At 39.3% G+C, this 57,671-nt stretch carries 56 protein-coding genes (1 of these 56 running past the window's edge); 33 read left to right on the top strand and 23 right to left on the bottom strand.

Annotated elements, in window-relative coordinates; translation table 11 throughout:
• A protein-coding gene (locus QLG01_RS04590; RefSeq protein ID WP_004794591.1) for an NAD(P)(+) transhydrogenase (Re/Si-specific) subunit beta crosses the window boundary here: on the top strand, nucleotides 1–759 show its 3' portion. Its footprint begins 696 nt before the window's first position; only the last 759 of its 1,455 coding nucleotides appear in the window; its start codon lies beyond the left edge, outside the window; its stop codon occupies nucleotides 757–759.
• A 63-nt stretch (nucleotides 760–822) separates the two neighbouring features.
• Here the strand turns inward: QLG01_RS04590 and QLG01_RS04585 are convergent, their stop codons facing one another.
• The 6 genes from QLG01_RS04585 to QLG01_RS04560 form a co-directional block, all read right to left on the bottom strand.
• Nucleotides 823–1,644 carry an SDR family NAD(P)-dependent oxidoreductase gene (locus QLG01_RS04585; RefSeq protein ID WP_013198942.1) on the bottom strand — a complete coding sequence of 274 codons (822 nt, stop codon included), beginning with the start codon at nucleotides 1,642–1,644 and terminating at the stop codon, nucleotides 823–825.
• Nucleotides 1,645–1,851: 207 nt separating this feature from the next.
• Complete coding sequence (gene rsfS, locus QLG01_RS04580) at nucleotides 1,852–2,253, bottom strand: ribosome silencing factor (protein WP_004794586.1); 402 nt, start codon at nucleotides 2,251–2,253, stop codon at nucleotides 1,852–1,854.
• 81 nt (nucleotides 2,254–2,334) lie between these two features.
• Nucleotides 2,335–3,129 carry a TIM barrel protein gene (locus tag QLG01_RS04575; RefSeq protein ID WP_004794584.1) on the bottom strand — a complete coding sequence of 265 codons (795 nt, stop codon included), beginning with the start codon at nucleotides 3,127–3,129 and terminating at the stop codon, nucleotides 2,335–2,337.
• A 13-nt stretch (nucleotides 3,130–3,142) separates the two neighbouring features.
• Nucleotides 3,143–4,012 (bottom strand): NAD(P)-dependent oxidoreductase, encoded by an 870-nt coding sequence (locus QLG01_RS04570; protein WP_005302377.1) that lies wholly within the window; start codon nucleotides 4,010–4,012, stop codon nucleotides 3,143–3,145.
• A gap of 12 nt (nucleotides 4,013–4,024) precedes the next feature.
• On the bottom strand, nucleotides 4,025–4,813 hold the full coding sequence (locus tag QLG01_RS04565) for a crotonase/enoyl-CoA hydratase family protein (protein WP_005302380.1): 789 nt from the start codon (nucleotides 4,811–4,813) through the stop codon (nucleotides 4,025–4,027).
• A gap of 94 nt (nucleotides 4,814–4,907) precedes the next feature.
• Nucleotides 4,908–7,715: an ATP-binding protein gene (locus QLG01_RS04560; RefSeq protein WP_005302384.1), complete on the bottom strand. Its 2,808-nt coding sequence runs from the start codon at nucleotides 7,713–7,715 to the stop codon at nucleotides 4,908–4,910.
• Between the two features lie 172 nt (nucleotides 7,716–7,887).
• Here QLG01_RS04560 and cysM point away from each other — a divergent pair, with 172 nt between their 5' ends.
• From cysM to QLG01_RS04540, 4 genes are read left to right on the top strand one after another with little or no spacing between them, the layout of a single operon-like run.
• Nucleotides 7,888–8,820, top strand: coding sequence for a cysteine synthase CysM (gene cysM / locus QLG01_RS04555; protein ID WP_005302386.1), 933 nt, complete (start codon nucleotides 7,888–7,890; stop codon nucleotides 8,818–8,820).
• A 12-nt stretch (nucleotides 8,821–8,832) separates the two neighbouring features.
• Nucleotides 8,833–9,651: a 3'-5' exonuclease gene (locus QLG01_RS04550; protein ID WP_005302389.1), complete on the top strand. Its 819-nt coding sequence runs from the start codon at nucleotides 8,833–8,835 to the stop codon at nucleotides 9,649–9,651.
• Nucleotides 9,652–9,660: 9 nt separating this feature from the next.
• Nucleotides 9,661–11,052, top strand: coding sequence for a 23S rRNA (uracil(1939)-C(5))-methyltransferase RlmD (gene rlmD / locus QLG01_RS04545; RefSeq protein ID WP_282495929.1), 1,392 nt, complete (start codon nucleotides 9,661–9,663; stop codon nucleotides 11,050–11,052).
• Nucleotides 11,053–11,082: 30 nt separating this feature from the next.
• A complete protein-coding gene (locus QLG01_RS04540) occupies nucleotides 11,083–13,389 on the top strand; it encodes a bifunctional (p)ppGpp synthetase/guanosine-3',5'-bis(diphosphate) 3'-pyrophosphohydrolase (RefSeq protein ID WP_005302395.1) in 2,307 nt (768 codons plus the stop codon).
• Between the two features lie 47 nt (nucleotides 13,390–13,436).
• Here the strand turns inward: QLG01_RS04540 and QLG01_RS04535 are convergent, their stop codons facing one another.
• Complete coding sequence (locus QLG01_RS04535) at nucleotides 13,437–14,210, bottom strand: SDR family oxidoreductase (RefSeq protein ID WP_282495928.1); 774 nt, start codon at nucleotides 14,208–14,210, stop codon at nucleotides 13,437–13,439.
• A 112-nt stretch (nucleotides 14,211–14,322) separates the two neighbouring features.
• Here QLG01_RS04535 and mazG point away from each other — a divergent pair, with 112 nt between their 5' ends.
• The 9 genes from mazG (at nucleotide 14,323) to yjgA (ending at nucleotide 20,959) form a co-directional block, all read left to right on the top strand.
• A complete protein-coding gene (mazG, locus tag QLG01_RS04530; protein ID WP_282495927.1) occupies nucleotides 14,323–15,129 on the top strand; it encodes a nucleoside triphosphate pyrophosphohydrolase in 807 nt (268 codons plus the stop codon).
• Nucleotides 15,098–15,502: a ComEA family DNA-binding protein gene (locus QLG01_RS04525; RefSeq protein WP_192834188.1), complete on the top strand. Its 405-nt coding sequence runs from the start codon at nucleotides 15,098–15,100 to the stop codon at nucleotides 15,500–15,502. Before mazG ends, QLG01_RS04525 begins: the two co-directional genes overlap by 32 nt.
• 125 nt (nucleotides 15,503–15,627) lie before the next feature.
• A complete protein-coding gene (gene pcnB, locus QLG01_RS04520) occupies nucleotides 15,628–17,091 on the top strand; it encodes a polynucleotide adenylyltransferase PcnB (protein ID WP_013198931.1) in 1,464 nt (487 codons plus the stop codon).
• Nucleotides 17,088–17,570: a 2-amino-4-hydroxy-6-hydroxymethyldihydropteridine diphosphokinase gene (folK, locus tag QLG01_RS04515; protein WP_013198930.1), complete on the top strand. Its 483-nt coding sequence runs from the start codon at nucleotides 17,088–17,090 to the stop codon at nucleotides 17,568–17,570. The genes pcnB and folK overlap by 4 nt, the downstream gene beginning before the upstream one ends.
• Nucleotides 17,571–17,616: 46 nt before the next feature.
• Nucleotides 17,617–18,426: a 3-methyl-2-oxobutanoate hydroxymethyltransferase gene (gene panB, locus QLG01_RS04510; RefSeq protein WP_004794557.1), complete on the top strand. Its 810-nt coding sequence runs from the start codon at nucleotides 17,617–17,619 to the stop codon at nucleotides 18,424–18,426.
• Nucleotides 18,427–18,429: 3 nt separating this feature from the next.
• Nucleotides 18,430–19,278, top strand: coding sequence for a pantoate--beta-alanine ligase (panC, locus tag QLG01_RS04505; protein WP_013198929.1), 849 nt, complete (start codon nucleotides 18,430–18,432; stop codon nucleotides 19,276–19,278).
• Nucleotides 19,279–19,302: 24 nt separating this feature from the next.
• Nucleotides 19,303–20,154 (top strand): RNase adapter RapZ, encoded by an 852-nt coding sequence (gene rapZ / locus QLG01_RS04500; RefSeq protein WP_004794551.1) that lies wholly within the window; start codon nucleotides 19,303–19,305, stop codon nucleotides 20,152–20,154.
• Nucleotides 20,151–20,420: an HPr family phosphocarrier protein gene (locus QLG01_RS04495; RefSeq protein WP_013198928.1), complete on the top strand. Its 270-nt coding sequence runs from the start codon at nucleotides 20,151–20,153 to the stop codon at nucleotides 20,418–20,420. The genes rapZ and QLG01_RS04495 overlap by 4 nt, the downstream gene beginning before the upstream one ends.
• A 2-nt stretch (nucleotides 20,421–20,422) precedes the next feature.
• Entirely contained in the window at nucleotides 20,423–20,959 is a 537-nt protein-coding gene (gene yjgA, locus QLG01_RS04490; protein ID WP_005302413.1) for a ribosome biogenesis factor YjgA, read from the top strand.
• 47 nt (nucleotides 20,960–21,006) lie between these two features.
• On the opposite strand, the gene QLG01_RS04485 is transcribed toward yjgA, so the two are convergent.
• Entirely contained in the window at nucleotides 21,007–22,644 is a 1,638-nt protein-coding gene (locus QLG01_RS04485; RefSeq protein ID WP_005302416.1) for an acyl-CoA synthetase, read from the bottom strand.
• Nucleotides 22,645–23,036: 392 nt separating this feature from the next.
• Here QLG01_RS04485 and thrS point away from each other — a divergent pair, with 392 nt between their 5' ends.
• From thrS to QLG01_RS04465, 4 genes are all read left to right on the top strand, one after another.
• Nucleotides 23,037–24,959 carry a threonine--tRNA ligase gene (gene thrS, locus QLG01_RS04480; protein ID WP_005302419.1) on the top strand — a complete coding sequence of 641 codons (1,923 nt, stop codon included), beginning with the start codon at nucleotides 23,037–23,039 and terminating at the stop codon, nucleotides 24,957–24,959.
• A gap of 5 nt (nucleotides 24,960–24,964) precedes the next feature.
• Nucleotides 24,965–25,516, top strand: coding sequence for a translation initiation factor IF-3 (gene infC / locus QLG01_RS04475; protein ID WP_080592984.1), 552 nt, complete (start codon nucleotides 24,965–24,967; stop codon nucleotides 25,514–25,516).
• Between the two features lie 229 nt (nucleotides 25,517–25,745).
• Complete coding sequence (locus tag QLG01_RS04470) at nucleotides 25,746–26,366, top strand: glutathione S-transferase N-terminal domain-containing protein (protein ID WP_005302422.1); 621 nt, start codon at nucleotides 25,746–25,748, stop codon at nucleotides 26,364–26,366.
• Between the two features lie 57 nt (nucleotides 26,367–26,423).
• Nucleotides 26,424–26,852: a YqaA family protein gene (locus QLG01_RS04465; RefSeq protein ID WP_005302425.1), complete on the top strand. Its 429-nt coding sequence runs from the start codon at nucleotides 26,424–26,426 to the stop codon at nucleotides 26,850–26,852.
• Nucleotides 26,853–26,896: 44 nt separating this feature from the next.
• Here the strand turns inward: QLG01_RS04465 and nreB are convergent, their stop codons facing one another.
• The gene (nreB, locus tag QLG01_RS04460; RefSeq protein ID WP_282495926.1) at nucleotides 26,897–28,150 is read right to left on the bottom strand and encodes a nickel resistance MFS transporter NreB; all 1,254 of its coding nucleotides are present in this window, start codon (nucleotides 28,148–28,150) and stop codon (nucleotides 26,897–26,899) included.
• Nucleotides 28,151–28,386: 236 nt separating this feature from the next.
• On the opposite strand from nreB, the gene rpmI reads away from it, so the two are divergent.
• From rpmI to QLG01_RS04440, 4 genes are all read left to right on the top strand, one after another.
• The gene (rpmI, locus tag QLG01_RS04455; protein ID WP_003655048.1) at nucleotides 28,387–28,581 is read left to right on the top strand and encodes a 50S ribosomal protein L35; all 195 of its coding nucleotides are present in this window, start codon (nucleotides 28,387–28,389) and stop codon (nucleotides 28,579–28,581) included.
• Nucleotides 28,582–28,592: 11 nt separating this feature from the next.
• The gene (gene rplT, locus QLG01_RS04450) at nucleotides 28,593–28,952 is read left to right on the top strand and encodes a 50S ribosomal protein L20 (protein WP_000124858.1); all 360 of its coding nucleotides are present in this window, start codon (nucleotides 28,593–28,595) and stop codon (nucleotides 28,950–28,952) included.
• 90 nt (nucleotides 28,953–29,042) lie between these two features.
• Entirely contained in the window at nucleotides 29,043–29,600 is a 558-nt protein-coding gene (locus tag QLG01_RS04445; protein ID WP_005302432.1) for an NADAR family protein, read from the top strand.
• Between the two features lie 57 nt (nucleotides 29,601–29,657).
• Complete coding sequence (locus tag QLG01_RS04440; RefSeq protein ID WP_282495925.1) at nucleotides 29,658–30,161, top strand: GNAT family N-acetyltransferase; 504 nt, start codon at nucleotides 29,658–29,660, stop codon at nucleotides 30,159–30,161.
• A gap of 6 nt (nucleotides 30,162–30,167) precedes the next feature.
• Here QLG01_RS04440 and QLG01_RS04435 read toward each other — a convergent pair whose 3' ends face one another.
• Nucleotides 30,168–31,160: a hypothetical protein gene (locus QLG01_RS04435; RefSeq protein ID WP_005302438.1), complete on the bottom strand. Its 993-nt coding sequence runs from the start codon at nucleotides 31,158–31,160 to the stop codon at nucleotides 30,168–30,170.
• A gap of 157 nt (nucleotides 31,161–31,317) precedes the next feature.
• Here QLG01_RS04435 and pheS point away from each other — a divergent pair, with 157 nt between their 5' ends.
• The 3 genes from pheS to QLG01_RS04420 are packed head-to-tail and all read left to right on the top strand — an operon-like array spanning nucleotide 31,318 to nucleotide 35,005.
• Nucleotides 31,318–32,298 (top strand): phenylalanine--tRNA ligase subunit alpha, encoded by a 981-nt coding sequence (gene pheS / locus QLG01_RS04430; protein WP_004794529.1) that lies wholly within the window; start codon nucleotides 31,318–31,320, stop codon nucleotides 32,296–32,298.
• Nucleotides 32,299–32,330: 32 nt separating this feature from the next.
• Nucleotides 32,331–34,712 (top strand): phenylalanine--tRNA ligase subunit beta, encoded by a 2,382-nt coding sequence (gene pheT, locus QLG01_RS04425; protein WP_282495924.1) that lies wholly within the window; start codon nucleotides 32,331–32,333, stop codon nucleotides 34,710–34,712.
• On the top strand, nucleotides 34,709–35,005 hold the full coding sequence (locus QLG01_RS04420) for an integration host factor subunit alpha (RefSeq protein ID WP_000126166.1): 297 nt from the start codon (nucleotides 34,709–34,711) through the stop codon (nucleotides 35,003–35,005). Before pheT ends, QLG01_RS04420 begins: the two co-directional genes overlap by 4 nt.
• 155 nt (nucleotides 35,006–35,160) lie before the next feature.
• Here QLG01_RS04420 and QLG01_RS04415 read toward each other — a convergent pair whose 3' ends face one another.
• A complete protein-coding gene (locus tag QLG01_RS04415) occupies nucleotides 35,161–35,403 on the bottom strand; it encodes a hypothetical protein (RefSeq protein ID WP_282495923.1) in 243 nt (80 codons plus the stop codon).
• Between the two features lie 94 nt (nucleotides 35,404–35,497).
• On the opposite strand from QLG01_RS04415, the gene QLG01_RS04410 reads away from it, so the two are divergent.
• Nucleotides 35,498–35,650, top strand: coding sequence for a hypothetical protein (locus QLG01_RS04410; RefSeq protein WP_107880773.1), 153 nt, complete (start codon nucleotides 35,498–35,500; stop codon nucleotides 35,648–35,650).
• Between the two features lie 163 nt (nucleotides 35,651–35,813).
• Here QLG01_RS04410 and rho read toward each other — a convergent pair whose 3' ends face one another.
• Both rho and trxA read right to left on the bottom strand, forming a co-directional pair.
• On the bottom strand, nucleotides 35,814–37,082 hold the full coding sequence (rho, locus tag QLG01_RS04405) for a transcription termination factor Rho (RefSeq protein WP_004794523.1): 1,269 nt from the start codon (nucleotides 37,080–37,082) through the stop codon (nucleotides 35,814–35,816).
• 322 nt (nucleotides 37,083–37,404) lie between these two features.
• The gene (gene trxA / locus QLG01_RS04400; protein WP_003655060.1) at nucleotides 37,405–37,731 is read right to left on the bottom strand and encodes a thioredoxin; all 327 of its coding nucleotides are present in this window, start codon (nucleotides 37,729–37,731) and stop codon (nucleotides 37,405–37,407) included.
• Between the two features lie 277 nt (nucleotides 37,732–38,008).
• Between trxA and ppx the strand changes: the two genes are divergently transcribed.
• From ppx to QLG01_RS04375, 5 genes are read left to right on the top strand one after another with little or no spacing between them, the layout of a single operon-like run.
• A complete protein-coding gene (gene ppx, locus QLG01_RS04395; RefSeq protein WP_004794521.1) occupies nucleotides 38,009–39,529 on the top strand; it encodes an exopolyphosphatase in 1,521 nt (506 codons plus the stop codon).
• Nucleotides 39,530–39,547: 18 nt separating this feature from the next.
• On the top strand, nucleotides 39,548–40,369 hold the full coding sequence (locus QLG01_RS04390; RefSeq protein WP_013198918.1) for an acetyl-CoA carboxylase carboxyltransferase subunit alpha: 822 nt from the start codon (nucleotides 39,548–39,550) through the stop codon (nucleotides 40,367–40,369).
• Nucleotides 40,306–41,709, top strand: a complete 1,404-nt coding sequence (gene tilS / locus QLG01_RS04385) for a tRNA lysidine(34) synthetase TilS (RefSeq protein WP_282495922.1) — start codon at nucleotides 40,306–40,308, stop codon at nucleotides 41,707–41,709. The genes QLG01_RS04390 and tilS overlap by 64 nt, the downstream gene beginning before the upstream one ends.
• Nucleotides 41,681–42,517 carry a pyrroline-5-carboxylate reductase gene (proC, locus tag QLG01_RS04380; protein WP_111855380.1) on the top strand — a complete coding sequence of 279 codons (837 nt, stop codon included), beginning with the start codon at nucleotides 41,681–41,683 and terminating at the stop codon, nucleotides 42,515–42,517. The genes tilS and proC overlap by 29 nt, the downstream gene beginning before the upstream one ends.
• Nucleotides 42,518–42,538: 21 nt before the next feature.
• Nucleotides 42,539–43,108, top strand: coding sequence for a YggT family protein (locus QLG01_RS04375; protein ID WP_004794512.1), 570 nt, complete (start codon nucleotides 42,539–42,541; stop codon nucleotides 43,106–43,108).
• 53 nt (nucleotides 43,109–43,161) lie between these two features.
• Here QLG01_RS04375 and polA read toward each other — a convergent pair whose 3' ends face one another.
• Nucleotides 43,162–45,933 carry a DNA polymerase I gene (gene polA, locus QLG01_RS04370; protein WP_282495921.1) on the bottom strand — a complete coding sequence of 924 codons (2,772 nt, stop codon included), beginning with the start codon at nucleotides 45,931–45,933 and terminating at the stop codon, nucleotides 43,162–43,164.
• A gap of 154 nt (nucleotides 45,934–46,087) precedes the next feature.
• On the opposite strand from polA, the gene QLG01_RS04365 reads away from it, so the two are divergent.
• A complete protein-coding gene (locus tag QLG01_RS04365) occupies nucleotides 46,088–48,892 on the top strand; it encodes a DUF2339 domain-containing protein (RefSeq protein WP_282495920.1) in 2,805 nt (934 codons plus the stop codon).
• On the opposite strand, the gene QLG01_RS04360 is transcribed toward QLG01_RS04365, so the two are convergent.
• Both QLG01_RS04360 and QLG01_RS04355 read right to left on the bottom strand, forming a co-directional pair.
• Nucleotides 48,882–49,799: a mechanosensitive ion channel family protein gene (locus QLG01_RS04360; RefSeq protein WP_282495919.1), complete on the bottom strand. Its 918-nt coding sequence runs from the start codon at nucleotides 49,797–49,799 to the stop codon at nucleotides 48,882–48,884. The two genes, QLG01_RS04365 and QLG01_RS04360, sit on opposite strands and share 11 nt — an antisense overlap.
• A 9-nt stretch (nucleotides 49,800–49,808) precedes the next feature.
• A complete protein-coding gene (locus QLG01_RS04355; RefSeq protein ID WP_004794502.1) occupies nucleotides 49,809–50,630 on the bottom strand; it encodes a hypothetical protein in 822 nt (273 codons plus the stop codon).
• Nucleotides 50,631–50,726: 96 nt separating this feature from the next.
• On the opposite strand from QLG01_RS04355, the gene gspE reads away from it, so the two are divergent.
• The gene (gene gspE, locus QLG01_RS04350) at nucleotides 50,727–52,217 is read left to right on the top strand and encodes a type II secretion system ATPase GspE (RefSeq protein WP_049837851.1); all 1,491 of its coding nucleotides are present in this window, start codon (nucleotides 50,727–50,729) and stop codon (nucleotides 52,215–52,217) included.
• Nucleotides 52,218–52,274: 57 nt separating this feature from the next.
• Here gspE and QLG01_RS04345 read toward each other — a convergent pair whose 3' ends face one another.
• The 7 genes from QLG01_RS04345 to QLG01_RS04315 all read right to left on the bottom strand — a co-directional run bounded on the left by QLG01_RS04345 (nucleotide 52,275) and on the right by QLG01_RS04315 (nucleotide 57,218).
• Complete coding sequence (locus QLG01_RS04345; RefSeq protein WP_202745097.1) at nucleotides 52,275–52,706, bottom strand: organic hydroperoxide resistance protein; 432 nt, start codon at nucleotides 52,704–52,706, stop codon at nucleotides 52,275–52,277.
• Nucleotides 52,707–52,794: 88 nt separating this feature from the next.
• Nucleotides 52,795–53,232 carry a MarR family transcriptional regulator gene (locus QLG01_RS04340; RefSeq protein ID WP_107880782.1) on the bottom strand — a complete coding sequence of 146 codons (438 nt, stop codon included), beginning with the start codon at nucleotides 53,230–53,232 and terminating at the stop codon, nucleotides 52,795–52,797.
• Nucleotides 53,233–53,397: 165 nt separating this feature from the next.
• The gene (locus QLG01_RS04335) at nucleotides 53,398–53,772 is read right to left on the bottom strand and encodes a DUF4951 domain-containing protein (protein WP_004794496.1); all 375 of its coding nucleotides are present in this window, start codon (nucleotides 53,770–53,772) and stop codon (nucleotides 53,398–53,400) included.
• A 14-nt stretch (nucleotides 53,773–53,786) separates the two neighbouring features.
• On the bottom strand, nucleotides 53,787–54,611 hold the full coding sequence (locus QLG01_RS04330) for a carbon-nitrogen hydrolase family protein (protein ID WP_282495918.1): 825 nt from the start codon (nucleotides 54,609–54,611) through the stop codon (nucleotides 53,787–53,789).
• 26 nt (nucleotides 54,612–54,637) lie between these two features.
• Nucleotides 54,638–55,159 (bottom strand): anti-anti-sigma factor GigB, encoded by a 522-nt coding sequence (gigB, locus tag QLG01_RS04325; RefSeq protein WP_002117273.1) that lies wholly within the window; start codon nucleotides 55,157–55,159, stop codon nucleotides 54,638–54,640.
• 102 nt (nucleotides 55,160–55,261) lie between these two features.
• The gene (gigA, locus tag QLG01_RS04320; protein WP_192834179.1) at nucleotides 55,262–56,230 is read right to left on the bottom strand and encodes an RsbU family protein phosphatase GigA; all 969 of its coding nucleotides are present in this window, start codon (nucleotides 56,228–56,230) and stop codon (nucleotides 55,262–55,264) included.
• Between the two features lie 109 nt (nucleotides 56,231–56,339).
• Nucleotides 56,340–57,218, bottom strand: a complete 879-nt coding sequence (locus QLG01_RS04315) for a VacJ family lipoprotein (RefSeq protein ID WP_225995796.1) — start codon at nucleotides 57,216–57,218, stop codon at nucleotides 56,340–56,342.
• Nucleotides 57,219–57,671 lie beyond the last annotated feature (453 nt).

Raw genomic sequence — 57,671 nt, 5'->3', positions numbered from 1 at the left:
TCGCTTCTTAACTCATTCTCTGGTTGGGCTGCGGCAGGTATTGGTTTTACACTTGAAAACAACATGTTGATCGTTGCGGGTTCTCTCGTAGGTTCATCTGGTGCGATTCTGTCGTACATCATGTGTAAAGCAATGAACCGTTCGATCATCAATGTATTGTTTGGTGGTGCAATGGGCGGTGCAGCGGTTGCTACTGCTGCCAAAGGTGAGCAAGTTCAACGTAACCATCGTTCTGGTTCTGCTGATGATGCTGGCTTCTTGATGTCAAATGCTGACAGTGTTGTAATTGTACCTGGTTATGGTATGGCGCAAGGTCGTGCACAAAATGCTGTAAAAGAATTGTGTGAAATTCTAAAAGAGCAAGGTGTTCGCGTTCGTTTCGCAATCCATCCTGTTGCTGGTCGTATGCCTGGTCACATGAACGTATTGCTTGCAGAAGCAGACGTGGCGTATGAAGATATCTTGGAAATGGATGAGATTAACTCAGACTTCCCTGCAACAGACGTAGTACTTGTAATTGGTGCAAACGACGTTGTAAATCCTGCTGCGAAAGATGATCCAAGCTCGCCGATTTATGGTATGCCGATTCTTGAAGCTCATAAAGCGCGTACAATCATGGTGATTAAGCGTTCCATGGCAACAGGTTATGCTGGTCTAGACAACGATTTGTTCTATAACGAAAAAACAATGATGATCTTTGGTGATGCTAAAAAAGTTGTTGAAGATATGACAAAAGCAATCAATGGTGGTGGTCACTAATCTGACCCCAATCAGGATTGTAAAAGCCACCTTCGGGTGGCTTTTTTTATTTGGCTTATTTGTTTAAAGAAATTTTTCTACGAGGTTTAGAGATTGTTGATAGAGGTCGCGTGCCAGTTGCTGATTTTTGGCATGTGATGATTTCCAGTCTGGCATATGTGCGCTGACATATTCGCCATTACGGTTTTGCCATGCATCTCCAGTTGCCATTTCTGTAATGAGATTTGCTGGAACTGAGGTTGGCACTAATCCTAATTTCATGGCTGCATAAACCGGTTTTGGTAAGTCACGATAAATATCGGAAGCAACACCGCCGGGGTGTAATGCATTATTAGTAATTGTACTTCCAGATAGCTGTTCTGCTAATGCATTGCTGAATAATAAATTTGCAAGCTTCGATTGCCCATAATAGAACAGGGGATTGTAAAAACCTTCTGCACGAAACTTGTTGGGTTTAATTGAGCCCACCCAGTGAGCAATAGATGCAAGATGAATAATACGAGCTTTTGGAGATTGTTTTAAAACTGGAAGTAATTTTTGAGTAAGTAAAAAATGACCTAAATAGTTAACCCCAAATTGTTGTTCAAAGCCTTCATGGGTCAATTGTTTGGTTTTGGCAAATAAGCCTGCATTATTAATGAGTACGTCAAGGCTGCCATAGCGATCAGCAATTTCATCTGCTGCTTTTTGGGTTAACTCAAGGCTGTTTAAGTCGAGGGAAACTAAATCGACTTGGCCTTGATTAAGTGAAAGTAGTTTGTTCTGCGCATCTTGGGCTTTTTGTGGATTTCGGCACGCTAGAATGACATGTTGCCCTTGTTTAACGAGTTGTTCTGCTGTGGCAAAGCCAATGCCCGTATTGGCGCCTGTAATTAATATCTTCACTTTCTGTACTCCGGTTATGCTATTTATTGGTGAGAACTTTCAGAAAATATATAGTGCTGTAAATCTGACAATTTGTCATGTCAAATTTGGTTGTAAGTGATGATTGGTGTTTGTGGGGGAGGTGATGGGATATTTGAAATGGTTAAAATCTTTGTTTAGTAAATAAAAAAGCGGCTCAAAAGAGCCGCTTTTTTTAAAAGCAAAATTTTAAGCAACCGACTCTGGAGCGGTACGCCATAAGCTTTCTAAGTCATAAAATTTACGAGCTGTTGGTAGCATCACATGTACTACAACAAAGCCGAGATCAATTAAGATCCATTCTGCATCTCGTTCACCTTCAACGCCAATCGGGCGGAAACCGGCTTTTCGAGCTTCTTCTGCAACATTGTCTGCAAGTGCTTTCACATGACGAGTAGAAGTACCGCTCGCAATTACAATAGCATCAGCGACATTGCTAATTGAGCTAACATCTAACTGGAGAATATCTTTTGCTTTTACATCAACTAAAGCGTCGTGGACGACTTTGAGACAAGTTTGTACGTCTTTATTTGAGGTATTCATTGCGAAATCGTGAGAATTAGACACGCTGGGCGATGGTTCTAAATTCATATAGGGTATATTTTCCTGACAATTACTCACTATCTAATATAGTGGTTTTCGCGCTAAATTTCAAACAAAACTCGTAACAGTTTATATATTTACATCATCCGAAAAATACTTTTTCTTCCATGTAAATGACTGATTTGAAGTATTTTCAGGCTTATATTCTGCTGCAATATAGTTTTGATAAGAACTTTGTTTTAACCAAGAAAAAATTTGTTCATAAGGAATTTCAGCTGTATCTGGCTCATGACGGCCCGGACAGTCCGCAAATTGAATGTGTCCAATTGAGTTAATATTCTCTTGTAAACCCTCAAGAACGTCTTCGCCCATCATTGCCATATGATAGCAGTCATATTGCATTTTTAGAGTAGGGTCGTTGACCGCTTCTAGCATTTCTTGTGCCTGCGCAATATTTTGTACTAAAAAGCGGGGCATATCTGTACCGTTAATCATTTCAAAAACGGGTTCTATATCGTGTTCACTGAGTAAGTTACACGCAAGTTTTAAATTGGCTGCTAAGGTTTTTAAACAAGGTAGTAAATCAGCATCAAGCGGTTGCTTTCCCGCTAGAATATTAACACGAGGAACTTTTAAAGCTGTGGCATAGCTAATGGCTAACTCTAATGCTTCATGGAAAGCTATTTCTTGGCCCGGAATGCCTGCTAAACCGTTTCCGCCTTGCATAAGGTCACCCGCGGGCACATTGATTAGACAGAGACTAAGATTATAGCGTTCGAGTTGAGTTTGAATATCTGCAATAGTCAATTCATAAGGGAATTGAATTTCTACATATTCAAAGCCCTGTGCATGGGCCAGAGCGAAGCGTTCAATTAAAGGAACTTCGGTAAAAATCATGGATAAATTGACTGCAAGACGACCCATACTCAAACTCCGTTTATTTTTGCTCTACTAATTGAATCATAGTAGCTAAATCTTTCTCAGCAAAGCCATTTTTTTGGTGAGTTTGTAGCTGTAATAGAGCTTTTTGTGCAACTGGGATGTCTAAATTAACATTGTTAGCCAATGTTACTGCGTTATTAAGATCCTTAGATAATGTTTGAACTTTCCACTGAACTGGCTCAAAGGTATGAGTTGCCATACGTGGAGTTAGAATTTGAAAGGGTTTAGAGTCCGCAAATCCGCCTGCTAAAGCTGGAGCGAGTAAAGTCGTATCTACACCAGCTCGGTCTGCAAGCGCGACAGCTTCAGCAATAAGGGCGCTGTTGGCTGCAACAATCAGTTGATTACAAATTTTGGTGGCTTGGCCAGTTCCTGTATCGCCCATTCTCGTTACACGTTGAGATAGAACATTATAAACAGGCGTTAGTTCCGTAATCATTTGAGCATCACCGCCTGCAAAAATGACAAGTGTGCCTTGTTCTGCTCCAGCTGTTCCGCCTGATACAGGTGAATCAATCCAAATAGCGTCATGTGTGGCAGCTGCTTGAGCAAGCGTTTTTGTTGCAGCAACAGATAAGCTTGAGAAATCCACAATAACTTGTTCAGCTTTTAAGTTAGGCTGAATTTTTTCAAATACTGCCTCTACGGCTTTATCATCTGCTAGACAGATTAAAATAATAGGGTAGTCACCAATATTTGAAAGTTCTAAAGGTTGGGCGCCGATATCAATCAGTTCTTCACATGCAGAGAAGGTTCGATTCCAAACCGAAACTTGAAAGCCGGCTTGAATAAGGCGGGTTGCCATCCGACTTCCCATAAGCCCCATACCTAAAAAAGCAATAGGGGTATTACGATCAAAATTCATCATCTAAGCTCTTTATTTATATTGGCGTGGTAAAAAATTAACTTCCGGATGTTTGTCTTTTTTACGAGCAAGTTTGCTATTTTTACCAAGTAATAATTTAAGTTGCCAGATTTTTTCTAGACGTAATGATTTTTCTGGTTGATGCTCCATTGCATCAAGTACACGTTTTGCTGCTGTGAGGGCATCAGGTGAGCGTTGTAACATTTCAGCTGCAATCTCATTTGCTCTCTCTAGAGGTGAGTCACTTAAATGAGTCACAAGACCGATTTCTTTTGCATAATTCCCGTCAAAAACACGGGCAGTTAAGGTGAGTTCTTTTGCAAGGTCAACGCTAATTAAACCTTTTAATGAGCGAGTAAGCCCCATATCAGGAACTAAACCCCAACGGCTTTCCATAATCGACATTTTTGTTTCTGGATGAGAAATTCGAATGTCGGAAGCCAACGCAAGTTGCATACCCGCGCCGAAACAATATCCTTCTAATGCAGCAATAACTGGGACAGGTAAATTCTGCCAAGTCAGAAATGCTTTTTGAAAAAGACTTTGTCCGGGTTTTACAAGTTCCCAAATGGCAAAAGCAGAGTTTTTCGGATTGTTTAGGTCGGATAAATCAATTCCAGCACTAAACACATTCCCTTCGCCTGTCAAAATAACACAGCGAATATCTCTATCCTTTTTAATTGCTTTTGCAGTTGAAACTAACTCTTTTAATAAGGCAAAACTCATTGCATTGCGTTTGTCTGGACGGTTTAAATATACCGTTGCAATGCCATTATTTTTTTCAATACGTAAGAGTGCCATGAGATTCCCGCTTCTTTTTTTATAGATGAACGGAGCATAACATGGCTGTAATTTGGAAACATGACAGCCCAGTCATGCCTCTTTGATAGAGATGTTAGTCAGGAATCACCAAGATTTGATGGGCTGCACTTTCTACTTCTTTAACGACAAGACCTAGTTCATTAAAGCGCTGCATCACTTCTTCAATGAAACCTTCATCTGCTATACGGCGTTCTTTACGCAGCGTTGAAATAAACTGTTCAAAGTCACCGGTCACTTGTTGTAGTTTTGGGGCGCCTACATAGCGAGTAGCACCATAGAGGCGATGTAAAACATGCTCAAGCTGAGGGAAGTCTTCAAGTTCAATGAGCTGCTGCATTTCATCTAGTTCAGTTGGAAAACTATCAACTAACATTTTAAGTAGATCTTGCGCTAAGTCTTCTTTATTTGCTGCAAGCTGCAAACTTTGTTGCCAGTTTAAAATTTGTGGATCTAAAGCTTCCGCAACGACATGATGGTCTTTATCTAAAGCTTTTGCTGTAAAGTTGTTTTTAGTCCATTGCGTTAAGATCTGGATGATTTGCTCCATTTGGATTGGCTTGGTGACATAGTCATTCATGCCTACTTTAAGGAGTTTTTGTTTTTCATCGGCAAGTGCATGGGCAGTGAGCGCAATAATTGGTAATTGCATTTCTCCGTCTAAAGTCGATTCTAAAGAGCGAATAGCACGAGTGGTATCAATGCCTGACATGACAGGCATTTGAATGTCCATAAACACTAAATCAAATGGTTTAAGTTTCTGGTCAATTCGCTCTTGGATCAGGTTAAGTGCTTCTTGTCCACTGAGTGCTTTAGTTGTTTTAACATTGAGTTCACCGAGCAAGGCTTCTAAAACAATTAAGTTAGGAAGATGGTCATCTACTGCCAGAATGTGTAAACCCTGACCATTAAAGTCTTGTTGTTCCTCTTCAAAAATAGGCTGATCATTTAATAATTGAATAAGTCCACTTCGACTTAATGGTTGATATAGAGGGCGAGCACGGTATTCACTGAGCATGTTTGGCTCAAGCGTCATTTGATAGCCATAGACGGCTAAATTACCTTGATAACGGCTACGTATTTCTTTTAATAATGCCTCTGTGTCGCCGCTATGGTCAACAATGAGCCATGTATTATCTTTCTGATCAAGATGTTTTAAGCGGCTAAACAAGTCCAAAATCGATTGAGTTTCGATGTGAGGAACATGGTAGTTTTCAAGGTAGTAACGTAAAACACTTGCTGTAGCAGGGTGTGCAAGATACGACACCACTTGTAAATGTTCAAAGTGCGGGTGTTCGATTTCGTAGTCTTCATCTACCACAAATTGTGCGGTAAACCAGAAGGTTGAGCCTTTTTCAGTTGGTGCACGTTCTTGGTTATCTTCAAAGCCAATTTGACCATGCATGAGATGAACAAGCTGTTTAGAAATAGCTAAACCTAAACCTGTACCACCAAATTGACGTGTAACTGAGGCATCACCTTGCGAGAATGATTCAAATAGTTTTTTACGGTCTGTGCCACTTAAACCAATACCACTATCTTGAACACTGAAATGAAGCAGACATTGCCCAATATCATCATGTTCCATACGAACGCGAACAATAATTTCACCATCAGGAGTGAACTTGATCGCATTAGAAATCAAGTTGGTCAAGATTTGCTTGAAGCGTAAAGCATCGCCAATCACTTCTTGTGGAATGTTGTCCGCATAGTAAAAAGCCATGGCAATATGTTTTTGAGCAGCCAATGGAGACAGCATATCCATGACATCAAAGATGGCTTCTTCTAAATCAAAAGGTGCTGTTTCAAGTTCTAATTTACCCGCATCAATTTTTGAGAAATCTAATACATCGTTAATTAATGCCAATAAATGGGCAGATGACTTGCGAATGGTTTGCAAATAAAGATTTTGCTCATTATTTAAATTTTGCTGACGAAGCAATAAATGAATAAAGCCATCAATACTGTTTAGAGGTGTTCGAAGCTCATGACTAATATTGGCAAGGAAAACTGACTTCGCTTGGTTTGATGAAATCGCTTGGTCACGTGCTTGACGATAAGTAATGTTTTGGACTTCTAAGGTGTCTAGTGTTCTGCGTAAGTCTTCTTCTGTTTGTTCAGTGTGTTCTTTTAATTCTAAAAAGCTAAAGTGTAATCGCTTAACAACATTTGCAATATCACGCTGTAGTAAGCGTAGCTCCCCAGTACTGTTAATAACTAGGTGCTGGTCTAGAGTATCTGCATTTAGGCGTTGTAACTGCATGCGAATTTCATACATCGGCGCAATCCAGCGACGAGAGTAAAAATTCAAGCACAGTAAAAGTAATAATAAGGTCATTAATCCAGTAATGACGAGGGCAATCATAATGCGATAACGTGCCAACTCTAGAGGCTGGTTATCCATTTCAATCATTAACCAAACTGGGGCTTTTCCAGCTTTATTGCTAATTTGCAGTCCATAAATATTATTGTGGTTATAAGAGATTGGACCAAAAAAACTATTATTACTAGGAAAGCTCGGCCAATAACGATTATCGCGATAACCAATACTTAAATAAGTCTGTCCATTGTTATCAATTAATACCGCGCGTTTAAGATTTTTTTCGCTAAACATGCTTTGCATAATGTGCTGGGCATGATCGTATTCATCGGGCTCTAGTTCGACTAGCGTATATAGATCTTTCGCAATTTGATTGTAGCGAGCTAAAATTGCTGAGGCGTGATGTAGCTGTTGTTGTTTTACCGAATGTGACGTTTCAGTTAAAACCAGAAAAGCACCGACCCCTGTTAAAATCATAATCGGCACAAAAATTAGAGCAATCAATTGCCCATATGCATGATTCAGACGTAAGCGTTTCGATAAGGTTTTATTGAAATTAGACATGGCTACATCAGATTTATCTCTCTGTACGGCATCTTATCACGCTTTATTTTAAAACAGACGGCATTTTATAAATGACCGAGCTTTAATCGCTTTCATGAAAAAGCATATTGAAATGGGTGCAGTAGCGAGCATTTTTTCATACAATAGGCGCACCTCGATATAGGTATTGATCATGAGTAATACACAACCTGACTTTTTAGCCGACGAATTTTTGTTAGATCACTATGTAGGTAAGACACCTCTAGTTCGTTTGCAGCGATTAGCTTCTCATACGCAAGCGACGGTTTTAGCAAAATTAGAAGGTAATAATCCGGCAGGTTCTGTAAAAGACCGTCCTGCATATAACATGATTATGCAGGCAGAAAAACGTGGTCAAATTAAGCCAGGCGACACCTTGATTGAGGCAACCAGTGGGAACACAGGTATTGCTTTGGCAATGGTTGCTGCAATGCGTGGCTATAAAATGAAACTTATTATGCCGAACAACATGAGTCAGGAGCGTAAAGATGCCATGCTGGCTTATGGCGCAGAGCTGATTGAAGTAACACCGCAGCAAGGTATGGAAGGTGCTCGTGATTTAGCCTTGCAAATGGAAAAAGAAGGCAAAGGGCACGTTTTAAATCAGTTTGGTAATCCTGATAATGTTGAAGCTCATTACTTAACAACTGGTCCTGAAATTTGGAAACAAACAGGTGGGAAAATCACCCATTTTGTAAGCTCAATGGGTACGACTGGTACCATCATGGGTGTTTCTAAATATTTAAAAGAACAAAACCCAGATATTCAAATTATTGGTTTGCAACCAGCAGATGGCTCAAGCATTGCTGGTATTCGCCGTTGGCCGAAAGAATATTTACCTACTATTTTTGATAGTAGTCGTGTAGATCGTACTATTGATATTCCACAAATTGATGCTGAAAAGACCATGCGTAAATTAGCGCGGATGGAAGGCATTAGTGCGGGTACATCTTCAGGTGGCGCGGTATGGGCATCCATTAAGATTGCAGAAGAAAATCCAGATGCTGTTATTGTTTGCATTATCTGTGACCGTGGCGACCGCTACTTGTCTACAGGATTGTTTTCAGTACAGGACGATAACTCATAATTGAGAGAAATAATGCGTTTCCCTACCTTAGTTTTTGATATTGAAACTTTAACTGATTTAAAAGCGGGAGCGCATTTATATCATCTTGATTTACCAGAGGCTGATGTAGAGCAAGCATTGACTAAACTCCGTCGTCAAGAATCAGGCATGGATTTTCAGCGCTTACCTTTGCATGAAATTGTTTGTATTTCTGGTCTATGGATTGATGAGTCTGGTTTCAGATTGTTTTCTTTTAGTCGTGAACAATATTCTGAAGCTGAGATTTTGCAAAAGTTCTTGTCAATTTTTGATAAGCGTCATCCGACTTTAGTGAGTTGGAATGGCTCACAATTTGATTTACCCGTCATTCTGTTTCGCGCGATGTATCATGGGCTTTCTGCACCGGGCTTGTTTGATCAAGGTGAGATTGATAGCCAGAAGCGTTTTAATAATTACCAAAACCGTTATCACCATCGCCACATTGATTTAATGGACGTGATGGCAATGTTTAATGGGCGTAATTTTCAAAAGCTTGATGATATTGCCTGCATTTTAGGTTTGCCGGGTAAACGCGGTGAATCGGGTTATCATGTGCCTGAATATGTTCGTAATCAACAGTGGTTAAAATTGACTAGCTATTGTGAAGGGGATGTACTCAATACATGGTTTATTTATTTGCGTTGGCTCGTACTAAAAGGCCAGTTGAGCGTAGATGAACATAACCACTGGATTAGCTCGAGTATTGAATATTTACAGACCATGCCACAGCAGTCTGATTTTCTTGAAGTATGGGAACGTACTTCGAAACATACTGAATTTACTTCTCACTATTTTAATCCTTCAGATTTTTAGGTTCATTCTTTGAAACAACAAGCCAAATCTCGCAAGCCTCAACAACCTGAATATATTTTTCAAGTTGAAACACTTTCTCATGAGGGGCGGGGGATTGCGCATTATGGTTCTCATCCTGACCATCCAGCAGATAAGCATGGCAAGAAAGTTTTTATTCGCTATGCATTGCCCGGAGAAACTGTAAAGGCTCAGATTACCCATCAAGTAAAGCGTCTTGAAGAAGCTGAGATGGTGCAGTTGTTAGGAGAGCCTTCAACTCATCGCATAGATGCAATTTGTCCTCATTATGGTATTTGCGGTGGCTGTAGCATGCAGCATATTCATCCTGATGAACAAATCCGGTTAAAGCAAAGTGTGCTCCAATCGCATTTACAGCACTTTGCAGGAATTCAGCCTGAACAGTGGCTTGAGCCAATTCGATCTTTACAAACAGATTATCGTCGCCGTGCTCGAATAGGGGTGCGCTATCTGCCAAAGCCAGATCGCTTAATTATGGGGTTTCGTGAGCATCATAGTAATCGACTAACTTCTATCCACACTTGTAGTGTTTTGGATAAAAAACTATCAGATAGCTTGCCTGAGCTGCGTACTTTACTCCAAAGTCTAAAAGGCAAAGCGCATATAGGTCATGTAGAATTAGCAAAAGGTGATCATGAAATTTCTTTGTTGGTTCGTCATGTAGAAAAATTAAACAATTCTGATGTCAACCAATTAAAGCAATTTGCGTTAGACAAAGGGTGGCAGTTGTATTTACAGCCTAAAGGGCCTGAAAGTATTCATCGTATTGATGATGAAAAAGGTGCTTTACGTTTACACTATGCTTTAGAGCGGTTTGATGTAAATTTTGCTTTTTCGCCATTGGATTTTACTCAGGTCAATGCCACAGTAAATGAACAAATGGTTCAATTGGCATGTGAATTGCTTCAATTGCAACCAGGTGAAAAGGTACTTGATCTATTTTGCGGTTTAGGCAATTTCTCACTCCCGTTAGCACGATGTGTTGGTGAGAGTGGTCAGGTTGTCGGTGTGGAAGGGAGTGAAGAAATGGTGCAGCGGGCAACAGCTAATGCAAAATGCAATAGTTTGGTGCAAGCAACCTTCTTTTCACAAGATTTAACAAAAGATTTTTCGCATCATTCTTGGGCAAATCAAGGATTTGATGCATTATTGATTGATCCTCCTCGTGCTGGTGCATATGAAATTATGCAGTATGTATCAAATTTTGGAGCAAAAAGAATCGTTTATGTATCATGTAATCCAGCTACACTGGCAAGGGATGCGGGTGTTTTGGTCCAATATGGTTACCAGTTAAAAAAAGCAGCTGTGATGGACATGTTTACGCACACAGAACATGTTGAATCCATTGCACTATTTGAAAAAATTCAAGAGATAAACGATTAAAAACATGAGTTACATATTGAGGAGAATGGTATGGTCACAGTACGTGAACAGTTACCTGAACAACTAACTGAGTTGTCCGAGGAAACGACTGTAGAGCATGCCGCCGAAACGCAAATCGGTTTAGCCTCATGGTTGGATCGGGTGCGTGAAATATTAGATGGGGCGAAGCTTGAACAGCTTGAGCAGGTTGCTCATTTAACCCTGCAAAAAGAGTTGGATTCAACGGTTAATCATCGTTCAAATACTTTCGCTACAGGCGTTGGAATGGCTGACATTCTGGCGCATCTCCATGTAGATGAAGATACTCTATCGGCAGCAATGCTCTATCGTAGTGTGCGTGAAGACATTACTGATATAGAAGAAGTAAAACAGAAATTTGGGGAGCAGGTCTATAACCTTGTCAAAGGCACTTTGGCAATGGGTAAGCTCTCGGAACTCATTGAGAAAAATAAACGGTTAGAAGATCATTTTAATAATAATCAACGAGAACATTTAAGTGGCATTTATAAAATGCTGATTTCGGTTACCGAAGATGTTCGAGTTGTTTTAATTAAACTTGCTGAACGTACCTATTCTTTACGAGAACTAGCAAATTCATCTCGTGAACGTCAAGAACGTGTAGCGCGCGAAATTCTTACTATTTATTCGCCATTGGCGCATCGACTCGGTATTGCTCAGCTTAAGTGGGAACTTGAAGATCTCGCTTTTCGCTATTTAGCTCCAGATCGTTATAAAGAAATTGCGTCATTACTGAATGAAAAACGATTAGAGCGCGAACACTATATTCAGTTCGTGATTGATCGTTTAAAAAATGAGTTGGCGTCTTACGGAATCGAGTCAGAAATCACAGGTCGAGCGAAGCACATTTATTCGATTTATCGAAAAATGAAAAGCAAAAACCTGAGTTTTGATCAGCTTTATGATATTCGTGCCTTACGTGTATTGGTCAATAGTGTTCCTGAGTGTTACCACTCTTTGGGTATTGTTCATCAAATCTGGCGTCATATTCCGCATCAGTTTGATGACTATATTACCAACCCGAAAGCAAATGGTTATCGCTCTTTGCATACTGCTGTAATTGCCGAAAATAAATCGCTTGAAGTGCAAATTCGTACTCATGAGATGCATGACGAGGCAGAATTAGGCGTATGTTCGCACTTTAACTATAAAGAAGGTTCAAAGAATACTGACCATTCCTTTAATCATCGTTTGCATTCATTGCGTGCTGTTTTAGAACACTATCAAGAGCGCAATGAAACGACGGTACATCAAAACGAAGATGAAACAGAAGGCTTTGAACAGTTACAAGACTTTGAAGGCTTTGAGAAGATTTACGTTTTTAGTCGTGATGGTGATATTAAGGAATTGCCACGTGGCTCAACAGTTCTAGATTTTGCTTATCATGTCCATACGGAAGTAGGCAACAAGTGTTATGCAGCGCGAGTTAACCAGCGCTATGTGCCACTTACCTATACTTTAAAAACTGGTGAGCAGGTTGAGATTTTAACTAAAAAAGATCGTGATCCAAACCGAGATTGGTTGGTCAATTCTTTAGGTTATATTAAAACCTCTCGTGCTCGTGACAAGCTGCGTCATTGGTTTAGACAGCAAGATCGTAGTAAAAATCTTGAAGTTGGCCGTGAACTTCTTAATAAAGAGTTAGCTCGTCTAGCGATTCACCCAAAAAGTATCGACTTAAATGATTACTCATCACATTTTAACGTGAAAACGGGTGATGACATTTTGGTGAGTCTAGTAAGCGGTGATATTAGCTTACATGCCTTGATTAATCAGGTGAACCGTCAAATGCATTTAGATCAGGATGAACCTGAACTAGTGCTTAAACCTGCATTAAATCCACGTGCTAGCCATACATTGTCGGCTCATGGAATTTTAATTGATGGTTTAGACAATGTAGAGCTGCACATCGCACAGTGCTGTCAGCCTGTACATGGTGAGTCAATCGCTGGATATATTACTTTGAACCGTGGTGTTAGCATCCACAAAGTCATTTGTTCAGACTACCAACGTATGATTAAGCAAGAACCAGAGCGTGCTGTTGAAGCCGACTGGGAAATGCAGCCAACACGTGGTCAAAGCGTTCAAATTGTGGTGGAAGCGTATGATCGCCGTGGTTTACTTAAAGACTTAACTCAAGTGATTTTCTCTGACCAAATCAATATTCGTCAGGTCAATACAATTTCTGAAGCAGATGGTATTGCCAATATGAAGTTGCTCATTGAGGTTAAGGGTTTAGCGCAGCTTTCTCGCTTATTGGCTCGCTTAGAGCAACAGCCTGGAATTATTAGTGCGCGACGCATGATTCAAGGTGTTTAAATAAATTGAGTAAAAAGGCTGTCAAATGACAGCCTTTTTATATTGGATTATTTTCTCGATAAATAAATGTTAGTGAGCCGATTTAAAAACTGAGGGCTTAAAGTCGAGAGTTGGTAAAGCAATTTGGTTTTTATGCCAACTGGAGTGTGAGTAGGCGTCCAGAAATGAGCCTTTTTCTCTACAAGCACAAGCACCTGCTGAGCAATATCATTTGGAGTTAAATCTATCCCCATATTTTGAATAGTGCCTGCATCCATATTGTTAACCATTGCAGTTTGTACAAATAGCGGCATCACATCTAAAACGCGAATACCATATTTTTTCCATTCCACATCTAAACCTTCAGTAATTCCGCGAACAGCAAATTTACTGGCTGAGTAAGAAATAAGGTCAGCTTGCCCATAAATTGCAGAAGCTGAAGATAGATTGATAACACGTGCAAAAGACGCTTGCTTTAAATAAGGTAGGGCAGCATGACAGCCATTGATGACACCGTTTACATTAATATTTATTGTTCTTTGGTGAGCTTTAATATCAATTGTTTCAAATGCACCAGAATATAAAATACCGGCATTATTTACTAAGATGTTGAGTTCGCCAGCCCATTCAGTAAATTCTTTTAATATGTGTTGCCATTGATCGTAATCACTTACATCTAGATAGCCGGCACGGGCATTTGGCCCTAAGTCGTTTGCCAATTCTTGAGCAAGCGATTCATTAATATCATAAATGCCTACTTTATATCCTTGTTTGTAGAATACGCGTGCAATTTCAGCCCCAATACCTTGAGCGGCACCACTAATCAGAATACTGTATCTCATCTTTTTTCTCTTTGTCAGTACAATAGTGCGACTGATTTAATCGCTGTGATTTTGATCATAACAAATTAAAATCTTAGTTTTACTGACCGACTTTTTAAACTAGAGGGTTACCATGGATAAATTGCTTAAAATCATGCAAGAGTTACGAGAAAAATGTCCGTGGGATCAACAACAAACCCCAATGTCACTCACTAAATATGCGATTGAAGAAGCATATGAAGTTGAGGCTGCTGTTCGTCAAGGGGATATCGATGAAATCAGAAATGAGCTAGGCGATTTGTTATTACAAGTCGTGTTTCAATCACAAATGTTTAGTGAGCAAGGTGCTTTTAACTTTCAAGATGTTGTTGAGGTAATAAGTGAAAAGTTAATTCGCCGCCATCCACATGTTTTTCAGGCAGATCAATTTAATAATTTAACGCCAGAGCAAGTAAGTGAGCTTTGGAAACAAATTAAACAGCAAGAAAAACAAGGCAAGCCGCAATCAAGGTTGAACGAAATTAAGCATGGACCAGCTCTATTGCAGGCACAAGAAATTCAAGAAAATGTCGCAAAAGTTGGGTTTGACTTTCAAACCGTAGAAGATGCTTATGGAAAACTAGAAGAAGAGCTAGATGAGTTTAAGCAAGCACTAAAAAATCAAAATATTGATGAAATTCAAGATGAATTTGGAGATTGCCTGTTTTCATTAGTCAATGTAGGACGTAAACTTGCGATTTCAAGTGAAACATCACTTTTATCAACAATACATAAATTTAGAAGTCGTTTTGCTTTTATTGAAGATCAAGTGCAAAAACAGCAAAGAACATTAGAAGACATGACCTTGTCTGAAATGGATGAATTGTGGAATCAGGCAAAGCGGCAGTTAAGATTAGGGGAAAAAACACATGCATCTCAGCATGAATCTTTGGAAGAGTAAGTCTTATATTTTTATTGTTTTATTTTGGAGTCTGATTTCTTCAACCTTCGTTCAGGCTCAATCTTTTGATCAAAATTTTAAGGAGTGGAAGGCTAAACAGCAGATGTATGATCAGAAGTTGAGCATGCAACACGCCTCTCATTCTAGTGCTCCAAAAAGCTCAGCCATGACTGACTCTTCGGGACAGGTTCACTTGAATCAAGCCAATATTGATGAACTTCAAAAGCTAAAAGGTATTGGTGAGAAAAAGGCTCAAGCGATTGTAGAATACCGTCAAAAGAATGGTGGCTTTAAAAATATTGATGAATTTAAAAACGTAAAGGGTATTGGTCCAGCCATTTTTGAAAAGAATAAAGCACGTTTGACTTTATAAATCATCTGTTTGTCAATTGTCATTTCATGCGCAAACTACAGAGAATCAAATTGCCCTTTGTGTGCGTTAGAGCTATGATTAGCGACAACTTGTTATTTACGTCCTGACGTAGGAGACAGCGTCTTTTGCAAACCTTGCGAGCGTCAAAATGTGGTTTGTCCACAGCCCAACTTCCTTCTTCGATTTTAGATGTGATCGATAGCCTGACTAAAGCTGGCTATGAAGCTTATATTGTTGGGGGTGGTGTCCGTGATTTAATGCTAGGGTTTAATCCTAAAGATTTCGATGCAGTAACCAATGCGACACCTTCTCAAATTAAAGAAGTTTTTGGCAGACGTTGCCGAATCATTGGTCGTCGATTTGAATTGGCACATGTCTATTCAGGGCGTGAGCTTATTGAAGTTGCTACATTCCGTGCCCCTCCTAAAAAAGCAGTCACTAGTGCCTCAGGCATGATTTTACGTGACAATAATTGGGGTACTATCGAACAAGACTTTGCTCGACGTGATTTTTCAATCAATACGCTATATTACCAACCGCGTAAGAGTATTGTGCTCGATTTCTGCAAAGCAATTGATGATGTAAAAAATAAAACTCTACGTTTATTAGGCGATCCGGCACAGCGCTTCGAAGAAGACCCAGTGCGTATGCTGCGAACTCTGCGTTTTGCAGCTAAGTTAAATTTCAAAATTGATTCAAATATTCTCGATATCTTTGATGCTGAAATGACGCAATTACTGCGTGATGTCTCTCCGCATCGTTTATACGATGAATCTCAGAAGCTGTTCACAATGGGGCATTTGGCGCGTGTTTTGCCAATGTTGATTGAGTTTGGTGTCTGGAAGCAACTCTTTGCAGATATTCAGCCTAACCTCACTCCATTTATTTTAAGAGCAGCAAAGAATACAGATCAACGTATTCAAGTTGGAAAAACCATTAACCCAGCATTTTTCTATGCAGTCTTATTGTGGCAACCATTTTTAGAGCGTTGTGAGTTTTATTTATCTAAAGGTATTGTGCCGGCTGAAGCCCGTGCGCAGGCTGGCTTAGATGTCTTAAAACGCCAAGCAACACGCACAGTTATTCCTCGCTTTGCAGAAACTTTTATTCGTGAAGTTTGGGAAATGCAAACTCGTTTGCTTAATCCAAAACCACAGCAAATAGAAGCATTGGCTGGACATGCTCGCTTCCGTGCAGGTTTTGACTTCTTATTACTTCGTGAAAAGTCTGGTGATGACACAACACAAGGAATGGGAAGCTGGTGGGAAGCCTACCAAGAAATGTCAAATGACGAAAAAGAAGCTGCGATTAGCCAATATAATCGTCAGAAAGCTAGAAACCGTCGTAAAGCTGTTGCTGAACCTATTGAAAATAATAAAGTTGACACGGAAATTGAACCTTTGGTTGATATTCCGGAACCACGCACTCGCCGTGGGAAAAAAGAACGTACTAGACAAGATCAGGCAGTTGGCCGATTTGTTGAAAAAGCGACTACTTCTGAAGCAGGCGTGATAGGCGATCATCCAATTTTAAAACGTAAGCGGGTACAACGTGATTTAAGCCAAGTCGTCTTTGGGCCAACGCAATGACAATAACCACTTATATTGGTTTAGGAAGTAATTTAGGCGATTCACGTCAAATTTTATCTGAAGCCATTGCTAAGCTTAAGACGTTAGGAATGGTTAAAGTCTCTAGACTTTATCAAAGTCCGCCTATGGGACCTCAAGATCAGCCAAATTATTTAAATGCAGTTGCAGAATTAAATACCGATCTTGCGCCTTTAGATTTGCTGGATCATTTACAACGTTTTGAGCAAGAAGCTGGTCGTGTACGGCTTCGTCGTTGGGGTGAGCGAACCTTAGATCTGGATTTGCTTATTTATGGCAATGAAAAAATTCACAATGAGCGCTTAACTGTGCCGCACATAGGAATTTTACAACGAGATTTCGTTGTGATTCCTTTATTAGATTTAGATGCTGATTTACAGATTAATGATCAGCCACTTAAAAATTTAGAACTGATACAGCAGCCAACGCTGACTGTACTTGCGGATGAGTCTTGGGCTTAAGCTCTCGATTCATTATGTTCTGCAAACTCCTGTAGAGGATATCATCATGATTAGTCTAAGTGACTTAAGAAAATTTAAAGCCGAAGGACGTAAGTTCTCTTGTCTAACTTGTTACGATGCAAGCATGGCAAAAGCAATGGAACTTGCTGAAATTGATACAATCTTAATTGGTGATTCTCTTGGAATGGCAATTCAAGGGCGAGATTCAACTTTGCCAGTAACCGTTGAAGATATGGCTTATCATACGGCAGCAGTACGCCGTGGTAATCAACATGCCTTGATTATGACTGACTTGCCATTTATGAGTTATGCAACCTTGAATGATGCTTTGCAAAATGCAAGAACAGTCATGCAAGCTGGCGCTCAAATGGTGAAAATCGAAGGCGGTGCATGGTTAAGTGAAATCGTGCAGGTTTTAACCCGTAATGGTGTACCTGTTTGTGTACATTTAGGCTTAACACCTCAATCTGTACATGTATTCGGTGGCTATAAATTACAAGCTAGAACACGTGAAGCAGCAGATCAGCTTATTGCTGATTGTACAGCAGTGGTTGAGGCGGGTGCGGCGGTATTATTGCTTGAATGTGTTCCTGCTCAATTGGGTCAAGAAATTGCTGAATTATTCCCAAATACGCCTGTAATTGGTATTGGCGCAGGTAATGCAACTGATGGTCAAGTATTGGTTGTACAAGATATGTTGGGCTTAACTTTTGGTCGAGTTGCGCGTTTTGTACGTAACTTTATGAAAGAGCAATCAGGTGAAACTGCAATTTTAGATGCTTTTAAAGCTTTTCATGCTGCTGTGCAGGATCAGTCTTTCCCTGCCAAAGAACATACTTTTCACGTTGAGCTGTAATTCATGAAAACAGAAACCACCATACAAGGTCTTGCAGCTTCTTTAAATCCTGCTAGAGCTGCACGTAAAATTATTGGTTTTGTCCCAACAATGGGAAATCTACATGAAGGGCATCTCACACTTGTTCGTGAAGCGAAAAAGCTATGTGATGTTGTGGTTGTAAGCATCTTCGTAAATCCGACTCAATTTGGTCCAGGCGAAGATTTTGACAGCTATCCTCGTACTTTAGAGCAAGATAGTCGCCTACTTGCTGATGTTGGCTGTGACATTATTTTTGCGCCATCAGTTGAGCAAATGTACGGTACACAACCGCGTTTAACCAACATCAGTGTCAGCCAGATTACAGATGCTTTATGTGGTAGTTCGCGTCCAGGGCACTTTGATGGTGTCGCTTTGGTTGTAACTAAGCTCTTTAATATTGTGCAACCGAATTATGCTTTCTTTGGACAAAAAGATTACCAACAGTTAGCCGTTATTCGTCAGTTTGTACAAGATTTAAATATTCCTTTAGAAGTGATTGGCGTGCCAATTGTTCGTGCAGCAGATGGTTTGGCGCTTAGCTCAAGAAATGGTTATTTAAGCGCTGAGCACCGTGAGATCGCTCCGGTTATTTATCAAAGTTTGAAGCAGGCTGAGCAACAGTTACATCAAGGCAAAGATTTGCAACAAGTTGTAGAAGATATCAAAACTCAGTTGACAGATAATGGCTTTGTTGTTGATTATGTCGAAGCTCGTCAGACAAATCTGTTACCTGCTGCTCAATTTGATCGTGATATTGTGTTGTTTGTCGCGGCAAAACTAGGTGCAACTCGTTTGATTGACAATTTAGAAGTTGCCTTTACACCCCAATAAAAGAGATCAAAGGACAGCCATGCCATGAAGCGTATACTTATCGTGACAGGACAGTCTGGTTCAGGAAAATCTTCGGCCCTTCAAGTATTAGAAGATTTGGGCTATTACTGTATTGATAATTTGCCTTTGGCATTGCTGCCCGAAATTGTGGCAAAGCTAGATCATGAAAATAATCTAGAGCAATTAGCTTTAGGAGTGGATGTAAGAAGTACTCGGGCAGATATGCAAGAGTTCGATCATGTGTTTGAGCAATTACAAAGACATGGAACTGTTGATGTTATTTACTTGACGACACAAGATCAGGATCTGATTGCGCGTTTTAGTGCATCGCGTCGTCCACATCCATTAGCTAATCGTTTTAAAAGTCTGTTGCAATGTATTCATGAAGAAAAGCAGTTACTGCTTCCAATTCAGTTCCGCGCTACGGTTCATATTGATACAACGGATAAAAGCGTTCATGATTTAAAGCATATTTTACTGTCTAAATTAGGGCAGTCAGATAAGCTTATTGTCATATTGCAGTCATTTGGATACAAACATGGCATTCCTTTAGATGCCGATTATGTTTTTGATGTACGGCATTTACCAAATCCGCATTGGGATTTAGAATTAAGACGTTTTTCTGGTTTGGATGAGCCAGTAAGACTATTTTTAGAAGCAAGTCCGCAAGCAAACGAAATGTTTGATGATATTCTTCACTTCTTAAAAAAATGGCTTCCCGCATTTGCTGAAGGACATCGTCACTATATGACGATTTCTATTGGTTGCACTGGGGGGCAACATCGTTCGGTTTATATCGTAGATAGACTAAAACAAGCACTTGAGGCAGAATGGTCTGTTCAGGTCTTACACAGAGAAATGAAGCACTGGTCATGATAGACACAACTGTTGATGTAATTAATAAACTCGGTTTACATGCTCGTGCATCAGGAAAACTGATAGAGGTCACTACAAAGTTTCGTTCGTCGATCCAGATTGGAAAAGGCGATCATTTGGTAGATGCAAAAAATATTATGTCTTTGCTGATGTTAGGTGCAGGTAAAGGAACCACTTTGCGATTGGTCATTGATGGTACCGACGAAGAGCAGGCATTAAATGAAGTACTGGCGTTATTCGCAGCAAAATTTTATGAGGCAGATTAATCGTGGCACGTGGTTCCCAGCGTTATACTGAAGAAGATTTCGGTTCTTTAGAAGGACGTGCAAGTAAAACCGAACAGAAAAAAGCAGTGCAACGCATGGCTGCTTTAGGTGAGCAACTCGCACAACTTTCTATTAAACAAATTCAGAAACTTCCAGTTGATGAGCGTTTAATTGATGCTTTAATGGAAGTGCAGAACATTAGTTCTTTTGAAGCACGTCGTCGCCAATTTCAACGTATTGGTAAGTTATTGCGCAATGAAGATGAGACCGTTATTTTGTCTTATTTAACCCCGCAGCAAGGCGCAAAAAGACAGGCTCAATTAATGCGTTGGGTTGACCGTATGATTGAGCAGGGTGATCCTGCAATTAATGAATTTAGTAAAATTTATAATGCATCGGAACGTCACACCTTGCGTCAGCATGTGTTGAGAATTAACCGCGATAAAACTCAACAGGCGAGTGAAGCAGATATTGAGGCATCAAAAGTTAAATTTGTTAACTATGTGCAGCAAATTGCATTATTGTCCGATCAAGGCTAAATGCACTTAAATAAAAAAAGCGACGCTCAAGGCGTCGCTTTTTTTATTTATATATTCTCAGCGCGTTCTTTTGCCCATTCACGCAAAATAAACTTCTGTAATTTGCCGGTCGATGTTTTTGGAATTTCTGTAATGACCACATCTTTAGGAACTTTAAAGCGAGCTAACTCTTTTTGACAATGTGCAATAATTTCTTCAGGTGTTGCTGTAGCACCCATTTTTAATTCAATAAATGCGCATGGTACTTCTTGCCAACGGGCATCGGGTTTAGCAACCACCGCAGCGGTTAAAACAGCTGGGTGTTTATACAAAACATCCTCTACTTCTAAAGATGAAATATTTTCTCCACCTGAAATAATAATATCTTTCGAGCGATCAGTAATTTTTGCATAACCATCGGGATGGCAAACGGCTAAGTCTCCCGTGTGGAACCATCCGCCAGCAAAAGCTTCTTGAGTCGCTTGGGGATTCTTTAAATAGCCTTTCATGACAATATTTCCACGGAACATGATTTCTCCCATGGTTTGTCCATCGTTTGGTACAGGTTGCATGGTTTCTGGGTCTAATACACGCATACTGTCTTGTAACGGATAGGGTACGCCTTGGCGAGAATGAAGTTGAGCTTGTTCGGCAATTGAAAGCTCATTCCATCCCGATTGCGAAGCACATAAGGCAGAAGGCCCGTAAGTTTCAGTTAAACCATAAACATGGTTTACGTTAATCCCCATGTTTCGCATACCTTCAATAATAGCAACTGGAGGAGCTGCGCCAGCAACCATTACTTCAACATGGTGATCAAAGTTAGTTTGTTTTTCTTTAGGTAAGTTAATAATCATTGAAAGAACAATCGGTGCACCACAGAAATAATCAACCTTATGTTCTGCAATGAGTTGCATGACTAATTCTGGGTCGACCTTGCGCAAACAAATATTTGTTCCACCGCTGGCTGCGATGCTCCATGCAAAACACCAACCATTACAATGAAAGAGAGGCAATGTCCATAAATACACAGCGCGAGGTTTCATTCCGCAGGCCAATATGTTACTTGCAGCGTTTAAATAAGCGCCCCGATGATGATAAACAACGCCTTTAGGATTACCTGTTGTGCCTGAAGTGTAGCTTAAGCTAATTGCATCCCACTCATCATCTGGTAAATGCCATACAAAATTAATGTCGCCTTGAGCTATCCATTCTTCATATTCAAAAGAGCCAATAAACTGATTCTCGCCCTCATATTCATCATCAGCTACATCAATCACAATAATGTGTTGGTCGGGAATAAGAGAGAGGGCTTCTCTTGCCAGATTAACAAATTCAGGGTCAACCAAAAGCACTTTGCTTTCAGCATGTTCTAACATGAAAGCTATTGTTTTTGCATCTAAGCGTGTATTGAGCGTATTGAGCACAGCTCCAGTCATCGGTACTGCAAAATGTGCTTCGATCATCGCTGGCACATTAGGCAATAAAACTGATACCGTATCATTTTTACCAATTCCGAGTTGTTTGAGCTGAGAAGCAAACTGGCAACAACGTTGGTAAGTTTCTTTCCATGAAATTTGGCGTTTACCGTGAATAATCGAAGCGTGATTTGGATAAATATAAGCTGCACGCTCTAGGTAGCGTAGAGGCGATAACGCAACAAAGTTTGCGGGTGTGCGTGGCAATTCATCATAAGCACTAACCATGTGAAACAACTCCGTGTTCTATTTTTAATTCATTCTTTGAAAATATGACTTAATACTCATCAAAGCATCTATGCTTTAGTCTTAAAGGGAAATACCCTCCAGTCAGAAAATGAGCAGAAATGCTATTTTCTTCATCTTAAACCACTTGTGTTGAACATGTTTAAAAATCATCTCAATATGTTTTTAAGTCATTTATTGCTGTTTACCTGATAAGCAAAATGTATTTATGATTTTATGGGCTCAAAGGTTTTCACTTTGCTTGAACAAGTGTAAAATCTTTCAGGTTTTTTAATTTTGATTTACACCGTTTTTATATTTTGAGGTTCGCCTCGATCATAATCTCGCGGTGAAATGCTCCTTCGTATAGGGCATCACTCCTTAAGGATTTTTTTATGCCAATTATCACATTGCCAAATGGCGATCAAAAGAGTTTTGATCACGCTGTATCTGTTATGGAAGTTGCCCAAAGTATCGGGCCTGGTCTAGCAAAAAATACTGTTGCTGGACGTGTGAATGATCGCTTAGTTGATGCATGTGACTTAATTACCGAAGATTCGACCTTACAAATTATCACTCCAAAAGATGAAGAAGGTCTTGAAATTATTCGCCACTCTTGTGCACACCTTGTCGGACATGCTGTTAAACAGCTTTTCCCTGAAGCCAAGATGGTGATTGGTCCAGTCATTGAAGAAGGTTTTTACTACGACATCTGGATGCCACGTCCTTTTACATTAGACGATATGGCAGCTGTCGAAGAGCGCATGAAAAAGCTCATTGATCAAGATTATGATGTCGTTAAAAAAATGACACCGCGTGATGAAGTCATTGCTGAATTTACTGCACGTGGCGAAGAATACAAATTACGCTTGATTGCAGACATGCCTGAAGAAACACAAATGGGCTTGTACTACCATCAAGATTATTTAGATATGTGTCGTGGTCCACACGTACCGAACACTAAATTTTTAAAATCGTTTAAGCTGACAAAAATCTCTGGCGCTTACTGGCGTGGTGATGCGAAGAACGAACAGCTTCAACGTATTTATGGTACTGCATGGGCTGATAAGAAACAGCTTGCTGCATACATCAAACGTATTGAAGAAGCTGAAAAGCGCGACCACCGTAAAATTGGTAAAGCTCTAGACTTGTTCCATATGCAAGAAGAAGCACCAGGTATGGTGTTCTGGCATCCAAACGGTTGGACGATTTACCAAGTTCTTGAACAATACATGCGTAAAGTTCAGCAAGACAATGGTTACCTTGAGATTAAAACACCACAAATCGTAGACTTTACGCTTTGGGAAAAATCAGGCCATGCAGCGAACTATGCAGACAACATGTTTACGACTCATTCTGAAAGTCGTAATTATGCGGTTAAACCAATGAACTGCCCATGTCACGTACAAGTTTTCAACCAAGGTTTGAAGTCTTACCGTGATTTGCCAATTCGTTTAGCAGAGTTCGGTTCTTGTCATCGTAATGAACCATCTGGTTCTTTACACGGCATTATGCGTGTACGTGGATTTACACAAGATGATGCACATATCTTCTGTACTAAAGAACAAATCGGTCAAGAAGTTGCAGATTTTATTAAACTGACGCTTGATGTTTATAAAGATTTTGGCTTTGAAGAAGTGCAAATGAAACTTTCTACACGTCCAGAAAAACGTGTGGGTGATGATGCACTTTGGGATATGGCTGAGAAATCTTTAGCAGACGCTTTAGATGCCGCAGGGTTGGAATGGGAATTACAACCTGGTGAAGGTGCGTTCTACGGTCCAAAAATTGAATTCTCATTGAAAGACTGTCTCGGACGTGTATGGCAATGTGGTACTATTCAGTGTGACTTCAACTTACCAGAGCGTTTAGATGCGTCTTATGTGACTGAAGACAATGATCGTGATCAGCCTGTTATGTTGCATCGTGCAATTCTTGGCAGTTTTGAGCGTTTTATTGGTATACTAATTGAACACTACGCTGGTTTCATGCCACCTTGGTTGTCACCGTTACAAGCATGTGTCATGAATATCACGGATTCTCAAGCTGAAGCTTGTGAGAAAGTCGTAGCAAAACTCAAAGAAAATGGTCTTCGTGCCATTTCTGACTTGAGAAATGAAAAAATCGGATTTAAGATTCGTGAGCGTACTCTAGAGCGTATTCCTTACTTGTTAGTTCTTGGTGATCGAGAAGTTGAAGAAGGTACAGTGAATGTACGTACCCGCTCAGGAAAAAATTTAGGTACTATGTCAGTAGATGCATTCATTGACTTAGTGAAGTCTGCCGTCGCCGAACGTGGCCGGTATATTGTGGAGTAAGAAAGATTAAACAGCCTGACCGTAACCAACAACAAGGTGCAAAAAGCAACCGTCCAGCAATTAATGACGAGATCCGTGCAAAAGAAGTACGCCTTGTCGGTGCTGAAGGTGAGCAAAAAGGAATTGTTTCATTAAGTGAAGCACTGCGTGCTGCTGAAGAGGTTGAACTTGATCTTGTTGAGATCGTTGCAAACGCCGAGCCGCCTGTTTGTAAAATTATGGATTACAACAAGCACTTGTTTGACCTGAAGCAGAAGCAAAAAGATGCGAAGAAAAAACAGCATCAAGTGCAAGTGAAGGAAATCAAACTGCGCCCTGCAACTGATGTTGGTGATTATCAAGTTAAGCTTCGTGCTATTTTGAAATTCCTTGAAGAAGGAAACAAAGTGAAGATTACTTTACGTTTCCGTGGTCGTGAAATGGCTCATCAACAGCTTGGCTTAGCTCAATTACAAAAAATTGAAGCGGATGTAGCTGAGTTTGGGGTTGTGGAACAAGCACCAAAAATGGAAGGCCGTCAAATGGGTATGTTACTTGGACCGAAAAAGAAAAAGTAATACTCAAAAAAAGCACTGCAAAAGCAGTGCTTTTTTTTACCCACATATCAATAAAAAAAGATCATTTAAATTTTCTTTATTCAGTTTTATTTAAGACAATTGGTATATTTTTTTAAGAAATTCAATTCACGAATTTTATGTATTTTTTAGTGTTGCAAATCTAATCGTCTCTCTTAAAACATGATATAAACCAAGACGCAGTCATGATAACGATGAGTAGGAAAATAGAATGATTGATCTATATTATTGGGGCACTCCCAATGGACATAAAATCACAATTGCCTTAGAAGAAATGGGATTGGATTACACCCTTTACCCAATTAATATTTTAGAAAATGATCAATTTCAACCAGATTTCCTGAGAATTTCTCCAAATAACAAAATTCCTGCGATTGTTGATCAAAATGGACCTCGTGGTGAGCCGATATCTATATTTGAATCGGGTGCTATCTTGCAATATCTAGGTCGAAAAACTGGATTATTTTATCCAGATGATGAACAAGAGCGAGTTGAGGTTGAGCAGTGGCTCATGTGGCAAATGGGCGGGTTAGGGCCTATGCTTGGGCAAAATCATCATTTTAATCGTTTCGCCCCAGAAAAAATTCCCTATGCCATAGATCGCTATGTAAATGAAACTAAACGTTTATATGGTGTACTTAATAAACAATTAATTGGTCAGAAGTTTGTTGCTGGTGAGTACTCGATTGCTGACATGGCAATTTTACCTTGGATCTTGCGTTATGAATGGCAAGGTATTCAACTTGAAGACTATCCATATGTACAAGAATATATTGTGCGTTTAACAGCACGCCCAGCAGTTCAGAAAGCACTATCAATTAAAGTGGCTTAATTTCTTGCCTAGATTTAATAAATGCTTAAAGCAAAAAGTCATTTGGTATAATTGCTTATGCTGAGTTACTTTTTGCTTTTTATCAGTGCTTTTGGTGCTGCCACATTATTACCTCTACAGTCTGAAGCGGTGTTGGTAACTTTATTATTAAAGGGACAATATTCAGCTTTGCTTTTAATCGGTACTGCTACTTTGGGTAATGTCTTAGGTTCTTGTGTTAATTGGTGGTTAGGCCTAAAGATAGAGCAATTTAAACATCGAAAGTGGTTTCCAGTTTCTGAAAAGCGTTTAGAACAAGCCCAACGCTTTTATCATAAGTATGGCTTTTACTCTTTACTTTTAAGTTGGGCGCCTATCATTGGTGATCCAATTACTTTGGTTGCTGGACTCTTCAAAGAAAATTTTTGGCGCTTCCTTGGTATTGTTGTTATTGCCAAAGCAGGGCGCTATTTGTTTATTTACTGGGTAGTGATGGGTTTTATTTAAAATAAAAAAGCATCCGAAGATGCTTTGATTTATAACTATTTAAATTAATCTTCTGAGCTTCTGATGATATCAACTTTAAATAGATCGTTCGTTTTGATCCAACAGAAAGTCACAACAACCAGAGTCATGCAGCCTCCAAAAATTGTAGCGGTAATCGTGCCTAAATATTTAGCTGCTAAACCTGATTCAAAGGCTCCTAATTCATTACTTGAAGATACAAACATACCGTTTACGGCAGCAACGCGGCCTCGCATATTTTCTGGTGGGAGAATTTGCAAAATGGTTTGTCTAACCACAACTGAAATACTGTCACAAGCGCCTGTCATAGCAAGAGCAAAAAGTGATAACCACATATTTTTTGAGAAGGCGAATAGAATAGTAAATATTCCAAAACCTGCTACAGCAAGTAACATGTTACGCCATGCGTGCTGAGTTGGCGGAAAGCGGGTCAAAGCAATCATTGTGATAAGTGCGCCAATAGATGGAGCAGCTCGTAAATATCCAAGTCCTTCCGGACCGACTTTTAATATATCTTCTGCGAAAATTGGTAATAACGCGATAACGCCACCAAATAAAACAGAAGCTAAATCAAGAGAAATCGCCCAAAGAACAATTTTGGTTTTCCAGATAAAACGGAAACCTTCTCCTAAGCTTTCTAGAATATTGTCAGTTTCAATTTTAGGGAAATTACGTTTATGCAATAAATTAATTAAAATAAAGCAAATACCAAGTAAAACAGCAACGCTAAATAGACTGGTTTCTCTGCCTAAATAAGCAAGCATAAAACCACCCAGCATAGGTCCAATAATTACACCACTTTGCCAGCCGATGGTTGTCCATGTCGCACCATTTGCATAAAGTTCGCGTGGAATTAAAAATGGTTTTAAAGATGTTGCAGAAGGATTGTAGAAACCGCGGATTGTTCCTAAGCCAAAAATAACAGCATAAATGCCCCAAGAAAGGAAGCTAACACTGATATGTCCTAAACCATGTAAGTGGAAAAGTAACCATAAAACCAGGGGAAGGGGAACCGAAAAAAATAAACAGATTTTCATAATAATCTGTTTATTAAACCTATCTGCAAAATAGCCTCCCCAAAGAGAAAGGGCAATAAAAGGAATGGCTTCTGCAAGTCCGATTAAACCTAAAGTCAGAGGGTCTTTGGTGATTTGGTATAATGAATAGGCAACAATAATTTCTTGAATCAAAATTGCGAGCGTTAAGCAAAACTGATTGATCGTAACGATAGAGAAGTCTCGATACCGTAATGCAGCGAAAGCATCATTTTGTATATTCATATTCTTTTGAATTTAGGGGATTGCACTTATTATAGGCGATGATTTTATGGATTTTCTCGTAATTTGATAATTGATTATAGAAAATATCGTTTATATAAAATAGACAATTTACTATCAAAAAATGAGCATTTTACTTTTGTTTTAGGTTGGGATGCTTTAGAATATCGGCTCCCTTACCTGCAGGTCGTTTTTGCAATGGTGCAAACGTTCCGAACAGGTGTTCAAAAGAGGTTGTTATGCCTAAGATGAAAACTCGCCGCGGTGCTGCTAAACGCTTCAAGGCGACTGCACACGGTTTTAAGCGCAAACAAGCATTTAAGCGCCACATTTTGACCAAAAAATCTGCTAAACGTATCCGTCAATTACGCGGCTGTGTAATGGTTCATGTTTCTGACGTGAACTCAGTTCGTCGTATGTGCCCATACATCTAAGGAGATTATAAATGGCTCGTGTAAAACGTGGTGTAGTGGCTCATCGTCGTCACAAAAAAATTCTTGCTCGCGCTAAAGGTTACTATGGTGCTCGTTCACGCGTTTACCGCGTAGCGTTCCAAGCGGTAATCAAAGCTGGTCAATACGCTTATCGTGACCGCCGTCAAAAGAAACGTCAATTCCGTGCTCTATGGATTGCGCGTATCAATGCTGGTGCTCGTCAAAACGGTTTGTCTTACAGCCGTATGATCGATGGCTTGAAAAAAGCTCAAGTGATCATCGACCGTCGCGTATTAGCTGACATCGCTATGCATGATGCAGTAGCATTTGCTGCTTTAGCTGAAAAAGCTAAAGGCGCATTAGCTGCATAAGCTTAGAGATTCAAAAAGAGGCCGCTTTTTAGCGGTCTTTTTTATTTTGAGTGGTTCTATTTTAAAAAAGAAAATAATCAGAGATAAATGATGAAAGACGAAAAATTTCTAAAGGACTTAATTCAAAAAGTACAGCAAGGCCATCAGTCTAAATACTTATATTTCTGGGGGCATACTCCTAAACAAGCTGATCTTGTTGATAAAAGCTGTTTTAGCCAGTGGTTTCCTGCGCAATTTAAAGTGGAAGGTCATGAATACTTTACTGCTGAGCACTATATGATGGCGCAAAAAGCAAAATTATTTAATGATGAAGAAATTTTTGCACAGATTTTGCAGGTTAAACATCCGAATGAGGCGAAACAGCTAGGTCGTAAAGTGCGTAATTATGATGAACAGTTATGGCAAGAAAAACGGTTTGATATTGTCGTACAGGCGAACTTTGCTAAATTCTCTCAGCATCATAAATTGAAAGAATTCTTATTAGCCACAAAAGATCGTATTTTAGTTGAAGCATCTCCAGTCGATAAAATTTGGGGAATTGGTATGGCACAAGACCATCCACATATTCAAGATCCATCTCAATGGCAAGGCTTAAATTTGTTGGGTTTTGCTCTAATGCATGTTCGAGAGCGGCTTTTAGTTGAATAAGTTTGTATGAAACAAATTGGTGCTTCACTTTAAAAGTAGTGACGTGAGGGAAACGAATTGCAATTACTAAATGAAAGAGAAATTTGTATAGCTACTTTTAAGGATGCATTATCTATTGCAGAAGTACATGTGCAGTGTTGGAAAGAAACCTATACAGGTATGCTTAAGCAGGAAATATTGGATGAGCTTAACGTGCTAGATAGGGAACAGTTATGGAAAGAAATCACCAAAAACTCTGATCATAAGTTACTTATCTATACTGAAAATGGAATAGTGAAAGGCTTTCTCGATGGTTATTTAAATCCAGAAAATAATATTGCTGAAATTCTTGCTTTTTATCTTTTAAGAGAAGTTCAAAAACAAGGTATAGGCCGTGAGTTATTCCAAAAGTTTCATCAGTGTGCTTTAAATAATGGATACAGTTTTATTCGTTTAGAAGTTTTTAATAAAAATCCAAGCCGTTTTTTCTATGAAAAAATGGGAGCCAAAATAATTGGCGAAACCGAACTACCGGAGTTCGGCTTCGAAATAACAGAGTTACTTTATCAATGGAAACTCTAATCTAAGTTAAAGCCCAAAATAATAAGCCAGAGCACAAATAATAATCGTTAGAATAATCAGCTTAATAACGCCTGAACCAGTGCCTTTATGGTGGTGAGATTTCAAATGTTGTGGATTTTCATTTGATTGCTCGAACGGAGAGGCTTTAACTACAGGTACAATCTGAGCTGTTTGGTAGTGATTTGCAGCCTTAACAATAAGTTTGGCAAACAAATCATCAGTTTTTTGCGTAAAATTTCTTAAATTAATGATTTGTTCTTGGTCTAGCTCTTCTCCTAATGGATCATTTGCAAGGCGTTTCTTTTGTTCTAAATAATTAGCCAATGCTTGAGTGCGAGATAAAAGCTGATGAGCATAATCTGCAGGATAATTCTCTGGAATTAAAGCAAGTCTTGGTTCTTGGCTTGTAATGCTTGTACCATCAAAATGAGTTTTTTGAAATTCTGGTTCCTCAAACCCTGCTGCATATTTACTACGAAATAATTCACTCTCCATAAAGTCAGCTATTTCTTGCCATGGCGGATTTTTTAAATCAGCTTCAATTTTTTTTGATAATTTTTCATTGAGTTCAAAACGCCAGAAAGTTTCTAAACGAAGCTCACAGGTTTGTGAAGCAGGAGCTTCAAACTCATTATCATTGTTATACCATTCAGCAAGTTCATGGCCGAAAATCCATGCAAATTTCTTATCATTTTGATGGCTAACGATAAAATGAGTATAAGGCAAAAGCTCAACGTTGCTGTTTGGATTTTGCTCTTCATTGAGAAGGCTTGATAAGTGTAAACTGAGCTGAGTGGTGCCTTGTTTTTTTAGCGCTTCTAGCCAAACTTGAAAGTGTTGAGCGAGTAAATGCTGAGAAGCTAAGTCACGAAACTGAAAACTATGGTGGTCAAAAATATGATGTTGTCGCCATTGGGTAAAGCTTAAATTCTGACGGAGGTATTCATTACCATACGTCACAAGCGTAAGTTGTTGTTTCCAAATTTGATTGAGCGCCATAATAGTTGATCTCATTGACGATGCTATTATCTTATACGTTTTATCTTTTTGTTGCCTAATACATTTTTCATGATGGATAAACTTCATCAATCTGATGAAAAACTGTTAGAATGCAGTGTTTTATTATATTTTTTAATTTGTTGCTTTGAGAGTTAATATGTCACTGGAAGCCCTGACCACAGAAGCGCTTGCTGCCATTGCAGCAGCTCAAGACCTTGTTGCACTTGATCAGGTGCGTGTGCAATTTACAGGGAAAAAAAGCCAGCTTGCAGAACAATCGAAAGCATTAGGGAAAATGGACCCTGAAGAACGCAAAGTACAAGGTGCTGCGATTCATGCTGTTCGAGAAACAATTAATACTGCTTTAACAGAACGTCAAGCGGCATTACAACAGGCAGCACTTGAGCAAAAACTAGCAAGTGAAACAATTGATATTACTTTGCCAGGCCGCGGTCAACGCGTTGGTACAGTTCACCCTGTTACTCAAGTACAAGAAAGAATTTGTCAGTTCTTCACTAAGGCTGGTTTTACAGTTGCGACTGGTCCAGAAGTTGAAGATGACTATCACAATTTTGAAGCATTAAATATTCCTGGTCACCATCCAGCGCGTGCTATGCACGATACTTTCTATTTTGATGCCACTCATTTACTGCGTACGCACACGTCTGGTGTGCAAATTCGTACCATGGAAACAAGTGAGCCACCAATTCGTATCGTATGTCCAGGCCGTGTTTATCGTTGTGACTCTGATCAGACGCATTCGCCAATGTTCCATCAGATCGAAGGTCTATACGTTGCTGAGAACACCAGCTTTGCTGAATTAAAAGGTTTACTCATTAACCTGCTGAATGAGTTTTTTGAAAAAGATTTAAAGGTACGTTTCCGTCCATCATATTTCCCGTTTACTGAGCCAAGTGCAGAAGTAGATATTATGGATGAACGTGGCCGTTGGTTAGAGGTTTTAGGCTGTGGCATGGTACATCCAAATGTATTAAGTGCTGCGGGTATTGATCCTGATAAATACAAAGGCTTTGCTTTTGGTTTAGGGGTAGAGCGCTTTGCTATGTTGCGTTATGGCATTAATGACTTGCGTATGTTCTATCAAAATGATGTGCGTTTCTTACGCCAATTTGCCTAACAGTTTTTCAGGATTAAAAAAGGTTTATAAAGATGAAGATTAGCGAAAATTGGCTACGTACATGGGTTAATCCGGCAATTGATAGTGATACATTATCTGATCAGTTGACGATGCTTGGTCTTGAAGTTGATGAATTGGCACCTGTTGCTAAACCATTTACCGGCGTTGTAATTGGTGAAGTGCTCACTGTTGAGCAGCACCCTGATGCAGACCGTCTACGTGTTACAACAGTGAATATTGGTTCAGGTGAGCCTTTACAAATTGTATGTGGCGCACCGAACGTTCGTGTTGGAATGAAAGCACCTGTGGCAACCATTGGCGCTGTATTACCTGGCGATTTTAAAATCAAAAAAGGTAAACTTCGTGGAGTTGAGTCACAAGGCATGCTTTGTGGTGCTTCTGAGATTGATCTTGAAGATAAAATCGATGGTTTGCTTGAATTGCCAGCTGATGCTCCAGTAGGAGTAAATATCCGCGAATACCTCAAACTTGATGATAATGTCATTGATATTAGCATTACGCCAAACCGTGGTGACTGTTTTAGTATTCGTGGTATTGCCCGTGAAATTGCAGTTATTAATAAGCTACAAATGAATGAGCCTGTAATTAACTCGGTTGATGCCACTATTGCTGATGAGAAAAAAGTAGTTATCAGTACTGAAGGTGCTCCGCGTTATCTAGGGCGTGTAGTTAAAAATGTTAATGTAAAAGCTGCGACTCCTGAGTGGATGGAACAGGCTTTATCACGTTCAGGTATCCGTACTCATAGTATTTTGGTTGATGTGACCAACTATGTCTTAATGGAATTGGGTCAACCAATGCACGCATTCGATTTGTCTAAAATCGAAGGGACTGTACATGTTCGTCAAGCAACACAACAAGAAAAATTACAACTTCTGAATGATCAAGAAGTTGAGTTGCAAGAAGATATAATGGTGATTGCTGATGATCAAAAAGCTCTAGCAATTGCGGGAATTATGGGTGGTTTATCATCAAGTGTAACTGATGATACGACTGATATTTTCCTAGAAAGTGCTTTCTTTGCACCACTTGCGATTGCTGGACGTGCTCGTCGTTTTGGTTTGCATACAGACTCTTCGCAGCGTTATGAACGCGGTGTAGATTTCGAATTACCTTTAATTGCAATGAATCGTGCTTCTCAACTTATTCAAGAGTTAGCAGGCGGCGAGTTTGGTCCAATTACTGTAGCTGAAAAAACTGATCTACTGCCTAAGCGTGAAGCAATTGAATTGAAACAAGCTCAGGTAGACCAATTATTGGGATATCAAGTTGCGGGTGAGTTCATTGCAGATGCTTTAACTCGACTAGGGTGTAAGGTAACGGTTAAGGCTGAAGGTGAATGGAGTGTAGTACCGCCATCACATCGCTATGACATGACTATTTATCAAGACTTAATTGAAGAAGTGGCGCGTATTGATGGCTATGACAATATCCAAATTAGCTTACCAAGCATGGATGTTAAATTTGCTAAATATCAAGATCGTTTTGAACTCGCTGAGCTGCGTCAAACGATCGTGACTTTAGGTTACCAAGAAGCAATTAGCTTTAGCTTTGCTGATGCAAAACTTGAAAAGCAATTAAATCCAGAAGTTCAGCCACTGATGCTAGCAAATCCAATTTCAAGTGATTTGGCTGCAATGCGTAGTACTTTACTTTCTAGCTTAATTCCTTGCGTACAATATAATCTCAACCGTCAGCAAAGTCGTGTTCGTTTCTTTGAATTCGGGCTGCGTTTTGATTATCAAAATGCTAAGAGCATTGAAGATTTAAAACAGACTCCTACGTTGGCTCTGGTTGCAGTGGGTTCACAAGAACCAGAATCATGGCATGTTAAGCCTCAACCAATGGATTTCTTTGATTTCAAAGGTGAGGTGGAGGAAGTTTTAGCTGCTGGTCGTGTTAAGGCTGAATATGTACGTTCTGAGCGTGCTTGGTTACACCCAGGGCAATCAGCTGAGATTTTAGTTGATGGTAAATCAATTGGTTACTTAGGTCGCTTGCATCCCTCTCTAGAAAATGAGCTTGATTTAAGCATGACGTGGGTAGCTGAACTTGATCAAACAGCTGTTTTGCAATCTTATGTATCTAATTTTACAGAATTATCACGTTTTCCTTCGGTTAGACGTGATATTGCGCTTTTAATCTCTGATAATATAAATGTTAGAGATATTCAGCAGTTAATCGAACAAACTGGTGGAGAGCTTTTAGACTCTACATGGTTATTCGATGTGTATACGGGGCAGGGTGTCGAAGATGGTAAGCGCTCATTAGCGTTTGCACTTTTGTGGCAACATCCTTCACGTACGCTTGAAGATGCTGAAATTAAATCTGGTATGGACAATATAATCCAAGTGTTAGAAAACACTTATCAAGCGACATTGAGGGCCTCATGACAGCATTAACTAAAGCAGACATGGCTGATCATTTAAGTGAGTTAACCAGCTTAAATCGCCGTGAAGCAAAACAAATGGTCGAGTTGTTCTTCGACGAAATTAGCCAAGCACTTATTGCAGGGGAGCAGGTTAAGCTTTCTGGTTTTGGTAATTTTGAGTTAAGAGATAAACGCGAACGTCCAGGACGTAATCCTAAAACAGGTGAAGAAATTCCAATTTCTGCACGTAGGGTTGTGACCTTCAGAGCAGGTCAAAAGTTTAGACAACGCGTTGGAAATGAGCAGATCGATTGATCTGCTTTTTTTTACTTATATTTAGATGGCTTTATTTAATTAAAATGTTATATCAATTTATCTAGATAGTTTAAGCGAAATGATTTTTGGAATATAAAATTTAGGCGTAAAAAAAGAGGACATAATGTCCTCTTTTTTCTAACCTAATATATAGATTAGTGTGCAGCAGAAGCAGCAGCGTCAGAAGCAGCAGCAGCAACGTCAGAAGCAGCAGCAGCAGTTTCAGAAGCAGCAGCGTCAACAGCTACAGCAGCTTCAGAAGCAGCAGTAGTAGCTTCAGAAGCAGCAGCTACAGCTTCAGAAGCAGCAGCAGCAGGAGCTTCTTCTTTCTTAGAACAACCAACGAAAGCTAAAGTAGCAGCAACAGCAGCAGCAACAGCAAATTTTTTGAATAACATGGCATCACTCTCACAAAAAAGATTTGAGATTAAAAAAACCTAAGTTGGACTGTTTTGCTTTTATTATTCCTAAAACGTAGCTAGGTAACAACGCATGGAGCAGTCTAACTGGTCTGCCGCTATGCTATCACTGCAAATGCTGAAATACTACTGTCGTCTGTCAAAAAAATGTATGAAAAACAGAAAAACAGTCTGTTTTTTAACAGAAAAAAACAATCAATCAGCTCGAGTGTATTGGAAAAGGTAGAGGTAAACTACTAAAAAACTTATTTTTTTTAATTCAAAAATAATTATTATCAAAAGCTTATAAGTAAAATTACATAAAAAACTGCAAAATGTATTTTTGTGTAAAGCTTGTCAACCAAATAAAAAGCCACTCAAAAGAGTGGCTTTTTATGAAGATTAATCGATTAAGTTGAAGCTTTACGCTTCATTTGATCGAAGAAATCATCATTTGTTTTGGTTTCTTTCATACGGTCAAGTAAGAATTCCATTGCCGCCAACTCATCCATAGGATGAAGAAGCTTACGGAGGATCCATACTTTACGTAAGTTATCATCATCCATTAAACGCTCTTCACGACGAGTGCCAGATTTCTTAATATTCATAGCAGGGAAGACGCGTTTTTCAGCAATACGGCGATCAAGTGTAATCTCTTGGTTACCTGTACCTTTGAATTCTTCATAAATTACGTCATCCATTTTACTGCCTGTTTCAATCAAAGCAGTTGAAATGATCGTAAGAGATCCGCCTTCTTCAATATTACGTGCAGCACCGAAGAAACGCTTAGGACGTTCTAATGCATGAGCATCTACACCACCAGTTAATACTTTACCTGATGACGGGATAACAGTGTTGTAAGCACGAGCAAGACGGGTAATAGAGTCAAGAAGAATCACAACGTCTTTTTTATGTTCAACAAGACGTTTTGCTTTTTCAATTACCATTTCTGCAACTTGTACGTGGCGAGCAGGAGCTTCGTCGAATGTTGAAGCAATGACTTCACCGCGAACAGTACGTTCCATTTCAGTTACTTCTTCTGGACGCTCGTCAATTAATAGAACGATCAGGAATACTTCTGGATTGTTTCTAACAATCGATTGAGCAATATTTTGAAGTAACATCGTTTTACCCGCTTTTGGCGGTGCAACAATAATAGAACGTTGTCCTTTACCAATTGGCGCAACTAAGTCAACAACACGAGCAGTTAAATCTTCTGTCGTACCATTACCGAGTTCCATAACCAATTGTTCAGTTGGGAAAAGGGGAGTTAAGTTTTCAAATAAAATTTTATTTCGAGAATTTTCTGGCGTGTCATAGTTAATCTGGTTAACTTTGAGCAACGCAAAATAACGCTCACCTTCTTTTGGAGGGCGAATAGTACCTGTGATGGTATCACCTGTACGCAAGTTAAAGCGTCGGATTTGTGAAGGACTCACATAAATATCATCCGGACCTGCTAAATACGAACCTGCCGCAGAGCGCAAAAAACCAAAACCATCAGAGAGAATTTCAAGAACGCCATCACCAAAAATTTCTTCGCCATTCATTGCATGGCGTTTCAAAATGGCAAAGATAATATCTTGCTTTCGGTTACGAGCCATACCTTCCAGGCCCATAAATTCAGCAATTTTAATTAATTCACCAATTGGTTTTTTCTTGAGTTCAGTTAAATTCATAAGGGTCAGAATTAGGAAAGAGTAGAGTGTGGTTTAAAAAGAAGAAAAATCGCTCGCATACAAAAAAGATTATCGCAATTGTATTTACACAATAACAATTCAGAATTCTGATTGATTGTTTCGAAGAAAAATGTGAAAAAACAATTTCTGTTGCCGAGTGGCGATCTTTATGTTTGTGTCTTGTAAGAAGCCGGACGAAGATGATTCCCTTCAGTGCCTCTTGAGCATGCAATATAAGCCAGCTTAGTTAATTTGTCAATTTATAGCCGAAAAAAATACGCTATAAAAAAGTATAGCGTATTTTTATTCTTAGCATTTTGACTTAAACATTTTCATCAATAAAGCTAACAAGTTTAGAGCGAGGTACAGCACCAATTTGTTGAGCTACAACTTCACCATTTTTGAAAAGTAATAAAGCAGGAATATTACGGATATTGTATTTCACCGCAATATCTTCGCAAGAAGTTACATCAACTTTAACAATTTTTACTTTACCAGCATATTCACTTGATAGGTCTTCAAGAACAGGTGCAATTGCTTTACAAGGTGCACACCAACCTGCCCAGAAGTCAACAAGCACAGGTGTTTCAGCGTCTAGAACATCTGCTTGGAAGTTATCATCAGTTGTATTTACAATAGTCGCAGACATGGTACGGCTCCAATTTTTAGAAAAAGTGCTATTACTACAGGAGAAATTATCTCTATCAGTATTACATAGCTACTTAGTTCAATGTAAGGGTTTGATGCTATTATTCAAGGCTTAACTAAATTTGTCTAATGGATGCTCACGATATTCATCATCGGCTTGTACAATCGTTTAACAAATAGAAAAATATCGATGGCTATTAATTGTTGATGAAAATGGCTTTTCAATTGCATTCTTGTGAATTACTCTAGGCGTGAATTGTTATGGGTTTAGTTCAATAATGTCTGACTTTCTGATTGATGAAGAATTACTTGCCGCCATAGATATGGGGTCGAACAGCTTTCACCTTGCAATTGCACGGGTAGATCATGGCGAAGTTAAAAAAGTTGCTTCGATGTCAGAAAAAGTACAGCTTGCAGCTGGTTTAGATGAAAATAAAAATTTAACAGAAGCTGCTCAACAGCGTGGTTTAGCATGTCTAGCCCGTTTTGTTGGAAGATTGAGCTCTGTTCAACCTAATCGTTTACGAATCGTGGCTACGAATGCCTTGCGTCAGGCAAAAAATGGTCATGAATTTATTCAAAAAGCTGCAGAAATTTTACCTAAACCTATTGAAATTATTGCAGGACGAGAAGAAGCCCGTCTGATCTATTTGGGGGTATCGCATACCATGGCCAATGGTGGACGTCGCTTAGTTGTTGATATTGGTGGTGGTTCTACCGAATTCATTATCGGTGAAGAGTTTGAACCTATTTACACCGAGTCATTACAAATGGGTTGTGTGGCTTATACAACGGCCTATTTCTCTGATGGGGAAATCACACAAAAAGCATTTGATAAGGCCGTAGTTGCTGCTCGTAAAGAACTTTCTGCTATTGCAACGACTTATAAAATGGAAGGGTGGGATACGGTCGTTGGTTCGAGTGGAACGATTAAGGCCTGTCGCCAAATTATGGTCAATATGGGCTTAAGTGATGAACAAGAAAATGTCACTCGAGAAGGACTATATAAACTTAAAGATAAATTACTTAAGTTTAAAAATGTTTCTGAAATTGATTTTGAAGGACTAAGAGAAGATCGACGAGCAGTTTTGCCAGCCGGATTGGCAATTTTGTACGCAGTTTTTGAAGTTTTAGAAATTGATCGTTTGGCATATTCTGATGGTGCATTACGCGAAGGTGTAATGTATGACCTGTTAGGTCGATTTAAACATGAGGATATCCGTGATCGTAGTGTACAGGCCTTAATGGGGCGTTATAACGCCGATCCAAAGCAAGCAGAACGAGTTGTAAACACAGCACAACAATTATTTGATGGCGTTGCGAAATCTCTTAATTTAACGAGTGAAGACAGTGACTTACTGCGTCGAGCTGCTTATTTGCATGAAATTGGTTTAGCAATTAGTCATGGTGGTTATCATCGCCACGGTGCTTATTTATTACAGCACTCAGATATTCCGGGTTTCTCGCAAATTGATCAAAATCATCTTTCACATTTAGTTGCTCACCATCGTCGTAAATTGCGAAATGATGTAAAAAACGAAATTTTGAAGGCTGGTGGTCATAAATTACTTTACTTAAGTTTATTACTTCGCCTAGCAGTTTTACTCAACCATAGTCGAAGTGATCAGATGCTTCCTGCCATTGAACTGACCATCATAAATGATCAACAATGGCAGCTTAGTGTTTCTGGTGATGCCAAACAATGGCCATTGTTAGTTGCCGACTTGCACGATGAGCAAGAGCAGTTTAAGCATTGGGACATTGAATTGAATATTCAGTCGGAAAAATTTATCGATTAAAGGGATAATATTCGACCTATGAAAAAATCTACTCAGTCCAAAGCTTGGACAACGGTTCAAATTGCACGTCATCCTGAACGTCCGCAGTTTCTAGATTATGTCGGTGAAATCTTTACAGAGTTTGACGCCTTGCATGGTGATCGTTTGTTTGGTGACGATGGTGCGATGGTAGGTGGTCTTGCTCGTTTTGACGGTCAACCTGTGATGGTCATTGGACAACACCGTGGTCGTAGTACCCGTGAAAAATTAAAGCATAACTTCGGTATGGCTAACCCTGAAGGTTACCGTAAATCTCAACGCCTATTAGATATGGCTGAGCGTTTTAATCTTCCGGTCTTCACGTTTATTGATACTATGGGTGCTTACCCAGGTGTTGGTGCTGAAGAGCGTGGACAAGCCGAAGCAATTGCAACGAGTCTTGCTCAACTTTCAAGCTTGAAAGTTCCTGTTGTTGCAACAGTACTGGGTGAAGGTGGTTCTGGTGGTGCTTTAGGTATTGGTGTTGCTGACAGAGTTATTATGTTATCGCACAGTATTTATTCTGTGATTTCACCAGAAGGCTGCGCATCTATTTTATGGAAAACTGCTGAAAAAGCGGCTCAAGCGAGCGAAGCTTTAGGTTTGACAGCAGACAAATTACAATCTCTAGGTATTGTTGAATATGTAGTAGATGAAGGCGAGGGGGCACATTTAGACCCTGAGCAAGTTATGCAAAACCTAAAAGTAGTTCTGAAGCAAGCTTTGGATGAATTGCTACCACTGGAAGCAAATGAACGATGCGAAGCACGTTATCAACGTTTAATGAAGTTTGGCAGCGCAAATTTAGGCATAATGTCTTAAAGCAGGCTCAACTATTTTCAGAAAATAGTTCTTTTCTTATTGGATGTAGTGGCGGCATGGATTCTATGCTGCTGCTACATTTGATGTCTCAAATTTTCCCTCAAAAGATCCGAGCAATCTATATCGATCATCAGCTGCAATCACAAAGTGCAGAGTGGGGGAAACTAGTCACTGAACAGGCTACTCGTTTAGATATTCCTTTTATTATTCAAAAAGTTCAGGTTACCGATGGTAATTTGGAAGCTCAAGCACGTCAGGCGCGTTATCAAGCTTATCGACAGCATTTGCGACCGAATGAAACCTTAGTACTTGCTCATCATCAGCAAGATCAGGCTGAAACGGTCATACTCCGTTTATTATCGGGTGCAGGTGTTGATGGATTAGCTGCAATGCAGTCTGTGGATTACCGTGTAGACATGACGATTTGGCGTCCTTTTTTAGACTTATCTCGTGAGCAAATTGCTGATTGGACTACTCAACTTGAAATTGAGTATGTAAATGACCCGACAAATTACGATATTCATTATGATCGGGCATGGTCGCGTGAGGAACTTTGGCCATTTTTACAAAACAGATTTCCTAAAATGCAGCAAGCACTGAGCCGAACCAGTTATCTCATGCAAGATGCTTCTGAAATTTTAGAAGAAGTTTTGAAAGCCGACTTAAAGCATTGCGGTACTGCTGAGTGTTTAGACTTAACTAAACTTTTAGATTTATCAGTTGCTCGTCAACGTCAATTACTTTCGGTTTGGATGAAAGGTGATGGGCAATATCGACCTGCATTTGAAATGGTTGAGCGTTTAAAAAATGAAGTGATTGATTCAAAGTCCGATGCACAAGCAGCATTACACTGGAATCAGTTTTACTATGTCCGTTATCAACACCATCTTTATAGATTGAGTAAGCAAGTTTTTCTTGCTGAAAAATTAAACCCAGTTGAAGCTGAGTCAGAGCATCATTTCCAAATGAGGGAAATAGTGCATTACGCTTCAGGAAATTTTCAGATCACACAAAAAAATATCGGTTTGAGTCCATCTTTATTAAATAAAAAATTGACAATAATTCGACGTCAAGGTGGAGAAAAAGTCCATTTATATGGTCGTGTTGGGCAATGGCCATTAAAAAAAGCAATTCAAGAAGCACATATTTTGCCTTGGCTTCGTCATACAATTCAAATATTAGTCATAGATAATGTTATGCTTGGGGTTTTTACACCGAAAGGATTTTGGTTGGCTCAGTCTCCGTATTGTGAGCAAGGAGGATGGCAACCGGATTTAATTTCTCATTCTTGTAATCTGGTAAATGGCGAATATGGTTATGGCAAGTGCAGTAAATTGTAATATCTGTTTTATTGGTGGCGGTAATATGGCCCAAGCGTTAATTGGCGGGCTCATTTCAAGAGGTTTACCACCGACACGTATTACTGTTTCAGATCCTGTTGAGCAGATCCGTCAATTATTACAAGAGAAAGAAGTCCACGTAACACAAGATAACGTGGCTGCAATTCAAAATGCTGATGTTGTCGTACTGGCGGTAAAGCCGCAAGTTTTGGCGACTGTTTTACGTCCGTTGAAAGGTCTTTTATCAGATAAATTGGTCATTTCAATTATTGCTGGTGCTGAAATTCAAACGATATCAAACTTAATTGATAGCAATCGAATTGTTCGCGTTATGCCGAATACTCCAGCTCTGGTTCAAACTGGCGCGCACGGTATCTATGCAAATGATGTAGTCAGTGCTTCGGATCGTGAATTAACAAGTCAGATTTTAGCGGCCACAGGCTTAACAATTTGGGTAAACTCCGAAGCTCAAATTGATGCGGTAACAGCAGTTTCTGGTTCAGGCCCTGCATATTTTTTCTATCTGATGGAAAGTATGATCCGTGCGGGTAAAAATTTAGGACTGGATGAAAAAGTTGCAACTGCGTTAACTCTTCAAACGGCGTTAGGTGCAGCTCAAATGGCAATTACCAGTTCAAATACTCCATCTGAACTTCGTAAGAATGTGACATCGCCAAATGGTACAACACAAGCCGCACTTGAAGTTTTTGACCGTGCACAAATCTCCCAAAATATTCAATCTGCATTGGCTGCTGCACAGAAGCGTAGCCAAGAATTGGCTCAAGAATTGAGTGACAGTGCGAAATAGCTTAAATAGGATAAGACAACTATGGGTGCAAATTCTGCGCTAATTTTTGGAATTTTAATTAATGTCGCGATTTTATTGGTCTTTTTCCGTTTTTTAATGCAATTGGCGGCAGTAAGTCCTTATAATCCTGTGGTTTTATCGACCGTAAAGGCGACTAAAATTGTTGATATTTTTGGCCGAATTTTTCCGACGGTCGCAAAAGGCCGGTTTAATTTAGCTGCGTTAGCTCTTTTAATTATTTTATATTTACTGAAAATTTTCGGTGTGATGTATCTTTCTGGTTCTATGCCAAATAGTCCGATTCATTTAGTGATTCTGACATTTGTGACTATGATTCAGGACTTGATTCGTTTCTGCCGTTATTTAATTTTTGCAACAATCATTTTGAGTTGGGTAGTTATGTTCACTCAATCTCGTTCACCTTATATTGAGGTGATTCAAGATTTAGCCGAACCATTACTTGCACCATTCCGTCGTTTATTGCCTAATATGGGAATGATTGACTTATCGCCAATTTTGGCATTTTTGGCACTCTATATTGCTGAAATTTTAATGAATGAAGTTGCTAAAGTTCTCTTAACTGGTCTTTAAGCTAACTCAATAAAAAAGGGCTGTATTTCACAGCCCTTTTTTATTTCTATTAATTAATGGGCGTCATCCCAGTTTTGTCCTTGTCCTACTTCAACCACTAAAGGCACGGAAATTTCTACAACAGATTCCATGACTTTTGCGATTTGTTTGGAAAGTTCTTCAGCAATGTTTTGATCGGCTTCAAAAACTAATTCATCGTGTACTTGAAGAAGTAACTTGGCTTGATCTTTTGGCAAGATTTTATCAACTTCAATCATTGCAATTTTAATAATATCAGCTGCACTACCTTGTAAAGGTGCATTGATGGCAGCACGTTCAGCAGCCTTACGCACCATCACATTTCGTGCATCAATATCTGGTGTATAAAGACGACGGCCTAAAATAGTTTCAACAAAGCCTTGCTCTGATGCAACTTGACGCGTGCGTTGCATATATTCATAGATGCCAGGATAGCGTTGGAAATATTGCTTAATATAATTTTGCGATTCCTGACGTGTGAAACCTAACTGACGAATCAAGCCAAACTCAGACATACCATACAGTAGACCAAAGTTTACTGCCTTAGCTTGACGACGTTGATCATTGGTCACATCTTCGATATCAATGCCCAATACTTCTGCTGCAGTACGGCGGTGAACGTCTTGGCCGTGCTGGAACGCATGTACTAAAGCATCATCCTGAGAAAAATGAGCCATTAAACGAAGTTCAATTTGCGAGTAATCGGCTGCTAGTAAAACTCGGCCTTCTGGTGCAATGAATGCTTTACGAATTTGACGGCCAATTTGTCTACGAATTGGAATATTTTGTAAGTTAGGATCAGAAGAGGAGAGACGGCCTGTCGCTGTAAGTGCTTGATGATAGCTCGTATGCACACGATGGGTGTCATTATGAGATTGCTCAACTAGACGGTCCGTATAGGTACTTTTTAGTTTTGCTAAACCACGATGCTCTAGAATAATTTCCGCTAAAGGATGTTCAATTTTTTCTAAAACACTTTCACTGGTGCTGTATTGTCCAGTTGCAGTTTTTTTACCACCTTTGATTCCTAATTTATCAAATAGGATTTCGCCTACTTGCTTAGGTGAAGCAATATTAAAAGTTTCATCTGCAATTTCCATAGCCTGATTTTCAAGGCCTTCCATGGTTTTTGCAAACTCAACGCTTAATTTATCTAAGAAAGCATGATCTAAACGAATACCATCTTCTTCCATGCCTGACAAAATTCGGGCAACCGGCATTTCGATGTTATATAAAATATTTTCTAACTCAGGAAATGGCTTAAGTTTGTTTGAAAGTACTTCATACAAACGATAGGTCACATGAGCATCTTCTGCTGCATAGTGAGCAGCAACTTCAATCTCAATTTGATTAAAAGTTTTCTGCTTTGCACCCTTACCAGCAATTTGTTCAAAGGTGGTCGTTAAGTGGCTTAAGTAGACACGAGCTACATCGTCCATGCCATGACGAGTAGCAGCTGCATTTAGTACATAAGATGCCAGCATGCTATCGAAATACCAGCCTTTTAGCTCAATTCCGTGATTGGCAAAGATATGGGCATCATATTTAAGATGATGACCAATTTTTTTAACCGTTTCATTTTCTAATACAGGCTTAATTTGACCCAGTATTTGTTCACGGTCCAGTTGCTGCGGTGCATTTTCATAATTATGCGCTAAAGGCACATAATAAGCGTCTTGTGCATCAAACGCGATTGAAAAACCAACCATCTCGGCAATACGATAATCGAGACTTGTAGTTTCTGTATCAATAGCAAAATGATCAGCATTTTGCATGCGTTGCAAGAGTTGATCCCATGCTTCTTGAGTTAAAACAGTATGATAATTTGCAGTCCCAAGCTGGTCATCTTGACTGGTTAAGCTTGCCTGATCTTCGGTTTCTATAGCGTCAACCGGTTTAACTTCATCTTGAACGACTACTTGTGAAACTTGTTGCTTATAAGTAGAGCTGTTCGGATTATTTGGATGATCAAGCGACTGTAACTGATTTCTAAACTCAAGCTCAGTATAGAGGTTACGTAAAGCATCAACATTTGGATCAGTGAGTTTTAGTTCATGCCAGTCGAGTTCTAAAGGAAGATCACAGACAATGCTAGCTAACTGGTGATCAAGCTTAATATTGTCTAAATTATCTTTAATATTTTGGCTAATCTTGCCTTTAAGTTGATCAGCATTGGCAATGATATTCTCTAAAGTGCCATATTCAGTCAGTAACTTAGCTGCTGTTTTTGCCCCTACGCCTGGAACACCCATAATACCGTCGGATGCATCACCCATTAGTGTTAAATAGTCGATAATCTGATTTGGCCAAACACCAAATTTTTCAAATACACCGTCGGTGTCCATTACGCGATCTTTAAAGCTATCTTCAAGTTTGACATGATCATTGACGAGCTGAGCCATGTCTTTATCTCCTGTTGAGATAAGCACATGATGGCCTTCAAGCACGGCACGTTTAGCAAGTGTACCGATAATGTCATCTGCTTCAGCACCCGGAAGACTATATAAAGGAATGCCTTGGGCTTTAATTAATGCATGTAAATATGGAATCTGTTGAGATAACTCTTCAGGCATGGTTGGACGGTCACCTTTATAAATAGGTGAAAGCTTATGACGGAAAGTTGGCTCAGGCGTATCAAAAATTACGGCCATATGCGTCGGTTGCATACGACGCATAAGTTTTTGAATCGCAGAAATTGCTCCACGTATTGCATTGGTATGTAACCCTGTAGAGGTCGTCAATGGTGGTAATGCATGATATGCACGAAATAAAAAATAGGACCCATCAACCAAGACAAATGGTGGCATTGAACAATTCCTTAATTTGAATTACGGGTATTTTACGTGAAAACGGCTATGAATGCAGGATTATGATTTTTGCAGTATTTTGTATGTATAAATATACGCTTGTATTGGCTTGAAGTAAGATGGCATGTAATGAAGGTGTCATATTGCTAAGCCCATGTATAAAAAAGACAAACAGGGAATGATCATCGTTTTGATCGCTTTGACTTTGTTTTTAGCCATTTCAATTGGTTTTAAATTTCAGAGTGCTGTTGCTGCTTTATCTATTGCACTCGTGGTAATACTGGTTCAGTTATTATCAAATCTGCATCAGCGTCTGACTCATTTAGAACAACAGTTTTCTCAGCAGAAAAAACCACTTTATTCTATTCATACGCAAACAATAGTAATTTATGCGGCCGCCTTGGTTGCATTAGTTGCTTATATGAATCACTGGATGTGGATTGCTGGTGGGGCATTACTGGTTTTATTGTTATGCTTAGTCCAAACAATTAGTGCGTTTCATACTCGACTGTTATACCTCGAGTCAGTAAAACAAACTGCTCATGTAAATGAAACTCTACAAACAGAAATTATAAATCCAGCGGTAGAGCAAGTTGATTCCAATATTACAGACACGTTAATTCCTGTTGAAACGGCAATTTTAAATGAAACAGAACAACCGGCCCATGTACAGAGTACATGGTGGCAACCAGCAGTCGACTGGATGGTTCATGGTAATCCAATTTTAAGAGTTGCTGTCGCTGTGTTGATGGTTGGGGTGGTGTTGTTATTGCGTTTCGCAAGTGAGCACTGGCAACTTAGTTTAGGTGTGAAACTTGGTTTTATTGCAATTGCTGGAGGTGTATTAACGGCATTTGGATATAGCTTGCAAAAGAAAAATCAGCTTTTTGCTGTAGCATTGCAGGGTGTGGGACTAGCTGTTGTATTCCTAACACTCGTGTTCTCGCATCATTTTAGTGTAATTGCTAATCTCACTACAGCCAGTATTCTGTTTACGATATTATTGGCTATTACTGTATTCCTGAGTTTAAAACAACAAGCTATTTATTTGGCAATTTTAGCACTCGGCATGGCCTATGCAGCCCCTTTAGTTATTCCACAATATCGTCCAGATGTAGTCTTCCTATTCAGCTACTATTTGGTAATTAACTTAGCAGTTGCTGCGGTTAATTTTATTCAGCCTTGGAAAATCTTAAATCAGATTGCTTTCTTTGCCACGATGTTTATTGGTGGTAGCGCGATAGGTTTTTATGCAGAACCAGCAAAATTTGACACATTAGACTGGATTTTATGGCTACATATAGCTCTGTTTATTTGGCTTAGTGTCCGTTATAGCCAAAATATATCTCGAGTTTCAGCACGTGAACAACAAGAAGGCATTCGTTTACCTCCGCTCTTAGATGTTGGTCTTATTTTTAGTGTGCCTGTACTAGGCTTTACGCTACATGCCTATTTAGTCCATGAGTCTACTCAAGCGTTGACGATTGGTGCTGCTGTTTTGGCTGGTACTTATGCGGTATTAACTTTCTGGATCAAAAAGACCCATCCTCAACTTTCAGTTCTTGCAAAAAGCTTTTTCATCCTCGCCGTTGCATTTTTCGCCTTAATCTTTCCACTCGCAAAAGGGGCACATTGGACTGCGATTGGTTGGGTTGCTCAAGGTACGGCCCTCATTGTATGGGGAGTAACTGAGCGCTACCGTTTGAGCCGATATATTGGTGTAATTTTAGTTTTACTCAGTTCGGTTGCATTGTTTTATCAATTTTGGGCGAATGCAGAGTTCCCGACGCTAAGTACAAGCATTTATGCAATTGCCCAATTCATTTCAGCCTATTATTTATTGCAATACAACAGTAAAGAGCAACACTATTTTAGTGCCAGCATGTTTAGTGGCATTTTCTTATGCTTAGGTATGTATGCAGGTGCTATCGCTGGTATAGAAATTTTGACATGGCAACATCATGGCTTAAGCCCATATTTGATGATTGCGATACTATTATTATCAATATTTAGTGTAGTGGTTCACTACAAACTAAGGGTTCAATGGCAGAGTTTACAGTTAGGTTTAATTGGCCTGTTATTATTGTTAATTCTAGGTGAAGCCTTTACTAGTCAAGTATTCAGCATATTTAAATGGCCGAGTATATTACAGCAGGGTACTTTCCTAATCGCAGCAACGCTTCTTAGTGCTTTATTCATTATGGCTCAACCTCAATCAGGTCAGTTTGGATCTTTGAAGGTCTGGTCTGGTTTGAGCTGGTTGGCATTAGCAACGGTTGGTTTGGCAATATTTCCACAAATGCCACTTGTTGCTCTGGCTTTCGTTCCTGTGGTTTATTTCCTTTGGGCGTATAAGTTTCATAAGAGCACATTGCTACATCAAATTCCAGTGTGGTGTTTAAGTCTACTTTGGTTGCTAGTAGTGAGTGTAGACCGGCATTCTGCTGAGTACCTTTACTTTGTTCCTTTGATTAACTTAACTGACTTACTTTCAATTTCAGTATTTGCTGGTCTACTCTTTATTATTTATCAGCATACTTTTGATCAAGATAAATCACTGGAGTGGACTTTTAAAATTACAACAATTCTAGTGGGGTTGTTGGTATTCAGTAGTGTGGTGGTCAGAGGCTTGCACTATTACTGGGCAACACCACTCTGGAGTGCTGCAATTTGGACAAATGGAATAGTACAGTTAAGTCTGACATTGCTTTGGGTAATCTTGGCATTTATTTTAACTACATTCTCTAGCCGAAAAATGATTCGTCAATTATGGTTTGTAGGTGCTGCGCTTTTAGGGATTGTGGTATTAAAACTGATTTTGCTTGATCTATCGCAAAGTGCGACTTTAACTCGAGTCATTTCATTTATTGGCGCGGGCGGGGTAATGTTGATTATTGCTTATCTTGCGCCATTACCACCATCATCCGCTGTACAGAAAAATGAAGAGCCTAAGCTTTAGGCTCTCGATTTAATTCTTTTTGATTACTGTATTGATCGATATCATCTTTAGCAAAAATACTAGATGGTCGATCAATCAAACCCATTTTAGGAACAGGAATTTCAATTCGGTTATCTAAAAATCCATTTCGAATTCGTTCTTGCATCTCATCTCGAACTTTTAAAGAGTTCTCTTGTCGACACCACATTGTAAATAAAAGCTCAATTGATGATTCTCTAAATGCGGTCACTGTAACAGCAGGCTTTGGGTCATCTAATACAAGAGGATAATGAGCTGCTACATTCAGTAGAACCTCGCGAACTTTAATGATGTCTTCATGGAAGTTGATTGCGAGCGTAATTGGAATACGACGTATTGGGTATTTAGATAAGTTGTGCACGGGAGCACGAATGAGTTGTTCGTTTGGCAAACGAATATAGACATTGTCTAATGTAAGTAGCTTAACTGAAAGCAAATCAATCGAGATCACTTCACCTTCAATTGTATTTCCACGAATGAGCGTAATCTGGATCGTATCACCGACTTCAAATGAACCTTCACCAATCAAAAATAAACCACTGATTAAGTTACTGGCTGATGTTTGCGATGCGAAACCAAGCGCTACGGTTAAAATCCCTGCCGCGCCAAGAAATACACTGAGTTTAAAACCAGCTTCTTTTAAACTCGTCATAATGAAGAGTAAGAAAATAAAATAAAAAATACCGCGGCGCCACACCAGACGTTGATGAGCATTAAAACGTGAGCCAATGGTTCTAATAAATGTATTTGAAATAATACGGGCAAGAACAAAACCAATAAAACACAGCACAACACCGACTAAAATTTCACTAATACGTTCGGTATTGATATTGGTAAATATGCTTGTGAGGCTATCAGCGATATCCTTAGGAATACTTGTATCAGCCATATAAACCTCTTAAAAGAATGAATCAAACATATTGAATAATGCTCCACCAGGTGAACGTGGTGGGTGAACATAGGTCACTTCACCAGCAAGAGGAGGCGTACGGTTTTCAATACGAATTCGTGCAGGACGATCAGAACCTTCATAATAAACTTTAATTTGAGAAGTCCATAAACGGCCAGTACTTTCACTATAAAAAAGAGGCAGAGCGGTAACGGGCACGTTCATGCGGTCAAAACGCAATTGATGATTACTGGTGTTGTGAAAATCAATTGGTGTAACCGCACGAAAAGCACGTGGTGTTAACAGGTTCAAATCGGTACGCCCATCTACAGACGTGGCATAACAAATTTCACCTTGCTGGGCATTTGGACCAAACCACGTATCTTTAGGTTGAATCACAGGAATCTCAAACAAAGGCTCATGCTGACTTTCAACTAAACCTGCAATCCATAGGGGTGTACTAATATAAAGAGTTCCGCGTTGACCTGCTGGAATGTAGATAGGATCAACGGGTTTAATGACCACAGAACGGTCTGCCAGACGGGGCATAAGTAAAAATTCTGGATTAGTTTTCCGAAACATGTAGCGTTCTACTTGAACAGTATGCGGAAAGGCAAAATTCGGATCGGCAATTGGATGCCAATCTTGCTCATTATCATCTTGAAGAGATGGGCGATAATATTCGATACGCCATTCTTTTATACCGCGCGTTAGACGAAAAAGCATTGAACCAAATTGCCATGCTTTAGACTGATTAATTTCAAAGCGCTGTTCTCCCCACCATTTTAAGGAATTCTGGGGGCGAGGCTGATATTCATTATTTTCAAACAAGACGTAAAATTCCTCTACCGAGTTGTTAAACAGACTTCACGCTGTAATCTGCTTAGAGTACACTCAAAATCATCTTACTCATCATTATAAATTGTGATGCAAATATTGAAACAAATACAAGTTCCATATAGTTTTGCCAAGCGTCATGGTGTTTTATTTCGTTATGACGGTGATCAAGTATTTATTATTAGACGTCAAAATACTGAAAAAATTGCATTGCAGGAAGCAAGACGAATTCTAGGTAAGCCAGCTCACTTCCAATTATGTACTGAACAAGAATTTAATACGCTCTTAAGTACAAGCTATGCTGGCGATACAGGGGAATCACAACAAGTTGCAGCAGGTTTAGAAGATCATCCTGATTTATTAAGTTTGGCTGATCAGGTTCCTGAGACAGAAGATTTGATGGATCAGGAAGATGATGCTCCAATTGTTCGTCTGATTAATGCACTACTTTCAGAGGCAATTCGAGTAGGGGCTTCTGATATTCACATTGAAGCTTTCGAAAAGAAATTATCTGTGCGATTACGTGTAGATGGTCAATTACGTGAAGTTGTACAGCCGCGCCGTGAGTTGGCACCGTTGCTAGTTTCACGTATTAAAGTCATGGCAAAACTCGATATTGCAGAAAAGCGAGTGCCACAAGATGGACGTATTTCTTTACGCCTTGCTGGCCGAGAAGTAGATGTTCGTGTTTCGACTTTACCATCTTCACATGGCGAAAGGGTCGTAATGCGTTTGCTCGATAAACAAGCTGGACGACTTAATATGATCCACTTGGGCTTAATGGCAAATGACTATGAGCGTTTAACTCAGTTAGTACATCGTCCTCATGGCATTATTTTAGTCACAGGGCCTACAGGTTCGGGGAAAACAACGACTTTGTATGCAGCCTTATCTGATCTAAATGATAATACGCGCAACATCTTAACTGCCGAAGATCCGATTGAATATCAACTTGAAGGCATTGGTCAAACACAAGTCAATACCAAAGTGGATATGACGTTTGCTCGTGCTTTAAAAGCAATGTTACGTCAAGATCCAGATGTGGTGATGGTAGGTGAGATTCGTGATTTGGAAACGGCTGAAATTGCAGTACAAGCATCGTTAACTGGACATTTGGTTTTATCGACACTACATACCAATACAGCTATTGGCGCGGTTACTCGACTTAAAGATATGGGGATTGAACCCTTCTTATTATCAAGCTCTTTAATTGGGGTGATTGCTCAACGTTTGGTTCGTACCTTATGTCCACATTGTATGACATGGCGTGAAGCTGATACTTTTGAAAAACAGGTTTTTCAACATATTCATAATGAACCATTGTTGCAGTTACCTGAAGCCAAAGGCTGCGATCATTGCTCACATTTAGGCTTTAATGGACGTACAGCCATTTATGAAATCGTACCAGTTGATGAACCGATGCGTCGTCTCATTCATGGTAATGCGGCTGAATATGAATTAGAAAATCATGCTCGTGAGTATTCAGGTTCAATTCGTGATGATGGTCTGCGCAAAGTACTCGCAGGTAAAACGACACTTGAAGAAGTGCTTCGAGTAACCAATGAGGCAAGCGAAGTCTAATCTGTAACACGTAATAAAAATGCCCGATATGATTCGGGCATTTTTTTATATCGAAACTTATTCAGTCACAATATTAAAAGTTACATCAATATTGTTGCGAGTTGCATTTGAATATGGGCAAACAATATGAGCTGCTGCAACTAATTTTTCAGCTTCTTCACGGTCCATACCCACTAAGTAAACATTTAAAGTTACTTCGATGCTAAAACCTGTAGGAATTGGACCAATACCTACTTCACCTTCTACGTAAGCATCTTTACTAATGTTAAATTTATCGCGGTTTGCAACAAATTTTAAAGCTCCTAAAAAGCATGCTGAATAGCCAGCTGCAAATAATTGCTCAGGGTTTGTTACGGCACCACCAGCGCCACCCATTTCTTTAGGTACACCAAGTTGTACATCTAATACACCGTCAGATGAAGTTACACGGCCATCACGACCACCGGTTGCTTTAGCTTTTGCACGATAAACAACTTTTTCTAATGACATCGTTTTTATTCCTAAAATAAATTGAATACAAATATATCGTACACGACTTAATTATTTTGACAAGTATATTTTTTGAAAAAATTGCTGTTTATTTAACTAGGTTTGTACGGAGTTTGGTAAGTTGATCTTTCAAGCCTAATAGTGTTGTCATGTCACATGAACTTGCTTCTAGTACGCCTGCGGGAATATCCAATGCTTGATCTTTTAATTTTTTTCCTTCATCGCTAAGTGTAATAATCACTTGTCTCTCGTCTTGAGTTGAGCGGGTACGATGAAGCAAATGCAGCGCTTCTAACTTTTTCAAGATAGGAGTGAGGGTGGATGATTCTAAAAAAAGTTTAGCTCCAATTTCTGAAACAGTCACTTCATCCTGTTCCCATAAAACTAACATCACTAAATATTGGGGGTAGGTAAGCCCCAAAGGCGCGAGAAGTTTTCTGTAGAGTTGATTAAGCGCTAAATTTGTTGAATAAATGAGGAAACATAATTGATTCTCAAGCTTTAAGTTTTGACAGTCTTGGTCCATATATTCCTCAAAGAAACTCATATTGCTTTTGTAGTATATCGCGTTCTATTCAGTTTCTTAAATGTTCATCAGAATAGGTTATGAATAAAGTAAATTAAGAGACATAAAAAATGGAATAATTAATCCAATTATTCCATAACATAAAAATATTTTAGATAAAATTATCTACCACAGATCTGCAATTTTTTTCATTAAACGCGCACGATATTTGGCGGTAGGATTATTTGCATTGCGTTGTTGCTCTTGTTCATAAAAATCTTGCCATGCAGTAATCATTTCAAGCGTTGTTCCTTGTTTTTTAATCATAGAAACATCTGCTGGCTGAATATTTTCTAAACGTTGTCTTGCGCCTTCTGCACCCGTTCCCCATCCAATTATTCTCTGGCCAAATGCAGGCAAAGGAATATCTTTAGGAGTGGAGGGAAGAATATCTGATTTGAGCTGTGCCGTTGGTGAAACGAAATGATTCGTTGTCCCAAACTCAGCATAACAATGAATATTTGCCCCCAAGCAAAAAAAGCTAAATAAGTATTTCCACATGAATAATTAAACTTTTAATAGTGAATTAATTTACGGTGTGTCATTAGAGGCATTGAAGAGCGGACGAGATCTTGCGCTGTTAGATCAAAGGGCACAGTAATTAAACCATTTCCTTCATATCCAATCATACTTAAAATTTGGCCACGACTATCAGTTGCCCCAGAGTGTCCCCATGTCTGTCGTTTTTCACCATGCCAGCCCTGTTGTGCTGCACCTAAAACATAACATTGGCTATCCATTGCCCGAGCTTGTAACAAAAGCTCCCAGTGCATTTGTCCAGTTGTATAGGTAAATGCAGCAGGGGCAGTAAGAATATGAGCGCCTTGTTGTCTTAGCGTTAGAGCAAGCTCTGGAAAACGCAAGTCATAACATACCATTAAGCCAATATTGCCAAAAGGGGTAGATGTGACTACTACGTCTGTTCCCGGTTCAAAGAAACGAGACTCCTGATAACCACCGACAGCATCACCCACTTGTACATCAAATAAATGGATCTTGTCATAACGCGCTTCTGTACGCTCAGGGCTAATACAGAGGCTAACAGTTCGGACGCGACCATCTTGAATAGTGGATCCATCTGGACGGAAGGGACAGGGTAAAGTGCCAGCCACAATCCAGATTTGATATTGATGTGCGAGTTTCTCAAGCCTTTGTTGAATAGATTCAAATTGCTCAGCAGTTTCACGTTGTTTTCCAGCCGCAAAACATACAAAGTTTTCGGGGAAAACAATCAAACTGGCATTTTGTGCCTTGCTCTGTTGAATCAATGACTCAATGACTTGAAAATTATTTTCAATATCATCTTGAGAGTTCATTTGAGCAACAGAAACGAGGGTCATATTCTAATCCGGCTTAGTGTTGAAAATCAGGCATTTTGCTTGTCCGATACCTGTTCAAGAGTATCTTGTTCTTTCTGTAACTGCTTAACAAGTGGCTCAAACATATTCTGATTGTTTGCATTGAGTTTCATCAATGTCTTATGTGCATCCAGAACAGTTCTTAGCATTGCATTATGAGTGATTTGTTCATCTGTTAACGTTAATGTGCAAACGTTAGGATCACCACAATAATTCAAAATGACAAAAACCTGCCCTAGCCCCATACTGTTGGCTAAGGTTGTGATATCTGGATTGGTAGATAGCATCACAGCTTGAATATGATGAGTCTGTTTAAGCTTTAAACCCAGCTTAGCTAGGATGCCTAATACAGTACTATCAATAAATGTTGTTTGGGTTAAATCAACGATTGCACCTACAACATTCTCTTGCTGTTCAATTCTGTTTAAAAGTTTGTCTAGACTTATACAAGAATGGGCTCGCACTTCACCAATAAGTTTGAAAATATGCGTTCCATTTAAACTTGCATATTCAACATGACCTGTTGACATATAAATGCCATTTTCAGAGAAGGATAGAAAAATTATCACATAGTGCCATCCCAGACTCAAGAGTCCTTAAGTCGTATATTATGTAATTAATTGATTCGTAAATTAATTCATTCGACAAAGACTGAAGATGGCAATATCGTCGGCCACATGATCGGGTGCTTGAAATGATTGATTTTGCAAATGATGGACCAATTGTTGGAACTGATCGTTTAAACCGCCATCAAAAGGTTCGAGGGCTCCGTCCGAGCAAACAATGAAGCGAGCATGGCGATTTAATGTACAAGTATGCTCTTCAACTTCAAGTTCATCAGTTAAACCTAGTGGGAAACTGCTCGTTGTTAGAATCTTCGGTGCCTGATTAGGCTCAAAAATGATAGGAGGAGGATAGTGCCCAGCACTTGACCAGCGAAGAGTATGTGTTTCGAGGTTTAAAATACCCACCACAATCGTAATGTGCTTTTCGATATTCTCTTGAACTAACATCCCATTTAATTTTTTTATTAATTGTCTTGGGGTCTTAGAGCGACCATGAAATGCTGCCATCCATGATGTTAATAAACTACTGGTTACACCATGACCTGAAACATCAGCAAGATAGAATAAAACTTCTTTATCATTTAATTTCCAATAGTCGTACCAATCACCGGAAAGATAAGCTGAAGGCTGAAAGAAAGTTTCGACTTCATAATTTAATAGATCAATTGGATTAGGCAATAATCGTTTTTGCAGTTCAGCAGCCGAAGGTAAATCACGACTATCTTGATTACGCTTATATTGAGCATCAATTCTTGATAGGGCTTTATTTAAATCACTAGGTAATTGATTCCACACCCAGCCAGCAAGAGCACCTGCTTCCCATGCATGCGCTAAAGCGGTACCTTCATGTTCAAAAGCAATTACGACCGTTGGCAAATTCCATTTATAAGTCAGGAAATCTTGTACATCTGCAATTGCAATGATGGTTGGATCATATAAATCTAAATCATCTATGTTAATGACTTGTAAGCCTGGCAGTTTATCCAAAGCTTGCTCTAAATAAGGAATAGAGCGTGTCGGTTTAATAAAATACATAGAAGATATGGTAGTCCTTTTATATGATCACTTTATTCATCATAGAGTATGTATGATCAAAATCAAGGTATTGCCGAACTCTTAATCCAAGCAACACCTTTATTTCATGTTAAGGGTTTTGATTCTCATCTGGTGTATCTTCTGAGTCATCATCAATGAAAGACACATCGGCAGAATCGCCCTTTTTCTCTGCAATTTGGAATGCTTTACGCTGGAGGTATAAATCTCGAATCATAGCGTATTGATCACCTTGTAAGGTTTGATCTAAGTCAAGATATTGAGCACGTGTATCCACGGCTTGCAATAGATTACTCGACCAATAAAGACCTTCTTGATCATCCATAACGTATTTTTGTGGACGAGCTTGAGCATCTACTGCTAAACCAAAACCATCACGTAAGGTGCTTGGACCAAAAAAAGGCAACATAAGGAATGGGCCAGAAGGAACGCCATAGTAGCCAAGAGTTACACCAAAATTCTCTTCTTCAGTTGGTAAACCTAAGCGACTTGCAGGATCAGCCAAACCTAGAGTGGTTAAGGTGTTAATTGTAAATCGGCCTAAAGTTTTTGCTGCACGACCAGGACGGCCTTGAATAAGCTGATTGACAGCATTCCATGGCTCACCAAGATTTTTACGGAATTGGCGATAAGAGCCACGTACATCTTCTGGGGTTTTTTCTCTATATTGAACGGCAACTGGACGCAAAAAATTACGATCCAACATATCATTAAAAGAATAAATTGGACGATTCAATGATTGCAAAGGATCTTTGACAAGATCTGGTTGAGCTGCATTTGCGTTAATTTTTAAATCTTTAACTTTAATATTTTTTAGATCTTTAATAATTTGTGAACGGGGATGGTTTGGCCCTGTTTCTTCTAATGAACTCGCATTAGTAGATTCACTTACCGTGTTTTCTTGAGCATATATAGAGGTACAAACACCTACAGATAACACGCTTAGTAAAATTAAATTAGAATAATTCATATAATTCCTTAACCGCCAGCCAGGCTAATACTTAATGTGCAGTTGGGTGGAGATATGTTTTAATACAAAGTTGATAACCTATTATCAAGGTAAAATTGATCAAATAATATAGATAAAATGCTAAAATGACTAAAAAACGAACATGTGATAATATTAAATTAAAAAAGGGGTTGCTAAAGGAATTTAATGGTCTATAATGCACATCCATCGGCGGTGATGCAGATAAGAACTTGTTGAAAAACAGTTACTTGGAATTAAGTTGATTGCTTTAAGTGATGAATTTGATGAGAAGTTAGTTTTGAGAATAAGTTTTAAAAATATCGAAATTACCTGTTGACTTTTAAGAGATTAAGAGTAATATAGCCGACCTAGCTTGCTGGTGACGAACCAGGAAGAAGATCATTAAGAGAATTGAAGAACAACTTGTGTGGATTTTTACTGATTGATTGATCG

Origin of the sequence: Acinetobacter sp. V89_4 (assembly GCF_029967875.1) — a bacterium.
Classification (GTDB): domain Bacteria; phylum Pseudomonadota; class Gammaproteobacteria; order Pseudomonadales; family Moraxellaceae; genus Acinetobacter; species Acinetobacter oleivorans.
The sequence above is the reverse complement of the archived record's forward strand: the minus strand, read 5'-3'. Positions and strand labels throughout refer to the sequence as shown.

Excerpts from the sequence above, each read along its gene's own strand:
- rsfS (WP_004794586.1), bottom strand. The coding sequence starts at position 2,253 with ATGAATTTAGAACCATCGCCCAGCGTGTCTAATTCTCACGATTTCGCA.
- QLG01_RS04575 (WP_004794584.1), bottom strand. The coding sequence starts at position 3,129 with ATGGGTCGTCTTGCAGTCAATTTATCCATGATTTTTACCGAAGTTCCT.
- QLG01_RS04570 (WP_005302377.1), bottom strand. The coding sequence starts at position 4,012 with ATGAATTTTGATCGTAATACCCCTATTGCTTTTTTAGGTATGGGGCTT.
- QLG01_RS04565 (WP_005302380.1), bottom strand. The coding sequence starts at position 4,813 with ATGGCACTCTTACGTATTGAAAAAAATAATGGCATTGCAACGGTATAT.
- QLG01_RS04560 (WP_005302384.1), bottom strand. The coding sequence starts at position 7,715 with ATGTCTAATTTCAATAAAACCTTATCGAAACGCTTACGTCTGAATCAT.
- cysM (WP_005302386.1), top strand. The coding sequence starts at position 7,888 with ATGAGTAATACACAACCTGACTTTTTAGCCGACGAATTTTTGTTAGAT.
- QLG01_RS04550 (WP_005302389.1), top strand. The coding sequence starts at position 8,833 with ATGCGTTTCCCTACCTTAGTTTTTGATATTGAAACTTTAACTGATTTA.
- QLG01_RS04540 (WP_005302395.1), top strand. The coding sequence starts at position 11,083 with ATGGTCACAGTACGTGAACAGTTACCTGAACAACTAACTGAGTTGTCC.
- QLG01_RS04535 (WP_282495928.1), bottom strand. The coding sequence starts at position 14,210 with ATGAGATACAGTATTCTGATTAGTGGTGCCGCTCAAGGTATTGGGGCT.
- mazG (WP_282495927.1), top strand. The coding sequence starts at position 14,323 with ATGGATAAATTGCTTAAAATCATGCAAGAGTTACGAGAAAAATGTCCG.
- QLG01_RS04525 (WP_192834188.1), top strand. The coding sequence starts at position 15,098 with ATGCATCTCAGCATGAATCTTTGGAAGAGTAAGTCTTATATTTTTATT.
- folK (WP_013198930.1), top strand. The coding sequence starts at position 17,088 with ATGACAATAACCACTTATATTGGTTTAGGAAGTAATTTAGGCGATTCA.
- panB (WP_004794557.1), top strand. The coding sequence starts at position 17,617 with ATGATTAGTCTAAGTGACTTAAGAAAATTTAAAGCCGAAGGACGTAAG.
- panC (WP_013198929.1), top strand. The coding sequence starts at position 18,430 with ATGAAAACAGAAACCACCATACAAGGTCTTGCAGCTTCTTTAAATCCT.
- rapZ (WP_004794551.1), top strand. The coding sequence starts at position 19,303 with ATGAAGCGTATACTTATCGTGACAGGACAGTCTGGTTCAGGAAAATCT.
- QLG01_RS04495 (WP_013198928.1), top strand. The coding sequence starts at position 20,151 with ATGATAGACACAACTGTTGATGTAATTAATAAACTCGGTTTACATGCT.
- QLG01_RS04485 (WP_005302416.1), bottom strand. The coding sequence starts at position 22,644 with ATGGTTAGTGCTTATGATGAATTGCCACGCACACCCGCAAACTTTGTT.
- thrS (WP_005302419.1), top strand. The coding sequence starts at position 23,037 with ATGCCAATTATCACATTGCCAAATGGCGATCAAAAGAGTTTTGATCAC.
- QLG01_RS04470 (WP_005302422.1), top strand. The coding sequence starts at position 25,746 with ATGATTGATCTATATTATTGGGGCACTCCCAATGGACATAAAATCACA.
- QLG01_RS04465 (WP_005302425.1), top strand. The coding sequence starts at position 26,424 with ATGCTGAGTTACTTTTTGCTTTTTATCAGTGCTTTTGGTGCTGCCACA.
- nreB (WP_282495926.1), bottom strand. The coding sequence starts at position 28,150 with ATGAATATACAAAATGATGCTTTCGCTGCATTACGGTATCGAGACTTC.
- rpmI (WP_003655048.1), top strand. The coding sequence starts at position 28,387 with ATGCCTAAGATGAAAACTCGCCGCGGTGCTGCTAAACGCTTCAAGGCG.
- rplT (WP_000124858.1), top strand. The coding sequence starts at position 28,593 with ATGGCTCGTGTAAAACGTGGTGTAGTGGCTCATCGTCGTCACAAAAAA.
- QLG01_RS04445 (WP_005302432.1), top strand. The coding sequence starts at position 29,043 with ATGAAAGACGAAAAATTTCTAAAGGACTTAATTCAAAAAGTACAGCAA.
- QLG01_RS04435 (WP_005302438.1), bottom strand. The coding sequence starts at position 31,160 with ATGGCGCTCAATCAAATTTGGAAACAACAACTTACGCTTGTGACGTAT.
- pheS (WP_004794529.1), top strand. The coding sequence starts at position 31,318 with ATGTCACTGGAAGCCCTGACCACAGAAGCGCTTGCTGCCATTGCAGCA.
- pheT (WP_282495924.1), top strand. The coding sequence starts at position 32,331 with ATGAAGATTAGCGAAAATTGGCTACGTACATGGGTTAATCCGGCAATT.
- QLG01_RS04420 (WP_000126166.1), top strand. The coding sequence starts at position 34,709 with ATGACAGCATTAACTAAAGCAGACATGGCTGATCATTTAAGTGAGTTA.
- QLG01_RS04415 (WP_282495923.1), bottom strand. The coding sequence starts at position 35,403 with ATGTTATTCAAAAAATTTGCTGTTGCTGCTGCTGTTGCTGCTACTTTA.
- QLG01_RS04410 (WP_107880773.1), top strand. The coding sequence starts at position 35,498 with ATGGAGCAGTCTAACTGGTCTGCCGCTATGCTATCACTGCAAATGCTG.
- rho (WP_004794523.1), bottom strand. The coding sequence starts at position 37,082 with ATGAATTTAACTGAACTCAAGAAAAAACCAATTGGTGAATTAATTAAA.
- trxA (WP_003655060.1), bottom strand. The coding sequence starts at position 37,731 with ATGTCTGCGACTATTGTAAATACAACTGATGATAACTTCCAAGCAGAT.
- ppx (WP_004794521.1), top strand. The coding sequence starts at position 38,009 with ATGTCTGACTTTCTGATTGATGAAGAATTACTTGCCGCCATAGATATG.
- QLG01_RS04390 (WP_013198918.1), top strand. The coding sequence starts at position 39,548 with ATGAAAAAATCTACTCAGTCCAAAGCTTGGACAACGGTTCAAATTGCA.
- tilS (WP_282495922.1), top strand. The coding sequence starts at position 40,306 with ATGCGAAGCACGTTATCAACGTTTAATGAAGTTTGGCAGCGCAAATTT.
- proC (WP_111855380.1), top strand. The coding sequence starts at position 41,681 with ATGGTTATGGCAAGTGCAGTAAATTGTAATATCTGTTTTATTGGTGGC.
- QLG01_RS04375 (WP_004794512.1), top strand. The coding sequence starts at position 42,539 with ATGGGTGCAAATTCTGCGCTAATTTTTGGAATTTTAATTAATGTCGCG.
- polA (WP_282495921.1), bottom strand. The coding sequence starts at position 45,933 with ATGCCACCATTTGTCTTGGTTGATGGGTCCTATTTTTTATTTCGTGCA.
- QLG01_RS04365 (WP_282495920.1), top strand. The coding sequence starts at position 46,088 with ATGTATAAAAAAGACAAACAGGGAATGATCATCGTTTTGATCGCTTTG.
- QLG01_RS04360 (WP_282495919.1), bottom strand. The coding sequence starts at position 49,799 with ATGGCTGATACAAGTATTCCTAAGGATATCGCTGATAGCCTCACAAGC.
- gspE (WP_049837851.1), top strand. The coding sequence starts at position 50,727 with ATGCAAATATTGAAACAAATACAAGTTCCATATAGTTTTGCCAAGCGT.
- QLG01_RS04345 (WP_202745097.1), bottom strand. The coding sequence starts at position 52,706 with ATGTCATTAGAAAAAGTTGTTTATCGTGCAAAAGCTAAAGCAACCGGT.
- QLG01_RS04340 (WP_107880782.1), bottom strand. The coding sequence starts at position 53,232 with ATGGACCAAGACTGTCAAAACTTAAAGCTTGAGAATCAATTATGTTTC.
- QLG01_RS04335 (WP_004794496.1), bottom strand. The coding sequence starts at position 53,772 with ATGTGGAAATACTTATTTAGCTTTTTTTGCTTGGGGGCAAATATTCAT.
- QLG01_RS04330 (WP_282495918.1), bottom strand. The coding sequence starts at position 54,611 with ATGACCCTCGTTTCTGTTGCTCAAATGAACTCTCAAGATGATATTGAA.
- gigB (WP_002117273.1), bottom strand. The coding sequence starts at position 55,159 with ATGTCAACAGGTCATGTTGAATATGCAAGTTTAAATGGAACGCATATT.
- gigA (WP_192834179.1), bottom strand. The coding sequence starts at position 56,230 with ATGTATTTTATTAAACCGACACGCTCTATTCCTTATTTAGAGCAAGCT.
- QLG01_RS04315 (WP_225995796.1), bottom strand. The coding sequence starts at position 57,218 with ATGAATTATTCTAATTTAATTTTACTAAGCGTGTTATCTGTAGGTGTT.